This is a genomic window from Kocuria sp. CNJ-770 (assembly GCF_001942375.1).
GTDB lineage: Bacteria > Actinomycetota > Actinomycetes > Actinomycetales > Micrococcaceae > Kocuria > Kocuria oceani.
Genome location: NZ_MKJW01000086.1, coordinates 1 through 53,734 on the forward strand (window position 1 = coordinate 1; position 53,734 = coordinate 53,734).

46 protein-coding genes, 2 tRNA genes, 6 pseudogenes and 1 riboswitch are annotated in these 53,734 nt (G+C 74.5%); of the genes and pseudogenes, 35 read left to right on the forward strand and 19 right to left on the reverse strand.

What is annotated here, in order from left to right; genetic code table 11:
- Nucleotides 1–183 precede the first annotated feature (183 nt).
- Entirely contained in the window at nucleotides 184–993 is an 810-nt protein-coding gene (otsB, locus tag BJF77_RS07345; protein ID WP_075871735.1) for a trehalose-phosphatase, read from the reverse strand.
- A complete protein-coding gene (locus tag BJF77_RS07350) occupies nucleotides 990–2,504 on the reverse strand; it encodes a trehalose-6-phosphate synthase (protein ID WP_369821371.1) in 1,515 nt (504 codons plus the stop codon). The genes otsB and BJF77_RS07350 overlap by 4 nt, the downstream gene beginning before the upstream one ends.
- A 166-nt stretch (nucleotides 2,505–2,670) precedes the next feature.
- On the opposite strand from BJF77_RS07350, the gene BJF77_RS07355 reads away from it, so the two are divergent.
- The 5 genes from BJF77_RS07355 to opgC all read left to right on the forward strand — a co-directional run bounded on the left by BJF77_RS07355 (nucleotide 2,671) and on the right by opgC (nucleotide 8,207).
- A complete protein-coding gene (locus BJF77_RS07355; RefSeq protein ID WP_075871736.1) occupies nucleotides 2,671–3,531 on the forward strand; it encodes a DsbA family protein in 861 nt (286 codons plus the stop codon).
- 134 nt (nucleotides 3,532–3,665) lie between these two features.
- Nucleotides 3,666–3,742: transfer RNA gene (locus BJF77_RS07360), tRNA-Thr, on the forward strand.
- Between the two features lie 426 nt (nucleotides 3,743–4,168).
- Entirely contained in the window at nucleotides 4,169–4,750 is a 582-nt protein-coding gene (locus tag BJF77_RS20480; protein ID WP_075871737.1) for a hypothetical protein, read from the forward strand.
- Between the two features lie 387 nt (nucleotides 4,751–5,137).
- Nucleotides 5,138–5,947 carry a D-alanyl-D-alanine carboxypeptidase family protein gene (locus BJF77_RS21530; protein WP_255396173.1) on the forward strand — a complete coding sequence of 270 codons (810 nt, stop codon included), beginning with the start codon at nucleotides 5,138–5,140 and terminating at the stop codon, nucleotides 5,945–5,947.
- Entirely contained in the window at nucleotides 5,832–8,207 is a 2,376-nt protein-coding gene (gene opgC, locus BJF77_RS07375) for an OpgC domain-containing protein (RefSeq protein ID WP_255396177.1), read from the forward strand. Before BJF77_RS21530 ends, opgC begins: the two co-directional genes overlap by 116 nt.
- A 75-nt stretch (nucleotides 8,208–8,282) precedes the next feature.
- On the opposite strand, the gene BJF77_RS07380 is transcribed toward opgC, so the two are convergent.
- A complete protein-coding gene (locus BJF77_RS07380; protein ID WP_083665018.1) occupies nucleotides 8,283–9,005 on the reverse strand; it encodes a PP2C family protein-serine/threonine phosphatase in 723 nt (240 codons plus the stop codon).
- Between BJF77_RS07380 and BJF77_RS07385 the strand changes: the two genes are divergently transcribed.
- Complete coding sequence (locus BJF77_RS07385) at nucleotides 9,004–9,708, forward strand: hypothetical protein (RefSeq protein ID WP_075871741.1); 705 nt, start codon at nucleotides 9,004–9,006, stop codon at nucleotides 9,706–9,708. The genes BJF77_RS07380 and BJF77_RS07385 overlap by 2 nt on opposite strands.
- Nucleotides 9,709–10,222: 514 nt before the next feature.
- On the opposite strand, the gene BJF77_RS20805 is transcribed toward BJF77_RS07385, so the two are convergent.
- Nucleotides 10,223–10,402 carry a hypothetical protein gene (locus tag BJF77_RS20805; RefSeq protein WP_075871743.1) on the reverse strand — a complete coding sequence of 60 codons (180 nt, stop codon included), beginning with the start codon at nucleotides 10,400–10,402 and terminating at the stop codon, nucleotides 10,223–10,225.
- A 319-nt stretch (nucleotides 10,403–10,721) separates the two neighbouring features.
- On the opposite strand from BJF77_RS20805, the pseudogene BJF77_RS22550 reads away from it, so the two are divergent.
- A pseudogene (locus tag BJF77_RS22550) lies at nucleotides 10,722–10,796 on the forward strand (hypothetical protein); the annotation flags it as partial.
- 32 nt (nucleotides 10,797–10,828) lie between these two features.
- On the forward strand, nucleotides 10,829–11,770 hold the full coding sequence (locus BJF77_RS07405; RefSeq protein WP_075871744.1) for a L,D-transpeptidase family protein: 942 nt from the start codon (nucleotides 10,829–10,831) through the stop codon (nucleotides 11,768–11,770).
- A gap of 85 nt (nucleotides 11,771–11,855) precedes the next feature.
- On the opposite strand, the gene BJF77_RS07410 is transcribed toward BJF77_RS07405, so the two are convergent.
- Together BJF77_RS07410 and BJF77_RS07415 are read right to left on the reverse strand one after the other, a co-directional pair.
- Nucleotides 11,856–12,458, reverse strand: a complete 603-nt coding sequence (locus BJF77_RS07410) for a TIGR03085 family metal-binding protein (RefSeq protein WP_047802079.1) — start codon at nucleotides 12,456–12,458, stop codon at nucleotides 11,856–11,858.
- 96 nt (nucleotides 12,459–12,554) lie between these two features.
- Nucleotides 12,555–13,010 carry a DUF3817 domain-containing protein gene (locus BJF77_RS07415; RefSeq protein ID WP_075871745.1) on the reverse strand — a complete coding sequence of 152 codons (456 nt, stop codon included), beginning with the start codon at nucleotides 13,008–13,010 and terminating at the stop codon, nucleotides 12,555–12,557.
- A gap of 398 nt (nucleotides 13,011–13,408) precedes the next feature.
- On the opposite strand from BJF77_RS07415, the gene BJF77_RS07420 reads away from it, so the two are divergent.
- The 6 genes and pseudogenes from BJF77_RS07420 (at nucleotide 13,409) to BJF77_RS07445 (ending at nucleotide 20,868) form a co-directional block, all read left to right on the forward strand.
- Nucleotides 13,409–14,200, forward strand: coding sequence for a DeoR/GlpR family DNA-binding transcription regulator (locus tag BJF77_RS07420; protein WP_047802077.1), 792 nt, complete (start codon nucleotides 13,409–13,411; stop codon nucleotides 14,198–14,200).
- On the forward strand, nucleotides 14,197–15,171 hold the full coding sequence (locus BJF77_RS07425; RefSeq protein WP_075871746.1) for a 1-phosphofructokinase family hexose kinase: 975 nt from the start codon (nucleotides 14,197–14,199) through the stop codon (nucleotides 15,169–15,171). Before BJF77_RS07420 ends, BJF77_RS07425 begins: the two co-directional genes overlap by 4 nt.
- Before the next feature lie 100 nt (nucleotides 15,172–15,271).
- Nucleotides 15,272–17,391, forward strand: a pseudogene (locus BJF77_RS07430) (fructose-specific PTS transporter subunit EIIC).
- A gap of 71 nt (nucleotides 17,392–17,462) precedes the next feature.
- Nucleotides 17,463–19,163, forward strand: coding sequence for a phosphoenolpyruvate--protein phosphotransferase (gene ptsP / locus BJF77_RS07435; protein ID WP_075871747.1), 1,701 nt, complete (start codon nucleotides 17,463–17,465; stop codon nucleotides 19,161–19,163).
- An 80-nt stretch (nucleotides 19,164–19,243) separates the two neighbouring features.
- The gene (locus BJF77_RS07440; RefSeq protein ID WP_047802073.1) at nucleotides 19,244–19,522 is read left to right on the forward strand and encodes an HPr family phosphocarrier protein; all 279 of its coding nucleotides are present in this window, start codon (nucleotides 19,244–19,246) and stop codon (nucleotides 19,520–19,522) included.
- A gap of 320 nt (nucleotides 19,523–19,842) precedes the next feature.
- A complete protein-coding gene (locus tag BJF77_RS07445) occupies nucleotides 19,843–20,868 on the forward strand; it encodes an ATP-grasp domain-containing protein (RefSeq protein ID WP_075871748.1) in 1,026 nt (341 codons plus the stop codon).
- 6 nt (nucleotides 20,869–20,874) lie between these two features.
- On the opposite strand, the gene murJ is transcribed toward BJF77_RS07445, so the two are convergent.
- Nucleotides 20,875–22,425 carry a murein biosynthesis integral membrane protein MurJ gene (gene murJ / locus BJF77_RS07450; RefSeq protein ID WP_075871767.1) on the reverse strand — a complete coding sequence of 517 codons (1,551 nt, stop codon included), beginning with the start codon at nucleotides 22,423–22,425 and terminating at the stop codon, nucleotides 20,875–20,877.
- A 270-nt stretch (nucleotides 22,426–22,695) separates the two neighbouring features.
- On the opposite strand from murJ, the gene BJF77_RS07455 reads away from it, so the two are divergent.
- Both BJF77_RS07455 and BJF77_RS07460 read left to right on the forward strand, forming a co-directional pair.
- Entirely contained in the window at nucleotides 22,696–23,778 is a 1,083-nt protein-coding gene (locus tag BJF77_RS07455) for a peptidoglycan bridge formation glycyltransferase FemA/FemB family protein (RefSeq protein ID WP_075871749.1), read from the forward strand.
- 282 nt (nucleotides 23,779–24,060) lie between these two features.
- Nucleotides 24,061–25,800: a threonine/serine exporter ThrE family protein gene (locus BJF77_RS07460; protein WP_255396174.1), complete on the forward strand. Its 1,740-nt coding sequence runs from the start codon at nucleotides 24,061–24,063 to the stop codon at nucleotides 25,798–25,800.
- 28 nt (nucleotides 25,801–25,828) lie between these two features.
- Here BJF77_RS07460 and BJF77_RS07465 read toward each other — a convergent pair whose 3' ends face one another.
- The 3 genes from BJF77_RS07465 to BJF77_RS07475 form a co-directional block, all read right to left on the reverse strand.
- Nucleotides 25,829–26,710 carry a siderophore-interacting protein gene (locus BJF77_RS07465; protein WP_075871750.1) on the reverse strand — a complete coding sequence of 294 codons (882 nt, stop codon included), beginning with the start codon at nucleotides 26,708–26,710 and terminating at the stop codon, nucleotides 25,829–25,831.
- Between the two features lie 26 nt (nucleotides 26,711–26,736).
- A complete protein-coding gene (locus BJF77_RS07470) occupies nucleotides 26,737–27,414 on the reverse strand; it encodes a uracil-DNA glycosylase (RefSeq protein WP_075871751.1) in 678 nt (225 codons plus the stop codon).
- Nucleotides 27,415–27,544: 130 nt separating this feature from the next.
- A complete protein-coding gene (locus tag BJF77_RS07475; protein WP_075871752.1) occupies nucleotides 27,545–28,633 on the reverse strand; it encodes a YihY/virulence factor BrkB family protein in 1,089 nt (362 codons plus the stop codon).
- Nucleotides 28,634–28,743: 110 nt separating this feature from the next.
- Here BJF77_RS07475 and BJF77_RS07480 point away from each other — a divergent pair, with 110 nt between their 5' ends.
- From BJF77_RS07480 to BJF77_RS21540, 8 genes and pseudogenes are all read left to right on the forward strand, one after another.
- Entirely contained in the window at nucleotides 28,744–29,445 is a 702-nt protein-coding gene (locus tag BJF77_RS07480) for an SDR family oxidoreductase (protein ID WP_047802066.1), read from the forward strand.
- The gene (locus BJF77_RS07485; RefSeq protein ID WP_047802065.1) at nucleotides 29,442–29,768 is read left to right on the forward strand and encodes a DUF3263 domain-containing protein; all 327 of its coding nucleotides are present in this window, start codon (nucleotides 29,442–29,444) and stop codon (nucleotides 29,766–29,768) included. Before BJF77_RS07480 ends, BJF77_RS07485 begins: the two co-directional genes overlap by 4 nt.
- Nucleotides 29,765–29,983 (forward strand): hypothetical protein, encoded by a 219-nt coding sequence (locus tag BJF77_RS07490; protein WP_047802064.1) that lies wholly within the window; start codon nucleotides 29,765–29,767, stop codon nucleotides 29,981–29,983. Before BJF77_RS07485 ends, BJF77_RS07490 begins: the two co-directional genes overlap by 4 nt.
- A gap of 82 nt (nucleotides 29,984–30,065) precedes the next feature.
- Nucleotides 30,066–30,665 (forward strand): GNAT family N-acetyltransferase, encoded by a 600-nt coding sequence (locus BJF77_RS07495; RefSeq protein ID WP_047802063.1) that lies wholly within the window; start codon nucleotides 30,066–30,068, stop codon nucleotides 30,663–30,665.
- A gap of 251 nt (nucleotides 30,666–30,916) precedes the next feature.
- Nucleotides 30,917–32,548 carry a chaperonin GroEL gene (gene groL / locus BJF77_RS07500; RefSeq protein WP_047802062.1) on the forward strand — a complete coding sequence of 544 codons (1,632 nt, stop codon included), beginning with the start codon at nucleotides 30,917–30,919 and terminating at the stop codon, nucleotides 32,546–32,548.
- A gap of 163 nt (nucleotides 32,549–32,711) precedes the next feature.
- Entirely contained in the window at nucleotides 32,712–33,419 is a 708-nt protein-coding gene (locus tag BJF77_RS07505; RefSeq protein ID WP_075871753.1) for an MgtC/SapB family protein, read from the forward strand.
- Nucleotides 33,420–33,462: 43 nt separating this feature from the next.
- Nucleotides 33,463–33,816, forward strand: a pseudogene (locus tag BJF77_RS21535) (ribonuclease HI); the annotation flags it as partial.
- 205 nt (nucleotides 33,817–34,021) lie between these two features.
- Nucleotides 34,022–34,456 (forward strand): DUF4440 domain-containing protein, encoded by a 435-nt coding sequence (locus BJF77_RS21540; RefSeq protein WP_255396175.1) that lies wholly within the window; start codon nucleotides 34,022–34,024, stop codon nucleotides 34,454–34,456.
- Nucleotides 34,457–34,465: 9 nt separating this feature from the next.
- Here the strand turns inward: BJF77_RS21540 and BJF77_RS07515 are convergent, their stop codons facing one another.
- From BJF77_RS07515 to BJF77_RS19950, 5 genes are all read right to left on the reverse strand, one after another.
- Nucleotides 34,466–35,668 (reverse strand): cell wall metabolism sensor histidine kinase WalK, encoded by a 1,203-nt coding sequence (locus BJF77_RS07515; RefSeq protein ID WP_255396176.1) that lies wholly within the window; start codon nucleotides 35,666–35,668, stop codon nucleotides 34,466–34,468.
- Between the two features lie 274 nt (nucleotides 35,669–35,942).
- A complete protein-coding gene (locus tag BJF77_RS07520) occupies nucleotides 35,943–36,665 on the reverse strand; it encodes a response regulator transcription factor (RefSeq protein WP_062736432.1) in 723 nt (240 codons plus the stop codon).
- Between the two features lie 42 nt (nucleotides 36,666–36,707).
- Nucleotides 36,708–38,378: a DNA repair helicase XPB gene (locus BJF77_RS07525; RefSeq protein ID WP_075871754.1), complete on the reverse strand. Its 1,671-nt coding sequence runs from the start codon at nucleotides 38,376–38,378 to the stop codon at nucleotides 36,708–36,710.
- Nucleotides 38,378–39,754 (reverse strand): helicase-associated domain-containing protein, encoded by a 1,377-nt coding sequence (locus BJF77_RS07530; RefSeq protein WP_075871755.1) that lies wholly within the window; start codon nucleotides 39,752–39,754, stop codon nucleotides 38,378–38,380. Before BJF77_RS07530 ends, BJF77_RS07525 begins: the two co-directional genes overlap by 1 nt.
- A gap of 709 nt (nucleotides 39,755–40,463) precedes the next feature.
- Complete coding sequence (locus BJF77_RS19950; protein ID WP_075871757.1) at nucleotides 40,464–40,721, reverse strand: hypothetical protein; 258 nt, start codon at nucleotides 40,719–40,721, stop codon at nucleotides 40,464–40,466.
- Between the two features lie 154 nt (nucleotides 40,722–40,875).
- Between BJF77_RS19950 and BJF77_RS07545 the strand changes: the two genes are divergently transcribed.
- The 3 genes and pseudogenes from BJF77_RS07545 (at nucleotide 40,876) to BJF77_RS07555 (ending at nucleotide 43,159) form a co-directional block, all read left to right on the forward strand.
- Nucleotides 40,876–41,259 carry a cold-shock protein gene (locus BJF77_RS07545; protein WP_047802053.1) on the forward strand — a complete coding sequence of 128 codons (384 nt, stop codon included), beginning with the start codon at nucleotides 40,876–40,878 and terminating at the stop codon, nucleotides 41,257–41,259.
- 63 nt (nucleotides 41,260–41,322) lie between these two features.
- A complete protein-coding gene (locus BJF77_RS07550) occupies nucleotides 41,323–41,871 on the forward strand; it encodes a DUF3027 domain-containing protein (protein WP_053004716.1) in 549 nt (182 codons plus the stop codon).
- Nucleotides 41,872–41,924: 53 nt separating this feature from the next.
- A pseudogene (locus BJF77_RS07555) lies at nucleotides 41,925–43,159 on the forward strand (MFS transporter).
- Here the strand turns inward: BJF77_RS07555 and serC are convergent.
- Nucleotides 43,156–44,312: pseudogene (gene serC, locus BJF77_RS07560) on the reverse strand (phosphoserine transaminase). The pseudogenes BJF77_RS07555 and serC sit on opposite strands and share 4 nt — an antisense overlap.
- 207 nt (nucleotides 44,313–44,519) lie before the next feature.
- Here serC and BJF77_RS07565 point away from each other — a divergent pair.
- The 5 genes from BJF77_RS07565 to BJF77_RS07585 all read left to right on the forward strand — a co-directional run bounded on the left by BJF77_RS07565 (nucleotide 44,520) and on the right by BJF77_RS07585 (nucleotide 48,002).
- Nucleotides 44,520–45,209 carry a metal-dependent transcriptional regulator gene (locus BJF77_RS07565; protein WP_075871758.1) on the forward strand — a complete coding sequence of 230 codons (690 nt, stop codon included), beginning with the start codon at nucleotides 44,520–44,522 and terminating at the stop codon, nucleotides 45,207–45,209.
- A gap of 350 nt (nucleotides 45,210–45,559) precedes the next feature.
- A riboswitch (cyclic di-AMP (ydaO/yuaA leader) is annotated at nucleotides 45,560–45,749 on the forward strand.
- Nucleotides 45,750–45,754: 5 nt separating this feature from the next.
- A complete protein-coding gene (locus BJF77_RS07570; protein ID WP_075871759.1) occupies nucleotides 45,755–46,444 on the forward strand; it encodes a C40 family peptidase in 690 nt (229 codons plus the stop codon).
- A 301-nt stretch (nucleotides 46,445–46,745) separates the two neighbouring features.
- Complete coding sequence (locus BJF77_RS07575; RefSeq protein ID WP_075871760.1) at nucleotides 46,746–47,162, forward strand: hypothetical protein; 417 nt, start codon at nucleotides 46,746–46,748, stop codon at nucleotides 47,160–47,162.
- The gene (locus tag BJF77_RS07580) at nucleotides 47,159–47,569 is read left to right on the forward strand and encodes a C40 family peptidase (RefSeq protein WP_369821372.1); all 411 of its coding nucleotides are present in this window, start codon (nucleotides 47,159–47,161) and stop codon (nucleotides 47,567–47,569) included. The genes BJF77_RS07575 and BJF77_RS07580 overlap by 4 nt, the downstream gene beginning before the upstream one ends.
- Nucleotides 47,570–47,735: 166 nt before the next feature.
- Entirely contained in the window at nucleotides 47,736–48,002 is a 267-nt protein-coding gene (locus BJF77_RS07585) for a hypothetical protein (protein WP_075871762.1), read from the forward strand.
- Here the strand turns inward: BJF77_RS07585 and BJF77_RS21015 are convergent.
- Entirely contained in the window at nucleotides 47,920–48,384 is a 465-nt protein-coding gene (locus BJF77_RS21015) for an NUDIX domain-containing protein (protein WP_222844978.1), read from the reverse strand. The genes BJF77_RS07585 and BJF77_RS21015 overlap by 83 nt on opposite strands.
- Before the next feature lie 42 nt (nucleotides 48,385–48,426).
- Nucleotides 48,427–49,302: pseudogene (locus tag BJF77_RS21020) on the reverse strand (DUF4031 domain-containing protein); the annotation flags it as partial.
- Between the two features lie 64 nt (nucleotides 49,303–49,366).
- On the opposite strand from BJF77_RS21020, the gene BJF77_RS07595 reads away from it, so the two are divergent.
- Nucleotides 49,367–49,442 (forward strand) — tRNA-Arg (locus BJF77_RS07595).
- Between the two features lie 55 nt (nucleotides 49,443–49,497).
- On the opposite strand, the gene BJF77_RS07600 is transcribed toward BJF77_RS07595, so the two are convergent.
- Nucleotides 49,498–50,169 carry a hypothetical protein gene (locus BJF77_RS07600; RefSeq protein WP_075871764.1) on the reverse strand — a complete coding sequence of 224 codons (672 nt, stop codon included), beginning with the start codon at nucleotides 50,167–50,169 and terminating at the stop codon, nucleotides 49,498–49,500.
- Nucleotides 50,170–50,342: 173 nt separating this feature from the next.
- Here BJF77_RS07600 and BJF77_RS07605 point away from each other — a divergent pair, with 173 nt between their 5' ends.
- Both BJF77_RS07605 and pcrA read left to right on the forward strand, forming a co-directional pair.
- Nucleotides 50,343–51,071 carry an integrase gene (locus BJF77_RS07605; RefSeq protein ID WP_238985959.1) on the forward strand — a complete coding sequence of 243 codons (729 nt, stop codon included), beginning with the start codon at nucleotides 50,343–50,345 and terminating at the stop codon, nucleotides 51,069–51,071.
- A 55-nt stretch (nucleotides 51,072–51,126) separates the two neighbouring features.
- Entirely contained in the window at nucleotides 51,127–53,598 is a 2,472-nt protein-coding gene (gene pcrA / locus BJF77_RS07610; RefSeq protein WP_075871765.1) for a DNA helicase PcrA, read from the forward strand.
- Nucleotides 53,599–53,734: the final 136 nt, after the last annotated feature.

Genomic DNA, 53,734 nt, shown 5'->3' on the forward strand with positions numbered 1-53,734 from the left:
CATTCGCGTAGCGCACAGCAGACATGGAACAAGCCTCTTTCCCGGCAGGCACGTGCCGGACGATCCGAAGGAGAAGAGCAACCCCCACAGGTGACGGGGGCCACAGTGATCCTAAGCACGGTCATGCCTCCGGCGCCACCGGCGTCCCATCGACGCGCCGCCGCTGCCTCGGCGCGCCCGCGCTCAGGACAGAGCGGTGCTCCGCAGCTCGGCCAGCCGGGCGAGCACTCCGGCCAGTTCGGCCGGGGACGCGACCCGGTGCGCCGCCGCGCTCTCACCGTTGCCCACCTTGATGCCGAGATCGTCCGGGCCGAGTTCTCGCATGGCGTTCTCGTCCGTGACGTCGTCGCCGGCGAAGAGGGTGACCTCCGCACCGGTCGCCTGCATGAACGCCGTGATGCCCTCACCCTTCGTGGCGGAGTGCACCGAGGACTCGACCACGTGCTGGCCCGGGGTGACCTTCAGCCCGTCCAGCTGCTCGAAGGCCTCGATCATCTCCTGCTCGGCGCGGGCGGACGACGCCTGGTCCGTCATCGTGCGGGTGTGGAACGCCGCCCCGGTGGGCTTCAGCTCGAGCCGGGATCCCGGGTACCGGGCCACCTGCGCCTCCACGAGTTCGGTCGCCCGGCCGAGCAGATCCTGCTGGGCCGGGGAGAGCCGCAGCTCCGAGTCCGCTGCCGCGCCTCCGAGGGCGTCGAGGTGCAGCTCGGCCCCGTGCGAGCCGGAGAGCAGCATCCGGCCGTCCGGGTCCACGACGGTGCGCAGGAAGTGCATGGGCCGCCCCGAGATGACGGCCACGTAGGTCCGGTCCAGCCCCAGCAGCTGCTCGAGGGCCGTCTGCGCCTCCGGCAGCGCCCGGCTGTCGCCGGGGTCCTCCGTGAAGGGGGCCAGGGTGCCGTCGAAGTCCAGGGCGACCAGCAGCGTCTCGGCCGCGGCCGCCCGGTCGAGAGCCTGCTCGAGCGCCGGCCGGGCGTCGTCGTGCGTGTCCGTCACTGCTCCTCCTCGGTGGTGTCGCCGGTCGTGCGGTCGGAACGGGTGCCGGCGAGGTCCCGCAGGAACGCCTCCGACCAGTCGTTGACGTCGTTGCCCAGTACCTGGCGCCGCATCGCGCGCATCCGCTTCTTCGCCTCGGCCGCCGGCATCTCCTTGGCCCGCAGCATCGCGTCCTTGAGCCCGTCGATGTCGTGCGGGTTCACCAGCAGCGCCTGCTTGAGCTGCTCGGCGGCGCCGGTGAACTCGGAGAGCACCAGGGTGCCGGACCCGTCCGTCTTCGCCGCGACGTACTCCTTGGCCACCAGGTTCATGCCGTCCCGGAGCGAGGTCACCAGCATCACGTCGGTGGCGAGGTAGAGCGCCACCATCTCCTCGAACGGATAGCCGTGGTGCAGGTACCGGATCGCGGTGTGCGAGATCGTGTCGTGCTGGCCGTTGAGATGACCCACCAGGCCCTCCACGTCCTCGCGCAGCTGGACGTAGGACTCCACCCGTTCCCGCGAGGGATTGGCCACCTGCACCAGCACCGACGGGCCGACCGTCAGCCTCCCGTCCTGCAGCAGCTCCCCGTAGGCCTTGATGCGGTGCAGAATGCCCTTGGTGTAGTCGAGCCGGTCCACCCCGAGGAAGACGGTCTCCGGATCGCCGAGCTCGTGCCGGATCTCCCGGGCGCGCTCCTTGACCTCCGGGCGCGAGGCCAGCTCCTGGATCGCCTCGGCGTCGATGGAGATCGGGTAGGACTGGGCGCGCACCGTCCAGGCGGCGTCGTCGGTGCCGAACCGGGCGCGGCCCTGCCGGAACGGCACGTCCAGGAACCGGCGCACGCAGCGCTGGAAGTTCTGGGCGTCGCCCGGGCGCTGGAAGCCGATGAGGTCGGCGCCGGAGAGCCCTTCCAGCACCGCTCGCCGCCAGGGGAGCTGCGCGAAGATCTCGAGCGGGGGGAAGGGGATGTGGTTGAAGAAGCCGATGGTCAGGTCCGGGCGCAGGTCCCGCAGCAGCTTGGGCACCAGTTGCAGCTGATAGTCCTGCACCCACACCGTGGCGTTCTGCGCGGCGACCTCGGCGGTCCGCTCCGCGAAGCGGCGGTTGACCCGGCGGTAGGTGTTCCACCAGGCGCGGTGGAACTCCGGGGGTGCGATGACGTCGTGGTAGAGCGGCCACAGGGTCGCGTTCGAGAACCCCTCGTAGTAGGCCTCGACCTCCGCGCCGGAGAGCGGGACGGGAGCCAGGTGGAAGACGTCGTGGTCGAAGCGCTCCAGAGTCTCGTCGGCCGCGCCGTGCCAGCCCACCCAGGCGCCGGTGTTGCGGGCCATCACCGGGGACAGGGCGGCCACGAGGCCGCCGGGGGAGCGGCGCCAGGAGGACGTGCCGTCCTCGACGACGCGCTCGACCGGCAGCCGGTTCGAGACCACGACGAAGTCGTAGCCGGTGTCCTGCGGGACGTCCGTGCGCGGTTCGGGCGCCTCCTCCAGATCGGCCGAGGAGGCGGTGGGGGTCTGCTCTGCACTCACGAGGGGTCCTTCCGGTGGGGCGTCATCGTCCTGCGCCCCAGTCTATTCGTCAGTGTGCTCCCCTTTCTGCCTGGGGATCTCCTGAGTCGGCGGGCCGCGAGGGGGTCCGATAATCTGAGCGACGACACGTCCGCATCCGCCCCCGAGGATTCTTCGAAGAGGACCCATGGCATCCAGCAGCACGACCCCCGACCCCCGGAACCGCGACGCCGCCCGCGAGCGCGCCCGGCAGCTCGCCGACCAGCACGCCCGCCAGGACAAGCGGTCCCGCCGGCTGCTGCAGTTCGGCATCCTCGCCCTGGTCCTCGTGATCCTCGCGGTGATCGGGGTGGTCGTGGCGCAGAACCGGGCCGAGCAGATCCCCGAGGCCGGTCCGGTGCCCGCCTCCGCCAACCAGTGGGGCGGCACCGTCCTGACCGCGGACGGCATCCGCACCGGCGAGTCGGAGGTGGACCAGCGCGATCTGGGCGAGGTCCCCGAGGCGCCGGAGACCCCGGACGACTCCGCGGTGCCGCCGGGCGTCGAGCCCGCGGGCGAGGGCGAGCCCGTGCCGGTCGTGATCTTCCAGGACTTCGAGTGCGTGCACTGCGCCGACTTCGAGACCGAGAACGGTGAGGCCCTCGAGGAGGCCGTGACGTCCGGGGACATCACCCTGGAGTACCGCAACCTCAACTTCCTGGACCGGGCCACGCCCACGCAGTACTCCTCCCGCGCCGCGGCCGCCGCCTACGAGGTGGGCAACCAGGTCTCCACGGAGCAGTACCTCGCCTTCGTCGAGGAGGTGTTCTCGCACCAGGGCAGCGGTGGCCTGGACGACGAGCAGCTCGTGGAGATCGCCGCCACGCACGGCGCGGACATCGCGACCGCGCTGGAGGAGAACACCTGGCGCCCCATGGTCAACGTGGTCTCGCAGGAGTCCCTGGCCAACGGCGTCTCCGGCACCCCGACGGTCTTCATCGACGGTGAGCGGCTCGGCAACGAGGCGTTCCAGGACGCCCTGGACGAGGCCCTGGCGGACCAGAAGTAGGTGTCCCGCCCCTCGGGGCGGAGCGGCGGCGCCGCCGCTCCGCCCGAGGGCGCAGGGATTTCGGGGTCCTCGGAGACGTCCGATATCCTGGGACCCCGGTCGCCGGGGCCGCGCGCGGCGCCCCGGGACAACCCGCCTCCTTAGCTCAGCTGGCCAGAGCACCTGTCTTGTAAACAGGGGGTCACCGGTTCGAATCCGGTAGGGGGCTCCACAGCACACGGTCGTTGCGACAGCGACCGCTCATGACGTCACATGTTGCGGCGAGGTCTCGGAGCGGGACGCCCTCTCACCGAGGCCGCCCGTGGCCCGGGCCGGCGAGGTCTGTCCGCGCGTATCGCCGACCCACGGCGACGCTGCGGGACGGTGGGGCGAACGCCCTGGTCAGCGCCCATTCAGCGGCCTCCGTCCCGCGGTGCGGGCCACGACCCCGAGCGCGCCGGTGAAGGGCCGGGAGGGCCTGTCGCCGCCATGCTGCCGCGAGCCGGAACCGTTCCGCCGCCCGCCCCGCCCACGGCCTTGAACTGTGACCCGGGACACTCCTACGGTGTTCATGCCTGTTGTCCGGGCGAGATCTCTGACCCAGGTCTGTGCACACCCACCGCTTGGCGACCCGCCGTCATGCCCATCAGGAGCAGTCATGGATCCACTGCGGAAGACCCTCGCCGGCACGGTGCTGGCCGCCCTCCTCCTCGGAGGGGCGGCCACCTCTGCGGCCGCGGGCCCGGGCGACGACGACACCGACCACGGCAGTGCGTACGGCGACGGACACCCCGACGACCGGTACGGCCACGGCGACGGGAACGATTCCGGCGACCGGTACGGCCACGGCGACGGGAGCGGCCCTGACGACGGGTACGAGAACGACCCTGACGACCGGTACGGGAACGACGACCGGTACGGGAACGACGACGGGAACGGCCACGGGGACCGGGCCGACCAGGGGGAGGACGACGAGCGCTGGTACGGCTACCACCGCTCCGACCGGGACGAGCAGCGGCACGACCATGATCGGGACCCCGACGACGAGTACCGGGACGGCGTCGGCGCGAGCACGGGTGAGGACCGCGAAGACCGTGAGGACCACTGGTACCGCTGCGAGACGCACGACCGGTGGCACTGGGTCGACCACGACGACGCGGAGAGCCGCAAGCACCACGACCGCATGCACGCCGAGGGCGAGCACCAGCACGAGAAGGAGCGCGACGACCACGACTACTGAGCCGGTCGGAGCCGCACCCGGAGGCCGTGCCGGGCCGCACCCGGGGCCGCCCGCGTCCCGCGAGGGGGCGGCTCGGCCCCGCGTCCCTCCCGGGCGGCTCGCCCGCCCCGTGGGCTCCATGACGTCCCGGGACGCCGGGCACGACCCGTCCGAGCCCGGGCCGGCCAGGCTGAGCGCCCGACGCAGCGGGATTTCAGGACACGTGGGGGCGTGGGAGCGATGCGAGGACCGGGCAGGATCACGGGGGCAGCGGTGTCGACCGCCCTGACGGCGGTACTCGTCGCGCCGGCGGACCACGACATCGACTCGGCGCACAGCCTGCAGGTCGTGGTGAACAAGCACCGGGAGCCGGACCCGGCGACGTAGGTGCCCGACCGGCTGAAGCGCGTGCAGTCCGAGCGTCTCCAGGCGACGGCGGCCGAGGCGTTCCAGCGGATGACGCGCGCCGCCAGGGCGGACGGCGTGCACATCGTGCCGGTGAGCGGTCACCGCTCCCACGCCGAGCAGGCGAGCCTCTACGACAGCTACGTCCAGCAGCACGGCCAGGAGACGGCGGACACGATCGCCGCCCGCCCGGGCCACAGCGAGCACCAGACCGGGCTCGTGATGGACGTCGGCAGCGCCGACGGCGAGTGTGCCCTGCAGGACTGCTTCGAGGGAACCCCGGTGGGGGACTGGGCGCGGAAGAACGCCCATCGTCACGGCTTCGTCGTCTTCTGCCCCGAGGACCGGCAGGAGTGGACCGGCTACGCCTACGAGCCCTGGCACCTGCGCTACGTCGGGCTGCAGCTCGTGGCCGAGCTGCAGGCGGACGCCGCCGCGGAGGGATCCGCCGAGCTGGACACCCTCGAGGAGTACTTCGGACTGGGGCCCGCCCCGGACCACCCCGCCGGCCGACGCCCGCCGCCCCCCGGCGCGTCGCCGCCGGGTTCACCTCCCCGGACGGCGGCCGCGGGGACAATGTGTGCGACCCCCCTCCGCACCCCCCCATCGGAGCGCCTCTGTGATGTCCGTCGGCAGCCCCCGCCCGCCCCTGCCCGCCGCTGCGGCCGCCCTGCTCACGATCCTCGCCCTCGTCCTGCTGCCGGCCGCTCCGGCGCGCGCGGCGGAGACACCGGAGCCCGGCGCCCCGTACCTGGGCGCGGTGCTGGACTGGGGCACCGACTCCGCCGCGGGGTACGCCGACCGGCTCGGTGAGCCGGCCGCGGTCTACGGGAGGCCGGTGCCGCTGCCGATGGACGACCGGGAGCAGGGCTACCTGCGGCACTTCCTGTCCCAGGTCGCCGAGCAGGGCGGGCACGCCCTGCTCACCGTCCGCCCCGACATCGCGCTGGACCGGGTGGACGAGGCGCAGGCCGCCGTTCTCGCCGGGCAGCTGGCCGACGTCACGCGCGACTTCGACGGCACGGTGTTCGTCCGGTTCGCGCCGCAGATGAACGCGTCCTGGGTGCCGTGGGGCCAGCAGCCCGAGGCCTACACCCAGGCGTTCCGGGCCGTGGCGGCCGCGCTGGACGACCGGCTCGAGGACCCCGTGCTGGTGTGGTCGCCCACGGTCGGGACCGACTACCCGTTCCGCGCGCCCACGTCCTCCGCCCCGGAGGGGGCGGACCTCGCGACCCTCGACACCGACGGGAACGGGGTCTGGGACCGGGACGACGACGCCTACGGCCCCTACTACCCGGGCGACGACGTCGTGGACTGGGTGGGGCTGTCCGCCTACCACGACGAGACCGGCAGCGGTGAGGCTCGCAACACCGTCCCGGACCCGGACGAGTTCAGCACGCTGCTGGGCGGGGCCGGCCAGGGGGCCTCGGACGGCTTCTACGCCGTCTACGCCGCCGCCCGCGACAAACCGCTCATGGTGGAGACGGGGTCCTTCTGGAGCCCGGAGGCGGGCGGCCCCTCCGCGCTCGAGGTCAAGGCCCCGTGGTGGGACCAGGTGCTCGCGGCGGCCTCCTCCGAGGCCTACGACCGGATCGGCGCGGTCGTGTGGAACGAGACCGTCGAGGAGCGTGCGGGCGGGGCGGTCGCGGTCGACTGGCGCTCCACCGCCGATCCCGCCCTCGCCGACGCCTTCCGGGAGCGCGTGCAGGCCTCCTCCCTCGTGGCGGGGCCGGTGACCGAGCAGGCGGCGCTGCCGGGCGCGGCCCCCTCCGCCCCGGGGATCGTCCTGCGGGGGCCCGTCGCGTGGGGCGCGGCGGCGGCCGTCCTCGGCGCCGGACTGCTCCTGTGCCTGCTGCCCCGGACGCGGTCCGTGCGGGCCTGGCGCTACGCCGAGCCCTCGTCCCGGGACAGCCGGATCGACATGCTGCGCGGCGTCGCGATCGTCTTCGTCGTCGTCAACCACGTGGGCCTCACCTCCCTGTTCCAGTCGCTCACGCAGGAGGCCGTGGGCGTCGTCTCGGGGGCGGAGCTGTTCGTCCTGCTCTCCGGGGCCGTGCTGGGCATGGTCTACGGGCCCCGGGTCCGCGGCGAGCTCGGCGAGGTGGTGGACCGCACCACCGCACGGGCGTGGAAGCTCTACGTGACCGCCCTGGTCGTGGTGCTCCTCGTCTACGCGCTCAGCAGGATCCCCGTCCTGGAGTCGGGAGCCGTCACCACGTTCACGGACCAGGGCACCGGGGCCGCCGGGGCCGGGGCCGCCGGCAGCACGTACGACCTCTATGCGGGCATGGACGGGCTGTTCGCCTTCCCCGTCCAGGCCCACCTGATCCCCGCCGTGCTCCTGCTGCAGGTGGGGCCGTGGCAGTTCAACATCATGGGGCTGTACGTGGTCCTGATCCTGGTGAGCCCCCTGGTGCTGGCCGCGCTGGCCCGCGGCCGGGCCTGGCTGGTCCTGCTGATCAGCGCCGGGCTCTACGCCGTCGGCACGGTCTTCCGGATCCGGCTCCTGCCCTCCCAGTTCGAGGACTCGTTCCCCCTGCTCGTGTGGCAGGTGCTGTTCGTGCTCGGCATGGTGGCCGGGTTCTACCGGCGGCAGCTCGTCGGCTGGTTCGCCGACCGGCGCCGACGGCCGCTGCTGGTCGCCTGCCTGCTGCTCGCGGTGGCCCTCGCCCTGTTCTCCTGGTCCGGTCCCTACGCCAGCAACAGCTACGACGTCCGGCTGGACCTGCTGCCGGAGGCGGTCTTCCGCGCCGTCTACGACGGCTACTTCGGGCGGACGTACCTGGGGATCGGCCGGTTGGTCAACGTGCTCCTGGTGGTCGTGGCGGGCTACGCCCTGCTCAGCGCCTACTGGGCGGTGCTCCGGCGTGCGCTGGGCTGGTTCCTCATCCCGCTGGGCCGGGCCAGCCTCTACGTCTTCGTCATGCACGTGTTCCTGATCCTGGCCGTGACGAACATCCCGGTGCTCCGGCAGGGCGAGCTCTGGGTCAACACCCTGGCCTACGTCGCCGTCCTTGGCCTGCTGTGGGTCATGGTCCGGACCCGGTTCCTCTTCGGGATCGTCCCCCGCTGAGGACCGTCCGCTCCGCGGGCGACGGCGCGGACGCCACCGGCCGGCGGGTGGAGAGCGGCTCGGGCGGAGGGCCGCTCAGGCGGCGGGGCCCTCCTGGCGGAGCCGCCGCAGCACCACCACCGTGGCGTCGCCCGGGTGCCCGGGCCGGCGGGCGAAGCCGATGGCCCGGTCCACGAGCTCCTGCGCGGCCATCCCGGCGGGATCCGCCCGCAGGACCTGGTCCAGGGTCTCCTCGAGGGAGGGGAAGAAGTCCAGGAGCCCGTCACTGACGACCACGAGTGTCTCGCCCGGCTGCAGCACGGTGCGGTGGGTGTCCCACGAGTCGTCCGGGAAGACGCCCAGCGGCGGGCCCGAACGCTCCAGCCGCCGGTGCCCGCCGGCGGTGAGGACGAACGCGAGGCCGTGCCCGGCGTCGACGTGGTCGAGCCGTCCCGTGGCCGGGGCGAGGCGGGCGGAGAACGCGGTGACGAACCCCCCGGTGTCGCTCAGCAGGTCCGCCGAGGCGGCGGCGACCCGCGCGCCCGGTGCGGGTGGCCGGCGCAGAAGCGCACGTGCGGGTCCCGGCGGACGAACACGTTCCCGCGGAAACGGTCGTCGGCGGTCGCATCTGGCACGTCGGGAGCCACGCCTTCCACCCTGTGCAACGGCCGGACCCCCGCAGGACGCGGCAGTCCCCGAAGGTGTCCCGCGCCACACCACGTCATGACGATCACGAATGCAAATGGCCGTGTAGCGTGAGCTCCACCGACCGGCCCGGTCGGGTTCCTCCACCCAGGACCGCGCAGAGGAGTCACCCATGACAGCCCTGTTCCTCCCGTCGCGCGGCCGGCGCACCGGGACCGTCTGCGCGGCGCTGCTCGCGCTCGCCCTGACCGGGTGCTCGGAGGACCCGGGCGACCCGGCCCCTCCCACGGCGGCGACCTCCGCCGGAACCTCCGGGGCGGAGACGTCCGGGGCAGCGACCTCCGGGGCGGCGGACCCCGGGGCGGCTGCGTCCGGGGCCGCGAGCGACCCTGCGGCGTCGGGAACCCCGGAGCCCGGCACCGCCGGGCAGGAGAGTCCCGCTCCCTCGGGCAACGACGTGGCCCCCTACGACGACACCGCCACCCGGGACGCCGCCGCCGCGTTCGGGACCACCCAGCAGCTCACCGGCTCCCTGGCGGGGACGGTGGAGGGGCCGCGACCGGCGACCACGGGGCAGCGCCCGGTCCGTGCCGCTCCCGGCACCCCGGTGCAGGTGTTCACCGTGACCCTCACCAACACGGGCACCGACCCGGTCGACGCGGTGCCCTGGTCCTTCCCGGTGGCCGTCGTGGGCGACGAGCCCGCGGTGCCCGCCTACGACGAGTCGCTCGGCGTGCGGATGGAGACCTTCCCGACCATCGCCCCCGGCGGATCGGCCTCGCTGGACGTCGCCTTCAGCGCGGCGCCCGACGCCGACCTGGCCGTGCGGGTCTTCGACAACACCACCCCCGACCACTACGTCGAGTTCACCGACTGACCCCAGCGAGGGACCCCATGAAGATCTCAGCTCTGCGCATCCCCGCCGCCCTCGCGGCCTGCTTCGCCGTCGTCCTCGCCGGCGCCCCCGGTGCGTCCGCGGCTCCGCCGTCCCCCGCGCCCGGCGTGGCAACGGCTCCCGCGGCAACGGCCCCCTCGGCAACGGATCCTGTGGCAACGGACGGGACCGCGGCGGCCGCCGCCACGGCGGCGCCGCTCGATCCGGTCGACGACGCGGTGGCCACGGCCGGCCCGGGGCGCACGGCCGCCGTGGACGTCCTGGCCAACGACGGGCTCCAGGACCCCGCCCAGGTGCGGCTGCTGCTCGTGGACCCCTCCGCCCCCCGGGGCGCGGACGCGCTCGCGGACGAGCTGCGCACGGCCGCCGGGTCGCTGCGCGTCATCACCCCGGGCACGGCGCCCGCGGAGCTGCCCGAGGGCTGGCTGCCGCCCGAGCACCCCGTGCTCGCCCTGACACCGGCCGAGGACGCACCGGCCGGTGCCGTGGAGGTCGGCTACGCCGTGCGCGACGCCACGGGCGCCGAGGCCCGCGCGGTGCTCACCGTGACCCCGGAGGCTCCCGGAGACCCGTCCGGAGAGCCGGAGACCGCGACCGTGCCCACAGCGGAGCCGACGACCGTGCCCACGGCGGAGCCGACGACCTCGCCCACGGCGGAGCCGTCGGCCGTGCCCACGGCCGACCCCGGAGCCGAAGCGTCCGCGGGAAGCCGTGCCGCCGCTGCGGATCCCGAGGCGGACGCCGCCGTCCCGGCCGAGGTCCGGCAGGCGATGGAGGCGGCCGCCGCTCGCGAGGCGGCCCGGACCGGTGAGCCGAGCGCCGCGATGCGACCGGTGGCGGGCGGCTGGGAGTGGCCGCACGCCAACGGCGTCGTGCTGTGGTCGGAGGGCCACGGAGCGCACTACGTGCATGTGCGGTCGCCCCTCGGGCAGAAGTGGGTCGCCGGGGGCGAGGTCGCCGGCCTCGGCTACCCCGTCAACGACGAGGTGTGCGGAATGGTCGGGGGCGGGTGCCGGCAGACGTACTCCAAGGGACGCTCGATCTACTGGAGCCCGGGCACGGGAGCGAAGCTGGTGCACCTGACGGGTGCGATCGGGCAGAAGTGGGGCCGGTACAGCTGGGAGCGCGGAGCCTGGGCTACCCGGTCGGCGATCAGATCTGCGGGATGGCCGGGGGCGGGTGCCGGCAGACGTTCTCCAACGGGCGCTCGATCTACTGGAGCCCCGCCACCGGGGCGCGGATCGTGCGTCTGCAGAGCGACGTCGGGCGCAAGTGGGGCTGGCACGGCTGGGAGCGCGGGGCCCTCGGCTATCCGACCGGCGACTACGTGCCCCAGGGCCGGACCGCCGCGTACCAGAAGTTCCGCCACGGCATCGTCACGTGGAACGCCTCGTCCGGCACCCGGGTCCACATGTTCCGCGGGGAGTGCCAGAACCTCAACAACGGCCGCTCGGTGCAGCCGACCCGCAACGCGGGGCGGGTGTCCCTGACCATCGCCGAGGGCTACGGCCGGTCCGAGGCCACGTTCGTCAACTGCGTGCGGATCGGCGGCAGCTACGTCGAGGAGTGGCGCACGTCCGCCTACGTGGGCGCCAGCGGCTTCAAGCGCCCGGGGGTCCCCTCCGGGCACACGCAGTACCTCTACTCGCCGCAGGGCTCGTACTCGGTCACGGAGTCCTTCGGGGTCTACAACCCCGGCACCGCGCTGCCCTACCGCCCGCTCAACCCGAACTCCCGGTGGGGCGGGCGCCTGGGCACCCTGTACAACAAGTACTTCGAGTCCACCGGCTACACCTGGCCGGACGAGAACATGTGGTACTTCGCGCAGTCCGGCGACTACCGGCTGGGCGTCGTCATCAACTACAACCGCCCGCCCGACTCGCCGATCGTCCAGGGCAACGGCTTCGCGATCTTCCTGCACGCCAACAAGAAGCCCACCGCCGGGTGCATCGCCCTGCACGAGCACGAGGTCGCCCGGTACATGCGCACCGCGCGGCCCGGTGACCGGATCATCATGGGCGTCCGGGCGGACCTGTTCCGCTGACCGGCCGAGGCCGGGGACCCGGCCACGGACGGACGGGGGGACCGCGCGCCGCGCGGTCCCCCCGTCCGTCCGTGCAGGACCCGGTCTACTCGACCGTCTCCTCCACGCGGGCCTGCCCGCGCCGGCCGAAGGCCCACAGCAGCAGCTCGCTGGGCACGGCGCGCAGCACCCGCACCGTGCCGGTCCGGCCCCGGCCCCCGCGCACGGCGCCGTAGGAGGGCGCGATGAGCACCACGGTGTCGTCCTCGTCCTTGAGCATGACCTTGGCCATGAGGCTCAGGCCCTGCCACAGCGCCTGCTCCTCGTCGTGCAGCAGCGGGCGGTCGTGCCACTCGGGCTGGGCGCGGCGGGCGTCCTCGTGGTGGACGAAGAACTCCACGGTGTTCATCCGCTTGTCCAGCGGGCCCAGCCGCGCCGGGGAGTACAGCGGCGGGTGCTCGACCTTGCGCACGAGCTCCTCCCACGGCTGCCCGGCCACGGCCTCCTCGGCGCGCCGGGCCCGGTCGCGCAGCACCGGCACCCGGGACAGGGCCCGGCCGGCCAGGACGTCGGGCCGCCCGTCGCGCAGCACGAGGTGCACGGCGAGGTCACGGGTGGTCCAGCCCTCGCACAGGGTGGGGGCGTCGGGGCCCAGGCGGCGCAGGAGCGCGGCGAGGTGCCGGCGCTCGACATTGGCGAAATTGGTCACGTGGTTCCTCCTCGTGGCCCGCCGACGGTCGGCGGTGCCGTCCCGGGGACCACGCTATACCGGGGCTCCGGGACCCGGAACCGCCCGCGCCGCGGCTCAGCCGCGGGGGACCGGCGGGCCCAGGTGGAGCAGCACCGAGGTCAGGGCCGCCACCGCGACCAGGCCCACCAGGGTCGCCAGCAGCGGGCTGCGCAGGGACCACGCCTGCAGCCGCTCCGGCACGGTGGCGGGGCGCTCACCGCCCGGGGCCAGGCGCCAGCCGCCGGCCAGCCGCCCGGAGCGCTGCGCGCGGCGCTCGAAGGGGATTGTGGCCCAGGGCACCACGGCACTGGCCAGGCCGAGCACGCCGAAGCCCACCGGCCACCGCTGGTCCACCCACACGAAGCACGTCACCAGGCAGTAGCCGAGGAACACGATCCCGTGCAGCATCCCGAAGACCGGGACGAGGGCCTCGGAGACCCCCGTGTACTTCAGCACCATGCCGAGGATCAGCAGGGTCCAGGTCACCGCCTCGGCGAGGGCGAAGCGGCCGTAGAGCTCACGGGGCGTCATGGGGGTGCTCTCCTGCAGGTCGGGTGCGGCGGGGTCCCGTCGGGATCCCGGGACGGAGGAGGGACCGGCGCGGGGCGCCGCGCGGGCGTCCCGGGGCCCCGCAGGGCCTCCTCGCGGCCGCCCCGCGGGGCCGGGTGCCCTGGCTCGCGGGCCCGCCCGTCCTCCGTCTTCTGGATGATATCGGCGTCCCGCGGGCCCCGCCGCATCGGCGGGCCCGCCCCCGCCGAGGCGTCCGGCACCCTCCCCGCCCCGTCCGGGAGGGTGCCGGCAGGAGATTGCACGCCCATGCGACGCTCCGTGAAGTGGATCACGACAACCCCTGGTAAAACCACACGAACTCACATAAACTCAAAGGAACGCAGGGCCCCTGCGTCGTCGCAGTTCGTGAGGTGGATGTCATGTTCGCAGAGGAACGCCAGGCCGAGATCGCCGCGCTGGTGGGCACGACCCGCCGGGTCAACGGCGCCGAGCTGGCGCGCCGTTTCGACGTCACCATGGAGACGGTCCGCCGCGACCTCGCCGCGCTGGAGGCCGCCGGCCGGCTCCGGCGGGTGCACGGGGGCGCGGTCTCCGTGGACCAGTCCACCTCCGACGAGAAGGCCATCCACTCGCGCCAGCACCTCAACACGCCCGAGAAGCGGCGCATCGCGGAGGCCGCCTTCACCCTGCTACGCAACAGCGGGGCCGGCGCGGTCGTCCTCGACGCCGGCAGCACGGTCGAGGCGCTGGCCGACCTCATCGTCCGGACCGACTCCAGCCTGGCCGACGGGCAGGAGCAGCTGATCATCACCCACGCCCTGCACATCGCGGCCAAGCTGGCCGACGCCAACGGCATCGGCCTCGAGCTCGTGGGCGGGCGGGTCCGCAAGCTCACCTGGGCCGCCGCCGGCGGCCGGGCCGCGGAGCACTACACCCGGCTGCGCCCCGACCTCGCGTTCGTGGGCTGCAACGGGATCCACGCCACGTTCGGGCTGAGCACCCCCGATCCCATCGAGGCGGTCGTCAAGACCGCCATCATCCAGACCTCCCGGCGGGTCGTGGTCCTCTGCGACTCCGCCAAGCACGACCAGGAGACCCTCATGCGCTTCGCGTCCCTCGAGGACATCGACACCCTCATCACCGACCGGGCCCCCGGCCCCGAGCTGGCCGCCGCCCTCGAGGAGGCCGACGTCGAGGTGATCGTCGCGTGATCCTCACCGTCACCCTCAACCCCTCCCTCGACCGCACCGTGGAGCTGCCCTCCCCGCTGCGCCGCGGCGCCGTCCAGCGCGCCGCCGGCGCCCGGCAGGACGCCGGGGGCAAGGGCGTGAACATCTCCCGGGCCCTGCGCGTGAGCGGGGTCCCGACCCTGGCCGTGCTGCCCGGGGACCCCGGCGACCCGCTGCTGGCCGAGCTCGCCGCCGCGCAGGTCCCCTACGAGACCGTCCCGGCGGGGGCGCCGATCCGCTCGAACATCACGATCACCGAGCCCGACGGCACCACCACCAAGATCAACGCCCCCGGCACGCCGCTGCTCCCCGAGCACCTCGACGCGGTGGTGGAGCTGCTGGTGCGGCACGGGGCGGACGCCTCCTGGGTGGTCCTGGCCGGCTCGCTGCCGCCGGGCGCCCCCGAGGACGTCTACGCGCGGATCGTCCGCGGGGTCCGCTCGGCCCTGGGCGGGCGGGCGCCCCGGTTCGCCGTGGACACCTCCGGGGCCGCCCTCCGGGGCGCCACCGCCGCCGACGACGCCCTGCCCGACCTCATCAAGCCCAACGGCGAGGAGCTCGCCGAGCTGGTGGGGACGCACGACGGCGAGGAGCTCGAGGCCGCTCCCGAGCTCGCCGCCGCGACCGCCGCCGCCCTCGTGGCGCGCGGCCTGGGCGCGGTGCTGACCACCCTCGGCGCCGGCGGAGCGGTGCTCACCGCGGCCGAGGGCTCCTGGCACGCCGTCCACGAACCCGTGGCGGTGCGCTCTACCGTGGGCGCCGGCGACAGCTCGCTCTCGGGCTACCTCATCGCCCAGGAGCGCGGCGACGCGCCGCCGGAGTGCCTGCGGCAGGCCGTGGCCTCCGGCTCCGCGGCGGCGGCCCTGCCGGGGACCCGCGTCCCGTCCCTTCCCGAGACCACTCCCGAGGCGGTCACCGTGCGCGAGCTCTCCGTGCGCGCGGCCGCCGACTGACCCGTTCCACCTCATCCGCTCCACCTGAACCGCTCCACCTGAACTGCTCCAGCTCATCCGCACCACCCGGGCACCGACCCGGCCGCTCAAGGAGGACACCGTGTCCGAGCTCATCACCCCCGACCTGGTCTCGCTCGACCAAGACCTGGGAGGGGACAAGGAAACCGTCATCGGCCAGCTGGCCGCCCTGGTGCAGCGCACCGGGCGCGCCGAGCAGCTGGACGGGCTGCTGGCCGACGCCATCGCCCGGGAGAACAAGACCGCCACCGGCATCCCCGGCGGCATCGCCATCCCGCACTGCCGCTCCGCGGCCGTCACGGAGCCGACCCTCGTCATGGCCCGCCTGGCCGAGGGCGTCCCCTGGGGCGCCAAGGACGGCCCCGCCGACATCGTCTTCTTCATCGCGGCGCCCGAGGGCGCCGATCAGACCCACCTGAAGCTGCTGGCCAAGCTCGCCCGCTCGCTCATGAAGAAGGACTTCGTCGCCTCCCTGCGCTCGGCCCGCTCCGAGCAGGAGATCGTGCGGATCGTCGACGACGCGCTGGACCTGAGCCCGGCCCCCGAGGACGGCGCGGCCGCCACCGCCACCGCCGGCTCCACGGCCGCCGCGGCGGTCCCGGCCTCCGTCGAGTCCCGGCCCGGGACGCAGGACGCGCCGGCCACGGCGGAGCCGACCGGGAGCGCGCCGGCCCCCGGAGCGTCGGCGCGCCGGAGGATCGTGGCCGTCACGGCCTGCCCCACCGGCATCGCCCACACCTACATGGCCGCGGACGGGCTGACCTACGCGGCCGAGGAGATGGGCGTCGACCTGCAGGTCGAGACCCAGGCTCCGCAGGCTTCACCAAGCTCGACCCGGCCACGATCGCCGCGGCCGACGCGGTGATCTTCGCCACCGACGTCGACGTCCGGGACCGCTCCCGCTTCGCCGGCAAGCCCTACGTCGCCTCCCCGGTCAAGCGCGGCATCGACGAGCCCAAGGTCATGATCGAGGAGGCGCTGGCCAACGCCGAGAACCCGAACGCCAAGCGCGTGCAGGGGGCCGCCGGCAGCGCCGACGAGGCCGAGGCCTCCGGCGGCCGCGAGGGCTGGGGGACCCGCATCCGCAAGGCCGTGATGACCGGCGTGAGCTACATGATCCCGTTCGTGGCCGCGGGCGGTCTGCTCATCGCGCTGGGCTTCATGGTCGCCGGCGCGGACATCGCCAACATCGCCGACGACGTCCTGACGGGCTCCACCATCTGGAGCCTGGGCGAGTTCACCCTCGCCCAGTACATCGGGGCCGTGCTGTTCAAGATGGGCTCCCTCGCGATCGGGCTGCTGGTCCCGGCGCTGGCCGGCTACATCGCCTACGGCCTGGCCGACCGGCCGGGCATCGCCCCCGGCTTCGCCGCGGGCCTGGTCGCCAACTTCATGGGCGCCGGCTTCCTCGGCGGCATCGTGGGCGGCCTGTTGGCGGGCCTCGCCGCCTACTGGCTGGCGCAGCCGCGGCTGCCGCGCTGGCTCGGCTCCCTGATGCCGGTGGTCATCATCCCGCTGCTGGCGACCCTGTTCTCCTCGGGGCTGCTGCTCCTGGTCCTGGGCGGACCGATCGCCACGTTCATGGCCTGGCTCACCGAGTGGCTCAACGGCATGACCGGCGCCAGCGCGCTGGCGCTCGGCGCGATCCTCGGCCTCATGATGGGCGCGGACCTGGGCGGGCCGATCAACAAGGTGGCCTACACCTTCGCCGCCGCCGGCCTGGGCGCCGCGACCGTCGCCAACACCGCCCCGCAGGAGATCATGGCCGCCGTCATCGCCGCCGGCATGGTCCCGCCGCTGGGCCTGGCCCTGGCCTCGCTCGTGGCCAAGCGCTACTTCACCGTGGCCGAGCAGGAGAACGGCAAGGCCGCCTGGCTGCTGGGCGCGTCCTTCATCTCCGAGGGCGCCATTCCCTTCGCCGCGGCCGACCCGCTGCGCGTGCTGCCCTCCACCATGGTGGGCGGTGCCGTGGCCGGGGCGATCTCCCTGAGCTCCGGGGCGCTCTCCCCGGCGCCGCACGGCGGCGTGTGGATCCTGCCGCTCATCGGCAACCCGCTGATGTTCCTGCTCTCGGTGGTTGTCGGTACGGTGGTCACAGCAGGCATCGTCGTCGCCCTGAAGCACGTGGGCGGCGCGCACGGGCGAGTGGCGGACGCCACCCGCTCGCGCGAGGACGCGGCCGCCGTGCCGACCACCGCCTGAGCGACGCGCACGGGCCCCGGCCGGGGCCCGTGCGCCGACCGACCAGCTTTTTCTCGAGGAAGAGGAACACCATGCAGACACTGACAGGCGTGGGAGTGTGCGCGGGCCGCGTCATCGGCGAGCTCGTGAGCATGCCGAAGCCGGTCTCGGAACCGGCCACGGGCCTGAGCCTCCAGGACGAGGAGCCCGAGGCGGCGGTGGCACGCCTGCAGGAGGCCGCGGCCGCGGTCAAGGCCGAGCTCAAGCGGCGGGCCGAGGCCGCCACCGAGAAGGACGCGGCGGACGTGCTGAAGTCCACCGCGCTCATGGCCGGGGACAAGGCGCTGCTGAAGAACGCGGCGAAGCTCATCACCGGGCGCGGGCTCGCCCCCGAGCGGGCGCTGTGGGAGGCCGCGAGCGACTACGCCGACCAGATGCGCGCCCTGGGCGGGTACATGGCCGAGCGCGCCGCGGACATCCAGGACGTCCGGGCGCGGCTCGTGTGCCAGCTGCAGGGCCTGCCCATGCCGGGCATCCCGCAGCGGGACGAGCCGTTCGTGCTGACCGCGGAGGACCTCGCCCCGGCCGACACCGCGACCCTGGACCCCACCAAGGTGCTCGCCCTGGTCACCTCCGGCGGCGGCCCGCAGTCCCACACGGCCATCCTCGCGCGCAACCTCGGGCTGCCCGCCGTCGTGGCCGTCCGGGACGTCGAGGGCGTCCCGGACGGCACCGAGGTCTACGTGGACGGGGCCACCGGGGAGATCCGGACCGAGCCCGGCGCGGACGAGCGGGAGCTCGTCGAGGCCTGGGTGCGCAGCGCCGGGGCGCGCAGCGGCTTCGACGGCCGCGGCGTGCTCGCCGACGGCACCGAGATCCCGCTGCTGGCCAATGTGGGCACCCCCGAGGACGCCCGGGCCGCGGCCGCGGCCGGGGCCCAGGGCGTGGGGCTGCTGCGCACCGAGTTCTGCTTCCTGGGCCGGGACCAGGAGCCGTCGGTCGAGGAGCAGGTCGAGCAGTACACCGCGATCCTGGCGTCCTTCCCCGGCAAGAAGGTCGTCGTGCGCACCCTCGACGCCGGGGCGGACAAGCCGCTGCCGTTCCTCACCGACACCTCCGAGCCGAACCCGGCGCTGGGGGTGCGCGGCTACCGCACGGACCGCGCGGTGCCCGGGGTGCTCGCCCGGCAGCTCGAGGCGATCGCGCGGGCGGAGGAGGCCACGGACGCCGAGGTGTGGGTCATGGCCCCCATGATCGCCACGACCACCGAGGCCCAGGAGTTCGCGCGGATGGCCGCCGCCGCCGGCCTGCGGGTGCCCGGGGTCATGGTCGAGACGCCGTCCGCGGCGGTGACCGCCGACCAGATCCTGCGCCACGTGCAGTTCGTCTCCCTGGGCACCAACGACCTGACCCAGTACACGATGGCGGCCGACCGGATGATGGGTGCCCTCGCGGAGCTCAACAACCCCTGGCAGCCCGCCGTGCTGCGGATGGTCCGGAGCACCGTGCAGGGCGCCCGGGAGGCCGAGGCCGAGGGCGCCGGACCGCGCAACGTGGGCGTGTGCGGAGAGGCCGCGGCCGATCCCGCCCTGGCCGTGGTGCTCGTGGGCCTCGGCGTGCACACCCTGTCCATGAGCGCCCGCGGGCTGGCCCCGGTTGCCGCCGTCCTGCGCAGCGTGGACATGGGCACCGCCCAGGCCCTCGCCGCGCTCGCCGTCCAGCAGCCCAGCGCCGAGGAGGCCGCCGCCGCAGTGCGCGCGGAGCTCGGCGTGCTCGCCGAGCTGGGCCTCTGACCGGCGGCCCGCGCCGGCCGCCACCACACCACCCACAGGGGCCCCGAACCCAGGACCCCGCACACCGAAGGAGAACCACCATGGCAGAACGCACCGCAACCATCGCATCCTCCGTGGGCCTGCACGCCCGCCCCGCCGCGATCTTCGCCGAGGCGGCCGGGGAGTACGACCTCGAGATCACCATCGCCGCCGAGGGCGAGCCCGCGGACGAGGCCATGGACGCCTCCAGCGTGCTGTCGCTGATGTCCCTCGGCGCCGGTCAGGGGGACAAGGTGGTCCTCCGCGCCGAGGGGGACGGCGCCGAGGACGCGCTCGAGAACCTCGTGCGCATCCTCGAGACGGACCACGACGCCGAGTAGTCGCCTCCGCCGCACCGGCACCCCGGCGCCCGTCCACCCCCGGTGGGCGGGCGCCGTGCTGTCCGGCCCGGCGGCCGGGGCCTGCGGCCAGGGACTACCGTGGGAGGGATGCCCGCACACCCTGATGGAGGACCGATGACGCCCGCACCACCACCGCCCGGACCCGACCACCGGCGGACCGGGGGCACCGGGGGCGCCGGGTCCGAACCGCGCCGGGCGCTGGTCGTGGGGACCGGCCGGGACCGGGGAGCCCTGGCCGGTGCGCGCGCCCTCGAACGGGCCGGCTGGGTGGTCGGGGTGGGCACACCGGACGCCCGGGCATGCTGGGCGCCACCCGGGCGGCGGCGGCGCGCCACGCGGTGCCGCGGCCGCGCGGCGACGCCGACGGCTTCATCGACGGCGTCCGCCGGGCGGTCGCCGAGGGGGCTTACGACATCGTCTTCGGCGCCGGCGACGACTGGATGGCCGCCGTCTCCGCGTACCGGCGGCACATCCCGGCGGAGGTGGCCCACCCGGGCCCCGACGTGGTCGCGGCCGCCCTCGACAAGGTCGGCCTGGCCGCACGGGCGGCCCGCGCCGGACTGGCCGCTCCGCAGACGCTGCCGGCCACGGACGAGGCGCTCGCGTCCTGGACCGGGCCGGTCGTGGTCAAGTGCCGCGCGCACTGGGCCCCCGGTCAGACCCGCCCCCACCGGATCGAGGCCAAGCTCTTCCCGGACGCCCGCGCCGCGGCCGCCCAGGTCCACCGGATCCGCGCCGCCGGTGCGGATCCGGTCCTCCAGCAGCCCGTGCACGGCAGCCTCGGGGCGCTGATCGGCGTCCAGCGCGACGGTCGCCTGCACGGGCGGGTGCAGCAGGCCACCTCACGGCTGTGGCCCACGCCCCACGGCGTCTCGGCGCGCGCCCGCACGGTCCCTGTCGACGAGGCGCTGGCGGCCCGCGCCGAGGCGCTGCTGCGCGAGCTGGGCTGGTGGGGGCTCGTGGAGCTGCAGTTCCTGACCGGCGAGGACGGGGTGCCGCAGCTCATCGACCTCAACGGCCGGTTCTTCGGCTCCATGGCCCTCGCGGAGGCCGCCCGCCCCGGGCTGGCCGACGCCTGGGCCCGTCTGGCGCTGGGCTGCCCGGTGCCCGAGCTGCCGGACGCCCGGACCGGTGTGCGCTACGCCTGGCTCGGCGGGGATCTCCGGCGGGCCGCCGCCGAGCGCCGCGGCGGCCTGGCGGCGGACGTCGCCGACACGCTCCGCTGGGGCCGCGGGGCCCAGCACAGCGTGTGGGACCCGCGCGACCCTGGCCCCGCCTGGCACCTGGCCACCTGGCGCCTCACGGGCGCGGCCCGCAGCCGGTAGCCCCGCTCAGCGCCGCCGCAGCACCGCGCCCAGGACCTCCCCGAGCAGGCGGCGCTCGGGCGCGCGCAGGGCGGCCAGGCCCAACAGGTAGGTCCCGCCCACCACGGCGGCGAGGACCACGGCGAGCACGATCGGCGGCAGGACGGGCAGCGCCTCCCGCACGCCCAGCCCGGCGCCGCCGGCGACGGCCGCCAGCAGGAGCGCCCGGCCGAGCAGGCCCGCGGCCGACCGCGGGTCGAGCCCGGCGTGCCGCCGGTGCAGCAGCCCCGCGTTGAGCAGCGCCGCCACGGCCAGGGACGCGGTGGTGGCCGCCGCGATCCCGGCGAGGCCCATCAGCGGGGCGAGGACGAGGTCCCCGGCCACGTTGACCACCATGGCCAGCACGGCCACCACCACCGGGCCCCTGGAGTCGCCGAGGGCGTAGGAGGCGCGGACCACCACCTGCCGGCAGCCGAGGGCGAGCAGGGCCGGGGCGTACCAGGCGACCGCCGTCGCCGTCGCCCGCACGTCCCCGGCGTCGAAGGCCCCGTGGCCGAACGCCGTGGCGACCAGCGGGGCCGCGGCCACCACGAACACGGTGCAGATCGGCGTCAGCACCGTCACGACCACGGACAGCCCGCGGTCCACGAGCCGCCGCAGCTCCGGGCGGTCGTCCGCGGCGGCGCCCAGCGCGGGGTAGAGGGGTGCCAGGAGCGCGGCGATGACCAGGGTCTCGGGCAGGTCGACGAGGCGCCAGCCGTACGACAGCGCCGAGATCGCCCCGTCCCCGAGGGTGGAGCCCACGGCGCGGTCGACCAGGGTGTTGACGTTCACCACGGCGTTGCCCACCAGCATGGGCGGGACCAGCCGGACGATCTCCCGGAAGCCCGGGTCCCGCAGCTCCCAGCGGGGCCGTATCCGCGCCCCCAGGGCCAGCACCGGGGGCAGCTGCATCAGCAGCCGCGCGGCGGACCCGGCCACGTAGCCGACCGCGAGCGCCGTGATCCCGTACCGGGGCCCGAACACGCCCGCGGCGGCGATCATCACCAGGTTGAACGGCACGCCCTGCAGCGAGGACCACGCGAAGCGCCCGTGCGCCTGGGCGAGCGAGGCCAGCAGATCGGTGCCGGCCACCAGCACGGTCGCCACCAGCACGATGCGGGTGAGCGCGGCGGTGGTGGCCGTCTGCGCGTCGTCGAACCCCGGGGCGAGCAGGCTCGTCACGGGCGCCGCGAGCAGGCCCACCACCACCCCGGCGAGGCCGAGGACGAGCACGGTGAGGGTGAGGGACACCTCGAAGCCCCGGTGGCCCCGGCACCCGGTGCCCTCGGCGCGCTCCCGGGCGGCCTCGCGTGCCGTCACCGGAGTCACGGAGCGGGCCATCGCCCAGGCGATCAGGCCGAGGACGACGTTCATCACGCCCTGGGCCACGAACCAGGCGTCCAGCTGCGCGCCGGCGCCGAACACGGCGCCGATCACGACGTCCCGGACGAAGCCCAGCACGGTCGAGACGGCGGTCAGCCCGGCCACGAGCACCGCGGCGCGCGCGATGCTCCAGCGTCCGCCCGGTCCGCCCACGGCTTCCGCCACCTCCCTGGTCCGGGTTCCCCGGCGAGGGGCGGACCGCGTCTCGTGCGTTGCGTCTGCGTGCTGGTGCGAATCGCCTGAACAGAATACACAGCCCCGTGCCGGGCCCCGGACCCGCCGGAGCACCCGCCCGGCCGCGGGGTGCGCACGGCTCAGAACCGGCTCAGGCCTGCGCGGTTAGACTGGCTCGGGCCGGTCCCCGCCGGCCCCGCGGCCGCTCCCGGCCCGGCACCCCCGACCCTTCCGACGATTGAGAGAGCCTTGCGAGAGTTCACCGCACGCTTCGCCACCGACCAGGAGATCGCCGACTGGGACGCCCACGTCACGGCGAACCCACACGGAGGCAACCTGCTGCAGTCCGCGTCCTTCGCGGACGTCAAGGCGGACCACGGCTGGCGTCCCCTGCACCTCGTGCACGAGCCCGTCGGCGGCGGGAAGGCCTCCTACAACCTGGTCCTCGAGAAGACGGTGCCGGCGCTCGGCCGCCTGTGGTACATGATCAAGGGCCCCGACGTCGCCTCCGTGGACGACATCCCCGGGATCGCCGCGGCCAACGCCCGGCTGGTGGCCGAGCAGCGGCTGAACGTCTTCGCGATCAAGATCGAGCCGGACGTGCTGGACTCGGACTACGCGAAGGGCGTGCTCGCCCGCGCGGGGCTGAAGAAGTCCTTCGACATCCAGCCCAACGACTCGACCGCGATCCTCGCCACGGACCGGGACGAGGAGGCCGTCCTGAAGTCCCTGCACTCGCGCGGGCGCAACGCGGTCCGGCGGGCGCTGCGCGAGGGCTGCACGGTCGAGCGCGTGGAGCTCACCGAGCAGAACATGCGGCGGATGTACGCGCTCATGGACACCGTGGGCCAGGGCGAGGCCAACGTGAACCTGCGCTCCTACGAGTACTACGCGAAGTTCTGGACCGCCTTCGAGCAGGCGGGCCAGGGCCGGCTCTACTTCACCTACGAGGACGGCGAGCCCTCCGTGGGCGCCTACGTGATCGCCTACGGGACGAAGGGCACGTACAAGGACGGCGGCTCCAAGCCCCGCCGGCGGCAGTACGGCGACTCCCACCTGCTGCAGTGGACGGCGATCACGGACCTGATGCGCGAGCACGGGATCGTCGAGTACGACTTCTGCGGCACCCCGCCCAGCGACCAGCTCAAGAACAAGGAGCACCCCTACTACGGGCTGGGGCTGTTCAAGACGAGCTTCACCAAGTCCGTGGTCGACTTCGTGGGCGTCCACGACCAGGTGCTGAGCCCGGCGAAGTACGCCGTGTGGACCAACGTGGCCGAGAAGGTCCAGCGCCAGCTGTGGGTCCGGCGCACAGGACAGCCCTTCTACTGACCCGGCCCCGCCCGCCCCCGCCCCCGCCCCCAGGAAGGAGGAGCGCCGCTTGGTGACCGACCAGCGCACCCCTCTGCGTCCGTCCGCCGCCTACCCCTCCTCCGACGGCGGCGAGGAGCCCGACGCCTACGTCGTCGAACCGTTCGGCCCCGGCGGAGACACGACCCTCACCGGGGCCGCGCGCCCGGTCGCCCTCCTCGGCGCCGGGACCCCGCTGGTGCGCCCCACGGAGGCGCAGGCCCTGCTGGCCCGGCGCCGGCCGGCCACGCCGCCGCGGACGTGGTGCCCGACGCCCCGCAGGCGCTGCCCGTGCTCAGCACCCGCCTGCTCCGCCAGTACGGGGACACCCCCGAGCCGGAGAAGCGCCGGGAGCTGCTCTCCGCCGCGCAGACGGCGCCGCTGAGCACATCGGCCCGGCGCCGTCGCCGCACCGACACGGGTCCCGTCTCCCGCCCGGAGACCACGACGGTCGGCCCCGTCCCGGCCCCGGGCAAGAGCGCCGACCGGATGCAGCGCGGCGCCTACCCCTCCACCCGCGCCCAGGCCGCCCGGCCCGGCGGACGCTCCCGGCTGCGCTCGATGCTGCAGGGGGAGGCGGCCCCGACCGCCCCCATGCGCGTGGTCGAACGGCTCAGCGCCTCGCCCTTCGCCAACCTGCGCCGGTTCGGGGAGTCCACCAGCCGGGAGGCCCGGCGCACCCTGAACTTCGCGCTGCGGCTCGCGGAGACCATGTTCCACTACGGCGCGGACGCCCTCGACGTCGAGAACGCGATCATCGCGGTGTGCACGACCTACGGCGTCGAGAACGTCGAGGTGGACATCACCAACCAGGCCGTGACGATCAACTACATCGCCGACGACCGCGCCGGCGGCGCCGACGACCGGGCCGGCGGCGACGACACCCGCACCCGCGAGGACGTCTTCAACGACCCCGACACCAACAGCCACACGGTGATGCGGGTCGTGCGGTCCTGGACCGACAACTACGCCGGGCTCGCCGAGACCCACCAGCTGGTCGCGGACATCACGGGCGGGGAGATGCCCCGCGGGGAGGCGGAGCGGCGGCTCGAGGCGATCAACGCCAAGCCCAAGCCCTACCCCCGGTGGATGGTGCGGACGGCCACGGCGGCCGCGGCCGTGGCCATCACCGTGGGCATCGGCGGCGGCGTCCTGGGCGCGCTCGTCGCCGGCCTGTCCTCGGTGCTCAACCAGTTCGTCGCCCACCGGCTGGGCGCCTGGCGGATCCCGGAGTTCTTCACGATGGCCGCCCAGTCCGGGATCCTCACCACCATGGCGCTGCTGCTGTCCTGGTCGGGCCTGGAGCTGTCCCCGGCGCGCGTCATCGCGGGCGGGATCATCCTGCTCCTGCCCACCACCCGGATGGTCTCCACGATGCAGGACGCGATCAACGGCTTCCCCGTCACGGCCGCCGGGCGCCTGCTGTCCACCTCCATGGCGTTCCTGGGCCTCGTGGCCGGCATCGCGGGGGGCATCTCCGTCGCCGGCTACGCGGGGATGCCCCGGGTCGACGTCTCGCAGAGCGCCTTCGACCCCGTGGGGCCCCTGACCAACGGGGTGTTCATGCTGATCGCCACCGGGCTCATCGCGGTCACGATGCAGGCCAAGCCCCGGCACGTGCTGGCCACCACGGCGGCGGCCCTCGGCGGGCTCGTGGTCTACCACACGGGCATGGCCGCCGGCGTGGGCGCCCGCCTGGACACGGCGCTCGCGGCGGTCACCAGCGGGTGCGTGGCGACCGTCCTCGCGGCCCGGCTCCGGATTCCCCAGCTCATCCTGGCGATCCCCGCGATGACCTTCCTGCTGCCCGGGCTGTCCATCTTCCGCGGGCTGTACACCATCACCGTGGAGACGGACTCCTACGGGCCCGGGATCGTGGGGCTGGTCAACGCGATGGCCTCCATCGTGGCCCTGGCCTCGGGCGTGGTGCTCGGCAAGTACCTCATGCGGCCCTTCGTGGGCCACCTCAACGGCACGAGCACCCGCCGCAACCGGCGCCGCTGAGCGTCCGGGCGGCGGTGCCCGGGACCGCTCAGAGGATCATGCCGACGGGCAGCTTCTTCTCCGCCTGGAACACGTCCTCGGTGCGGCCCCGCGCCCAGTAGCCGGACAGCGAGACCTGGTCGCGCTCCAGGCCGCGGCGCCCGAACAGCTCGTCGCGCAGGGCCTTCATGGCCTCCCGCTCCCCGTGGGCGAAGACCTGCACGCCCTCGGGCGCCGCGGGCCAGCCGGCCTCCTGCACCGCCCGCACGAGCGCGGGGACGCCCTCGGCCGTGTCCCGGCGGAACACCCAGCGCACCGCCATGCCGGCCGGGGCCGTCACGGGCAGGACGTCGCGGGGCGAGTCCACCTCCAGCACCACCTCGCCGTGCGCGGACGCCGGCAGGGCCTCCAGGACGGCGAGCGCGGCGGGGATCGCGGCGTCGTCGGCGGCGATCAGGGTCCATGCCGCCTCCGCGGACGGCGTCCACCGGCCGCCCGGGCCGAGGGCGATGATCCGGTCCCCGGGCTCGGCGCGGGCGGCCCACGGCCCTGCCCAGCCCTCGTCGCCGTGCAGCACGAAGTCCATCCACAGCTCGGCGCGCTCCGGGATCCACCGCCGGATCGTCAGGTGGCGGGTCACGGGCTGGTGCTCGGGCGGCAGGGACTCCTTGAGCGCCCAGTAGTCCGGGTTCGGCCCCGGGGCGGGGCGCCCGGGCACCGGGTGCCCGGTGGCCGCGTGCTCGGCGGCCGGGCCGAGGAACACGAGCTTGACGTACTTCTCCGGAGGGGCGATGTCCTGGAAGCGCTCCGGCTCGTCGACGCCCAGGACGACCCGGACCATCGACGGGGAGAGCTGCTCGCACCGGCGCACCGTGAGGTTCAGCTGCGGCTTGCGGGGGCGTGCGGGAGCGGACCCGGGCGTCGTCGTCATGCGCTCCACCCTAGCGGGGCCGGGGCTCAGAGCCGCCAGTCGACGGGGTCCGTGCCCTGCTCCTCCAGGAGGTGGTTGGTGCGCGAGAACGGCCGGGAGCCGAAGAAGCCGCGGGAGGCGGACAGCGGAGAGGGGTGCGCGGACTCGACCGTGGGGTGCCCGTCCAGCCACTTGGCGGTGCTGCGGGCGTCGTTGCCCCACAGGATCGCCACGAGCGGGTGGTCGCGGGCGGCGAGGACCTGGATGGCCCGCTCCGTGACCGCCTCCCAGCCCCGGCCGCGGTGGGAGGCCGGGGCGCCCGCGCGCACGGTGAGGACCCGGTTCAGGAGCATCACGCCCTGCCGCGACCACGCGGAGAGGTCCCCGTGCTCGGGCGGGTCGATGCCGAGGTCGTCCTGCAGCTCCTTGTAGATGTTCTGCAGGGAGCGCGGCACCGGGCGCACGTGCGGCTGGACGGAGAAGGACAGGCCCATGGCGTGGCCCGGGGTGGGGTAGGGGTCCTGGCCGACGACCAGCACCCGGACCTGCTCCAGCGGGTCCTGGAAGGCCCGGAAGACCGCCGACCCCTCGGGGAGGGTCCGGTGCCCGTCGGCGTGCTCCTCGCGCAGGAACCGGCCCATCTGCCGGATCTGCGGCTCCACCGGGGCCAGGGCCTCGGCCCAGTCGGGGGCCATGATCGTGTCCAGGGGCTGGGGCTCGCTCACGCTGCTCCTCGGTGGTCGGTGGTCGGTGATGGGTGGTCGGTGCTCGGTGTCTGTGACGGTGTGCCTGTGGCCGCCCGGCAGGGTCGTGGCCGGCCGGGCGGGGAGGTGCGTCCCTCGCCCGGGCACCACTCTAGGCCGGTCGCTCGGGGCCGGCGGCCTCGCGGTAGTCGACGTCCGCGTACCGGCGGCGGAGGTCGCGGCCCTCCTCCACCAGCTCCTGCTCCTTCTGCCGCAGCTTCCGCGCGGCCCGGACGTCGCGCGGGGGCAGGCGCAGGTTCTCCTCGGCGGCGATCCCCGCCTGGAGCTGGCGGGCCCGTTCCGTCTCGGCGTTGAACTCCGCCCCGGCCAGCAGCACGGTGTTCATGATCCAGATCCACAGCAGCAGCACGATCACCCCGCCGATGGCGCCGTAGGTCGCGTTGAAGTTGCCGAAGCTGGAGACGTAGTAGCTGAAGCCGGCCGTCGCGGCGGCCATCACCGCGATCGCCGTCACCGAGCCGATGCCGAGCCAGCGGAACCGGGGCTGCCGGACGTTCGGGGTCGTGGAGTAGAGCAGGACCACCATGAAGGCGAGCAGGGCCAGCATGACCGGGACCCGTGCCGCCTGCCACAGCCGCAGGGTGCTCCCGGGCAGGCCCACCAGCTCGCCCAGCCGCTCGGCGACCGGCCCGGAGAGCAGCAGGAGCAGCATCATGCCCACGGCCAGGACCACCAGGAGCAGCGTGATCCCGACCATCAGGGGGTAGAGCTTCCAGAACGGCCGGCCCTCCTCGACCTCGTAGATCCGGTTCATGGACCGGCCGAAGGCCCGGACGTAGGCCGAGGCGGTCCACAGGGCCCCGAGGAGTCCGGTGACCAGCGTCAGCCCCGCCGAGGGGGACCCGGCCAGCTCGCGGACCGGGCCCTCGACCACGGCGACGGCCTGGTCCGGCACGCCGAACTCGTGCAGCAGCCGGAGGAGGGTCTCGGCGGTCGCCTCGGCCTGGCCGACCACGCCCAGCAGGGAGACCACGGCGAGCAGGGCCGGGAAGACCGAGAGCACGGCGAAGAAGGTCATCACCGCGGCCGAGTCCGTGCACTCGTCGCGGCGGAACTCGTGCGCGGTCCGGCGCAGCACGTAGCTCCAGGACGGCTTGCTGATCTGGGTGGGCGAGGACGGCTTCTCGGCGCTGTCCGGGTCCTCCCCGGGGGCCCCCGAGGTCTCGGTTTCGACTGCCATGGGGATCCTCCGCGTGGTCGGCTGCGGGCCAGGATACCGGGGCCGCCACCGTCCCGGTGCCTCCGGTCCGGGGCGGGCGGGACCGGCGGGGGACTGGTTAGAGTGGGCGCATGAGCGCAACCGATCCCCGACCCGTCGCCGTCGTCACCGGGGCCACCGGAGGCATCGGCCGCGCGTGCGTGGCCGACCTGGCCCGGGACCACGACGTCGTGGCCCTGGGCCGCGAGCCCGCCCGTCTCGCCGAGCTGGCGGAGCTGCCCCACGTCACCGTCCGCGCCGCGGACCTCACCGACCTCGCCCGGCTGCCGGCCGCGCTGGAGGGCCTCGACCGGGTCGACGTCCTCGTGCACTCGGCGGCCCGCGCCGGCCGCACCACCGTGGCGGCGGCCTCGGTGGACGACTGGCGGGGCCAGCTCGAGCTCAACGTCGTGGCCCCGGCGGAGCTGACCCGGCTCCTGCTGCCCGCCCTGCGTGCGACCCGCGGCACGGTGGTGTTCCTCAACTCGGGCTCCGGGTTCACCGCACGCGCCGGGGACGCCGTCTACGCCGCCTCGAAGTTCGCGCTGCGCGCGCTCGCCGACTCCCTGCGCCAGGAGGTGGAGGCCGACGGCATCGTGGTCAGCTCGGTGCACCCCGGGCCCGTGGACACCCAGATGCAGCGGGACATCCAGGCCGGTCTGGGCAACGAGTACGAGCCCGAGCGCTACATCCGCCCCGAGTCCGTGGCCGCGGCGGTGCGCGCCGTCGTGGACGCCGGCGAGGACGCGCAGCTGACCACCGTCACCCTGCGGCCCCGGGCCGAGTCCCGGTGACCGGGGAGGACGCCGCCGCCGAGGACCCGGCGGCGGAGGAGCCGACCGGGGACGACCCCGCGGCGGGGGAGCATCCCGGGGCGGACGCGGCCCCGGCCGGGGCCGGCCCGGGGCTGGACGAGACCGACCGGGAGATCCTGGCGATCGAGAACCTGCAGTGGAAGTACCAGGGGGCCAAGGAGATGGAGATCCGGCGCCGCCTGGGGCTCTCCCCGACGCACTACTACCAGCGGCTCAACGTCCTCATCGACAGCCGCGCCGCCCTCGAGCACGACCCGATGCTCGTGGGCCGGCTGCGCCGGCAGCGCGGGGACCTCGGATGAGCCAGTACCCGCCCGACGAGTTCGACGACGTCCCCGAGGACGGCCCGCGCCAGGGCGCCCACCGCGGGCTGCGCCCGACCGCCCGGGTGGGCGCGGGGGAGCTGACCGCCATCGTCGTGGCCGGTCTGCTCACCCTCGGCGTGGGGGCGTACGCGTTCCTGGAGGGCGCCGCGGACCCGGCACCCGCCCCGGCCGTCTCGTCCCCGCAGCCCTGACCGGCACCGCCCCACCACCGGGGACCCGGGCACCCGCACCCGGCCCCCGCACCCCGTGCCAGACGCCCCGGAAGGAAGCACCGTGCAGATCGCAGGCAGCCGAGTCCACCTCCGTGACTGGACCGAGGAGGACCTCGCCGCGTACGAGACGTGGATCATGCCGCCCGAGGGCGGCGGCGAGCACGAGTGGCAGCGCACGGACGGGCCGTTCTACCCGAACTTCACCGCGGAGGGCGCCCAGCGCTGGCTCACCACCCTGCGCGCGCACGTGACCGCGCAGGACTGGCCGGACCCGCGCGAGACCATGGTCATCGCGGACGCCGCCACCGGCCGCTTCATCGGGCAGGTGTCCTGGTACTGGTCGGAGAAGCCCACCGAGGACCCCGGGACCGGCACGCACCTGCTGCCGCTGCGCTCCCTGGGCATCACCGTCTACTCCCCGCAGCACTGGAGCGGCGGCTACGGCACCGAGGCGATGCGGCTGTGGATCGACCACCTCTTCGCCCGCTCCGACTCCCACCGGCTCGATCTCGAGACCTGGAGCGGCAACGTGGGCATGTGCCGGGTGGCCGTGAAGCTCGGCTTCACCGAGGAGGCCCGGCTCCGCCGGGCCCGCAGGGTCGGCGGCGAGTACTACGACCGGATGATCTACGGCCTGCTGCGCGAGGAGTGGCAGGGCTGAGCGACACCGGCTCAGGGGGTTTGCACTCTCCCCGGACGAGTGCCAAGATTGCGATTAGCACTCAGTCGTGCGGACTGCTAAGGGGTCGGTCCCCGGCCCGGCCCGGGCAGCCACCGGCACAGGAGTGACACCTCAACCACCACGGTGAGGTGCCGTGCGGCGTCGGGAAGAGCCCGCCGCCGTGCGCGCCGTCCGTCGCGGGCACCGTGGAGGTCGACCGTTTGTCTACCGTCCAGGAGGGACGAAGTCACATGGCAAAGATGATTGCTTTCGACGAAGAGGCACGCCGCGGTCTCGAGCGGGGTCTGAACACCCTGGCCGACGCCGTCAAGGTCACCCTCGGCCCGCGCGGGCGCAACGTGGTCCTCGAGAAGGCCTGGGGCGCCCCCACGATCACCAACGACGGCGTGTCCATCGCCAAGGAGATCGAGCTCGAGGAGCCCTACGAGAAGATCGGCGCCGAGCTCGTCAAGGAGGTCGCCAAGAAGACCGACGACATCGCCGGCGACGGCACCACCACCGCCACCGTGCTGGCCCAGGCGCTCGTCAAGGAGGGCCTGCGCAACGTGGCCGCCGGGGCGGACCCGCTGAGCCTCAAGCGCGGCATCGAGAAGGCCGTCGCCGCGGTGACCGAGGAGCTGCTGGCCTCCGCCAAGGAGGTCGAGACCGAGGAGCAGATCGCCGCCACCGCGTCCATCTCCGCCGGCGACCCCGAGATCGGCCGCCTCATCGCCCAGGCGATGGAGAAGGTCGGCAAGGAGGGCGTGATCACGGTCGAGGAGTCCAACACCTTCGGCCTGGACCTCGAGCTCACCGAGGGCATGCGCTTCGACAAGGGCTACCTCTCCGGCTACTTCGTCACCGACGCCGACCGCCAGGAGGCCGTCCTCGAGGATCCCTACATCCTCGTGGTCAACTCCAAGATCTCCGCGGTCAAGGACCTGGTCCCCGTGCTCGAGAAGGTCATGCAGGCCGGCAAGCCGCTGCTGATCATCGCCGAGGACGTCGAGGGCGAGGCCCTGGCCCTGCTGGTGCTCAACAAGATGCGCGGCTCCATCAAGTCCGTGGCCGTCAAGGCCCCCGGCTTCGGCGACCGCCGCAAGGCCCAGCTGGCCGACATCGCCATCCTCACCGGCGGCCAGGTCATCACCGAGGAGGTCGGGCTCTCCCTGGAGACCGCCACCGTGGACCTGCTGGGCCAGGCCCGCAAGGTCGTCGTGACCAAGGACGAGACCACCATCGTCGACGGCGCCGGCACCGCCGAGGAGATCGAGGGCCGCGTGGCCCAGATCCGCGCCGAGATCAACAACTCGGACTCGGACTACGACCGCGAGAAGCTGCAGGAGCGGCTGGCCAAGCTGGCCGGCGGCGTGGCCGTGCTCAAGGCCGGTGCCGCCACCGAGGTCGAGCTCAAGGAGCGCAAGCACCGCATCGAGGACGCCGTGCGCAACGCGAAGGCGGCCGTGGAGGAGGGCATCGTCGCCGGCGGCGGCGTCGCCCTGATCCAGGCCGGCCAGAAGGCGTTCGAGAAGCTGCAGCTCACCGGCGACGAGGCCACCGGCGCGAACATCGTGAAGGTCGCCATCGACGCCCCGCTCAAGCAGATCGCCATCAACTCCGGTCTCGAGGCCGGCGTGGTCGTCGACAAGGTCCGCGGCCTGGACCTGGGCCACGGCCTCAACGCCGCCACCGGCGAGTACGAGGACCTGATGGCCGCGGGCATCAACGACCCGGTCAAGGTCACCCGCTCGGCGCTGCAGAACGCGGCGTCCATCGCCGGGCTGTTCCTCACCACCGAGGCCGTCGTGGCCGACAAGCCGGAGCCCGCGGGCGCCGGCGCCGGTGCCGACGACGGCATGGGCGGCATGGGCGGCATGATGTGATCGACGGCTGACCCGTCGAGCGTGCGAGCCACGCATCCGGCACGGGCCGGGCACCCCTTCCGGGGCGCCCGGCCCGTCGTCGTTCCCCCGCCCGCAGCGGCCGCCCGTTCCGCAGCACGCGGACTTGGTGTTCAATCGAGTCACCACGCGGGGAGGAGCGGCCATGGACTTCGCCGACTGGGACCGGGTCCCGGTTCAGCTGGCCCTGGTGGTGGCGGCGTTCGGGCTCACCGCGCTCGTGGGCCTGGAGCGGCGGCTGCGGCGCAAGAGCGCCGGGCTGCGCACCCACGCCCTCGTCGGCACGGGCTCGGCCGTGTTCACGCTGGTCTCCGCCTACGGCTTCGGGGCGCTGCCGGGCATCGACGCCGGCCCGGACCCCTCCCGCGTGGCGGCGCAGATCGTCACCGGCATCGGCTTCCTGGGGGCGGGGGTGATCTTCACCAACCGGGACGTGGTGCACGGGCTGACCACCGCCGCGAGCATCTGGCTCTCGGCGGCCATCGGCATGGCCTGCGGGGCCGGGCTGGTGCCTCTGGCGGTCGTCGCCACCGGTCTGCACCTGCTCTCCGCCGTGGCGCTGGGGCCGTTGTCCCGCCGGCTGCCGCGCATGGTGGCGCCGCAGGGACTGCGGCTGCGCTACGCGGACGGCCACGGGGTGCTGCGGGAGGTGCTGGCCGTGGTCGAGGAGCTCCAGCTCAGCGCCTCCGTGGTCTCCAGCCGCCGGATCGGCGGCCCGGGGCGGCCCGAGGTGGAGCTGCTGCTGCGGCTCGAGGGCAAGACCGACCTGCGCACGGCCGCGGTGCAGCTCTCCGGGATCGACGGCGTGCGGGACGTCGCCCAGCAGCGTCTCGAGGACGACCGCGGCGACTGAGCGCGGTCCGGGGCGCCGCCGGGGCCGTGAAAAGATGGACGCCATGACGATCACTGCTGCCGCCGACGGCTCCGCCCTGGGCAACCCCGGTCCCGCCGGGTGGGCCTGGTACATCGACGACGACACCTGGCGGGCCGGCGGCTGGCCGCACGGCACCAACAACATGGGCGAGCTCAAGGCCGTGCTCGACCTGCTCGAGTCCACGGCCCACCGCCCCGAGGAGCCCCTGCGGGTGCTGTGCGACAGCCAGTACGTCATCAACTCGATCACCAAGTGGATGCCGGGCTGGAAGAAGAAGGGCTGGAAGAAGAAGGACGGCAAGCCGGTGCTGAACGTGGAGCTCATGCGCTCCCTGGACGCCGCCATGGCCGGGCGCGACGTGCGCTTCGAGTGGGTCAAGGGCCACGCCGGCCACGAGCTCAACGAGGCCGCCGACGCCCGCGCCCGCGCGGTCGCCACCGCGTTCCAGACCGGCCGGCCGGCGCCGGAGGGCCCCGGCTTCCCGGGCGCCGGAAGCGCCCCGGCGCGGGCCGCCGGGAGCCCGCGGGGCCGCACCGCGTCCCCCGGACCGCGCGGCCGCGGCGGGACGCCTCCCGGCGCCCGTGGCGCCCGAGGACCGCCACGACCCGGACCTGCTGAGCGAGCTGCTCGCCCACGAGGAGGACCTGGCCCGCGGGCGGTCGGCGGCGCAGACGGTCCAGGCCCTGGAGCGGGACCTGCTGCGCCCGGAGGTCCGCGCCGACGCCGGGCGGGTCGGCCAGCTGCTCCACGAGTCCTTCGCCGAGATCGGCACCTCGGGGACGTGGTGCTCCCGGGCCGAGGTCCTCGACCGGCTCTCCCGCGAACCGGGGCTCGGCCCGGTGGACGTGCACGTCCTCTCCGCCACCGAGCTCGGCCCTGCGGCCGTGCACCTGGTCTACCGCCTGGTCGCGGGGGACCGCCCGAGCCTGCGCAGCTCGCTGTGGGTCCGGGAGGACTCCCGCGCCGAACTCGGGCCCTGGCAGCTGCGCTTCCACCAGGGCACCGACGAGTCCTGAGCGGCCCGCTCAGACCTCCGGGGCGTCGTCGGCCCGCTCGATGCCCGGCACGCGCACGGTCATCGTCGCCCCGCCGCCGGGCGTCTCGGTCAGGCGGACCGTGCCGTCGTGCTGCTGGACGATCGCGGCCACGATGGACAGCCCCAGGCCCGTGCCGCCGGTCTCGCGGGTGCGGGAGGAGTCGGCCCGGTAGAAGCGCTCGAACACGCGCTCCGCGTCCGGCCCGTGGATGCCGGGGCCGTGGTCGCGCACCTGCAGGACCGCGTTGAAGGTCTCGTCCACCGAGCGCTCCACCCCCACCGCGATCTCGATCGGGCTGCCGTCGGGGGTGTAGCGCAGGGCGTTGGTCACCAGGTTGGCCACGACCTGGCGCAGCCGCGACTCGTCGCCGTGCACCCAGGCCGAGACGGGCCCCGCGCCCTGCAGGCCCACGACCTCGATCCGCCGGTCGGGGTCGGAGGCATGGGCGTCGCCGGCGGCGTCGAAGGCGAGGTGGAGCAGGTCCACGTCGACGTTCTCGGCGGGGCGCCGCTCGTCCAGGCGGGCCAGCATGAGCAGGTCCTCCACGAGCTGCGTCATCCGCTTGGCCTCGGACTCGATCCGGGCCATCGCGCTGCCCACGTCCTCGGGCTTCTGCAGGGCGCCGTGCCGGTAGAGCTCCGAGTACCCCCGGATGGTCACCAGCGGGGTGCGCAGCTCGTGGGAGGCGTCGGCCACGAACCGGCGCAGCTTGCCCTCGGAGCGGGTGCGGGCCTCGAAGGCGTCCTCGATGTGGCCGAGCATCGTGTTCAGGGACGCGGAGAGCTGGCCGATCTCGGTCTGCCGGTTGTACCCCTCCATGCGCTGGGAGAGGTCGCCCTCGGCGATCCGGGCGGCCGTCTGCTCCACGTGGTGCAGCGGCGCGAAGGCGCGCGTGACCAGGACCCAGCCGACGGCCATCGCCGCGAAGAGGGTCGCCACCCCGAAGCTCAGCGTCAGCAGCGTCACCGCGCTGAGCATGGCGTTGGTGTCGTCGAGCGGCTCCGCGACGGCCACCACCAGGTCCAGCCGCTGCGGCTTGGCCGTGACCACCCGCCAGGTCCGGTCCGGGGCGCCCACGGAGCCCACGGTCGCCGCCTCGAGGGGATTCTCCTCGACGTGCTCGAGGTCGATCCTCGACAGGTCCGGGCGCAGCGTGTGCACGCCGTCCGGGGTGTTGACGGCCTCGGCCACCACGGCGCCCTCGGCGTCGAGCAGATAGCCGCGTGCGGGACCTGCACGCCCTCCTCGCCCTGCAGGTCGGCGACCAGCACCGCGGAGACCGTCCGGACGGAGTCGCGCAGCTCGCCGTCGATGCCGTTGAGCATCGAGGTGCGCAGCACCGAGATCGCCACGAAGCTGGTCACCAGGATGGACAGCGCCAGCAGCACGCCCGTCAGCACCATCAGCTGCGAGCGCAGCGACGCCGAGCGCCACCGGGAGGACAGGGTCTGCATCCCGGACCGGGTCAGTGGTGCTTGTGCGAGGACCGCAGCAGGTAGCCGACCCCGCGCTTGGTGTGGATCAGCGGCGGCAGCTCGGGGTCGTTGTCGATCTTGCGCCGCAGGTAGGAGATGTAGGACTCCACGATGGAGGCGTCCCCGTTGAAGTCGTACTCCCAGACGTGGTCGAGGATCTGCGCCTTCGACAGCACCCGGTTCGGGTTGAGCATGAGATAGCGCAGCAGCTTGAACTCGGTGGGGGACAGGTCGATCTCCCGGTCGCCGCGGAAGACCTCGTGGGCGTCGTCGTCGAGGACGAGGTCGTCCACGCGCAGCCGCGAGTCGTCCTCCTCGGCGGGCTGGGTGCGGCGCAGCACGGCCCGGATGCGGGCGACCACCTCGTCGAGGCTGAAGGGCTTGGTGACGTAGTCGTCGCCGCCCACGGTCAGCCCGGTGACCTTGTCCTCCGTCTCGTCCTTGGCGGTGAGGAAGAGGATGGGGAAGTGCCGCCCGGCCGCGCGCAGCTTGCGGGTCACGGAGAACCCGTCCATGTCCGGGAGCATGACGTCGAGCACCGCGAGGTCCGGGTCCTCGGACTCCGCCTTCGCCAGGGCGTCGCGGCCGTTGGCGGCGGTGACGACCTCGAAGCCGGCGAAGCGCAGGGACGTGGCCAGCAGCTCGAGGATGTTGGGCTCGTCGTCGACGACGAGCAGTTTCGCTTCGGGGTTCTCGTTCTTCACAGGCACCATTTTCTCGGAACACCCTGAGAGCCGTCTGAACGCAGTTCGCTGTTACCCGGGGAGTTCGCCGGAGGCGGCGAGGTCGGCCGCGTCGAGGATCCGGTAGGCGTAGCCCTGCTCGGCGAGGAACCGGCGGCGCTTGGCGGCGTAGTCGGCGTCCACGGTGTCCCGGGCCACCACCGTGTAGAAGGTGGCCGGGCGGCCGTCCCGTTTGGGCCGCAGCAGCCGCCCCAGGCGCTGGGCCTCCTCCTGGCGGGAGCCGAAGGCGCCCGAGACCTGCACCGCCACGGAGGCCTCCGGCAGGTCCACCGAGAAGTTCGCGACCTTGGACACCACCAGCACCGGTAGCTCCCCGGCGCGGAAGGCGGCGAAGAGCCGCTCCCGCCGGGCCGTGCTCGTGCTGCCCTTGAGCACGGGGGCGTCGAGCAGCGCGCCCAGCTCGTCGAGCTGGTCCAGGAACTGCCCGATCACCAGCACCGGCTCCCCGCGGTGGCGGGCCACCAGGCGGGCCGCGACGTCGAGCTTGTGCGGGGAGGAGGAGGCGAGCCGGTGCCGGTCGGCGTCCTCCGCGGAGGCGTAGGCCATCCGGTCCCCGACGGGCAGCTGCACCCGCACCTCCACGCAGTCCGCGGGGGCGATGTGCCCCTGGGCCTCGATCTCCCGCCACGGGGCGTCGTAGCGCTTCGGGCCGATGAGCGAGAACACCTCCCCCTCCCGGTGGTCCTCGCGCACCAGGGTCGCGGTCAGGCCCAGCCGGCGCCGGGCCTGCAGCTCGGCGGTCATCCGGAAGACGGGGGCGGGCAGCAGGTGCACCTCGTCGTAGACGATCAGCCCCCAGTCGTGGCCGTCGAGCAGCTCCAGGTGGGGGTGGGTCCCGCCGCGGCGGGCCGTGAGCACCTGGTAGGTGGCGATGGTGACGGGGCGGACCTCCTTGAGCGCCCCGGAGTACTCGCCGATCTCGTCCTCCGTCAGGGTGGTCCGGCGCAGCAGCTCCGCCTTCCACTGCCGGGCGGAGACGGTGTTCGTGACCAGCACGAGCGTGGTCGTCGAGCTCGCCGCCATCGCCGCGGCGCCCACCAGCGTCTTGCCCGCGCCGCACGGGAGGACGACGACGCCGCTGCCGCCGGCCCAGAAGCTCTCCACGGCCCGGCGCTGGTAGGGCCGCAGCGCCCAGGCCTCGCCGGAGACGGGGTCCGTCTCCGTCAGGGAGATGGGGTGCGGGGTGCCGTCCACGTACCCGGCCCGGTCCTCGGCCGGCCAGCCCACGGCGAGCAGCAGCTGCTTGAGCTCGCCCCGGGCGCTCGCGTGCACCACGGTCGTCTCCCCGTCGATCCGCGGGCCCAGCAGCGGGGCGATCTTCCGGTGCCGGGCGATCTCCTCCAGGACGGGGGCGTCGTGGCAGCGCAGCACGAGCCCGTGCACGGGGTCCTTCTCCAGCACGAGCCGGCCGTAGCGGGACATCGTCTCGTCGATGTCCACGAGCAGGGCATGGGGCACCGGGAAGCGAGAGCGGGTCAGCAGGACGTCCAGCACCTGTTCGGCGTCCAGGCCGGCGGCGCGGGCGTTCCACAGCCCCAGCGGGGTGATGCGGTAGGTGTGCACGTGCTCGGGGGCGCGCTCGAGCTCCGCGAAGGCGGCGAGCTCGCGGCGGGCCTCGTCGGCGTCCTCGTGGTCGATCTCGAGCAGCACGGTCCGGTCGCTCTGGACGATCAGGGGTCCCATCAGCGCTCTCCTGCAGGGTCGGTGCGGTCGGTGCGGTCGGGCGGCGGCGGGACGTCGTCCGCGCCGGTGAGGCGGGCCAGCAGGTCCTCGACCTCCGCGGCCGACGGCCCCGGGTGGCGCGGGGCGGGCGCCTGCGGCAGCAGGTCCGGGCCGGCGTCGCCGGCGGACGGCGGCGGTGCCGGCCGGACGGTCTCCACCGCCGGCTCCGTGCCCGTGGCGCGGACGGCGGCGACGAGCTGCTCGAGACTGCCCCCGCGCGCCGGTCCCGCCCGGCGCCGGCCGGGACCCGGTTCGTCCCCGGTGACCACGAGCACGCCCGGGGCGGGCCGGCGCAGCCGGTGCCCCGCCAGGCGGGGGGAGCGGGCGAGGGCCTCGAGGAGGTCCTGCTCACCCGTGAGCACCCAGTCGGCGGGGGTGATCCGGACCCGGCCGTGGTCCCGGCCGGCCTCCTCGACCAGGTAGGCCAGGGCCTGCGGCACGGGTCCGCGGCCGTGCTCGGCCAGCCACGCCAGGATGCTCTCCGGGTCCCACCCGGCGTCGAGGGCCCGGTGCAGGGAGCGCTCGGTGAACCGGTGCCGGGCCGCCGGGCCGTGGCCCTCCGCGTCCGCGAGCTCGCCCAGGGCGCGGGCCACGGGCGGGGCGAGGTAGCCGGTGGCCGTGGCGGTGAGGTCGCCCTGCAGCAGCACCGTCCGCGCGGGAGCGGGCAACCAGCCGGCCACCGCCCGGGCGGCCTCCTCGGCCCGGCCCGCGGCGACCGCACGCCCGGCCGGGGAGAGGGCGTCGGCGCCCACGAGGCCGAGCTCGGCCGCCTCGGCGAGCATGCCGGGTCCCCACCGGTCGAGGGAGCGGGCCAGGCGCGGGCGCTGCCACCGGGCGAGCGCCAGGACGTCCTCGGGGCCGTGCCCGCCCGGCGCGGCCTCGGCGAGGGCGGCATGGGCCCGCAGCAGCGCCCGGCGCACCGGCGGGGCCTCCGGGGAGTGCGTCCCGCGGGTGAGGACCCCCACGACCGTGCCGTCGGCCAGGGGCAGGCCGACCGCGGAGGGCACGACGTCGGCGGCCAGCCACGAGCTGACGACGTGCAGCCACTGCTCGGGGCGCTCGGCGTCCTCGAAGGGCGCCGGCGCGGGCCGCCACGCGGAGGTGTCCGGGTCGAGCTCCACGAGCCCGGCGAGCTCGGCCAGGCCCAGGAGGCGCACGAGCTCCGGGTGCTCCAGGGCCAGAGCGGTGCGCAGGCGGCGCAGCTCGCGCACGCCGATCCCCCCGGCGCGCAGCGTGGTCAGGGGACGCTCGCGCAGCTCGGCGCGCAGCGCGGCCAGCCGGCGCAGCACCTGCTCGACGGCCGCCGCGGCGGCGTTGTCCCGCAGCCGGTCGGGCACCCGCGTGCCCGGGGGCAGGGGCGGGTCCTGCGGGGACCGGGCCCAGGGGTCGCCCCGCGCAGGGCGAGGCCGAACTCCCGGGGCAGCTCGACGTGGCGGGAGTCCACGGGGAGCAGGACGCCGCGGGCCAGGAGCCAGTCCACGGGCCGGGCGGCGGCGGCCTCCGGGTCCGGACGGCGCAGCGCGTCCGGCAGCAGGCCCACCGGGCGGGAGCGGAACCGCTCGAGCACCTCCGCACCGGCGCGGGCCAGCGCACGATCTCCGCGGGGGACGCGGGGGACGCGGGGGCCGCCGGCTCGCCGCCGCGCAGGCGTGCCGCCCGGGCCGCCAGCACCCGGTGCGGGCGGCCCAGCCCGGCGGGGTAGCGGCCCAGGGCCTCCGCCACCCCGGGCACGAGCCGCAGCGCGTTCCCGTCCCTGTGGACCAGGGCCAGCCGGTGCAGCCGGTCCCACGGCGGGGCGGCCAGCAGCGGGCCGGCGGGACCGTCCGGGGTGCCGAGCACCACGGCCCGCTCGAGGGCGTCCAGCTCCGGCCGGGAGAGCTCGTCGAGGGCCCGGCTCAGGCCCGCCCGGGAGAGCAGTGCCTCGGCGAGCTCGGCGGTCGTCGTCGTCCCGGGGCGCACGGCGTCGGGTCGCGCGTCGAGCAGCGCGGCCAGCTCACCGGGGGAGCGGGCCGCGAGGTCCCGGAGCAGTCCGTCCGGGACCACGGGTCAGGCCCGGCGCCGGCGCAGCACGGAGCGCACCAGGGCGGCGCAGAAGAGCAGGAAGGCCACGGGCAGCACGAACCACGGGATGACCGTCAGCCCGTCCCACGGGTCCGCGCCGACGGCCTTCAGCACCAGCAGCAGCCCGAGGCACACCGCGCAGACCAGGCCCAGCACGACCGCGGCGGCGCCGAGGACGTCGACCCCCGGGCGGCGGGCGGGGCGGTCCTCGGGCGTGGCGGCGCGGTCGTCGTGGGAAGGCATGGGTCCAGAATAGCGAGCCGGGGACCCCGCCGTGACCGCGTCCGCGGGCGTCCCGGCGCCTGCGGCAGGGCTAGAATGGGAGGTTCCACAGGGTGGCCCGGCAGCACGGACGGCGGGGCCGCCCTTCCACGAGGACGACGACGAGGGAGACAGCGTGCCCACCGGCAAGGTGAAGTGGTTCGATTCCAAGAAGGGCTTCGGCTTCCTGGCGACCGACGACGGCCAGGAGGTGTTCCTTCCCTCCTCGGCCCTGCCCGCGGGCGCCACCACGGTGAAGCCGGGGACGCGCATGGAGTTCGGCGTGGCCCAGGGGCGGCGCGGCGCGCAGGCGCTGTCCGCGCGCATCCTGGACCGGGCGCCGTCGATCGCCAAGAACGTCCGCAAACCGGCCGAGGAGATGGCGGTCATCACCGAGGACCTCATCAAGCTCCTGGACGAGATGTCCAACGGGCTGCACCGCGGCCGCTACCCGGACTCCGCGCACGGCCGGAAGATCGCCGCCATCCTGCGCACCGTGGCCGACAACCTGGACGTCTGAGCCGACCGGCCCGGGCCCCGGCCCGGGCGCCCCACCCAGCACTCACCCCGAGGGAGACCAGCAGTGACCGAGGAGACCGTCCAGGACGCGCCCGCCGAGGCGGCCCCCGAGCCTCCTGCCCGCCCGGCGCGACCGGCCCGCCGCCGGGCCCCCAAGCAGGACGCCCTGCTGATCGCCGACACCGCCACCGCCCGTGCCGGCGTGGAGCAGATCGCGGAGCCTCAGCAGATCGGTCCCGGGCACCGCGTGCAGGTCGAGGAGGACCGGCTGGTCGTCCACCTCTTCGAGTGCACCCTGCCCGGCTACCGCGGCTGGAACTGGTTCGCGAGCCTCGCCCGGGCCCCGCGCAGCAGGACGGTGACCGTCTGCGAGGTCGGCCTGCTGCCCGGGGAGGACGCCCTGCTGGCCCCCGAGTGGGTGCCCTGGTCCGAGCGTGTGAGCCCCGAGGAGAAGGCCCAGGAGGAGCAGGAGCGCGCCGAGGAGGAGGCCGCGGCGGCACCCGCCGACCAGGCCCCCGGGACCGCCGCCGAGGAGCCGGCCGCGGGCGGCGACGAGCCCGGGTCCGGCCCGCAGGACGGGACCGTGCCGTCGCCGGACGGCGAACGGCCCTGAGCGCCCCGCGGAGCGGCGTCGCGGCCGCGGGCGCCCCCGATCCCGCCCGGGGCATGTTCCGGTCCTTCCGCTTCCGCAACTACCGCATCTGGTTCCTGGGCGCCCTGGTGTCCAACATCGGCACGTGGATGCAGCGCACCGCCCAGTCCTGGCTGGTCTTCGACGAGCTCTCGGACCACGACGCCACCGCGATGGGCGTGGTGACCGCCCTCCAGTTCCTGCCCCAGCTCTTCCTGGCGCCCTGGGCGGGGGTGCTCGCCGACCGGCTGGACCGGCGCCGCCTGCTGCTGTGGACGCAGACCGCCATGGCCGCGCTCGCGGCGGGACTGGGCGCGGCCGTGCTGGCCGGGGTGGCGAGCCTGGGGCTCGTCTACGCCTTCGCCCTGGCCCTCGGTGTCGCGTCCACCGCGGACGCTCCCGTGCGCCAGACCTTCGTCTCCGAGATGGTCGACGACGACTACCTCTCCAACGCCGTGGCCCTGAACTCCACCTCGTTCAACGCGGCCCGGATGATCGGCCCCGCCGCCGCCGGCGTGCTCGTGGCCTCGATCGGTTCCGGGTGGGTGTTCCTGCTCAACACGCTCACCTTCGGCGCCATGCTCGCCGCGATCCTCGCCATCCGGTCCGAGGAGCTGCGCGGGATGCCGCGCTCCGGGCGGGGGCGCGGGCAGATCCGGGAGGGACTCGCCTACGTCGGCGGCCGTCCCGACATCGTGGCGGTGCTGGTGACGATCTTCCTCATCGGCACCTTCGGGCTGAACTTCGCCGTGTTCCTGGCCGCCATGGCCGGCCCCGAGTTCGGCCGCGGACCGGAGACCTTCGGGGTGCTCAACTCGGTCCTCGCGGTGGGCACGGTGGCGGGCGCCCTGCTCTCGGCCCGGCGGCGCAGCGCCCGGTTGCGCTACGTCTACGGCGGCAGCGCCGTCTTCGCGCTCAGCTGCCTCGGGGCGGCCACGGCGCCCACCCTGACGGTGTTCGCGCTGTGGCTGGTCCCGTGCGGGCTGTCCTCCCTGACGATCATGACCACCGCCAACGCCTATGTGCAGTCGACCACCTCCCGGTGATGCGCGGCCGGGTGATGAGCCTCTACATGGCCATCTTCATGGGCGGCACCCCGGTGGGGGCGCCCGTGGTCGGGTGGATCACGGACGCCCTCGGGGCGCGGTGGGGCATGGGCGTGGCCGTGGCCGCCGGGCTCGGCGGGGCCCTGGTCGGCGCCCTGTTCTGGCTGCGGCTGCGCGCCCGGGGCCCCGCGGCCGGGGCGGCGTCCCCGGGGGCGGCTCCCTAGCGCCCGCCGTCCGCCGCGCGCAGCCGGTCGACGACGTGGTCCACGCAGGCCAGCAGCCGCGCGACGTCGTCGGGCTCGATCGAGACGAACGTGGCGATCCGCAGCTGGTTGCGCCCCAGCTTCCGGTAGGGCTCCACGTCCACCACGCCGTGGGCGCGCAGCACGGCGGCCACGGCGGCGGCGTCCACGCCCGAGTCGAAGTCCACCGTGGTGATCACCGTGGAGCGGTCCTGCGGGCGGGCCACGAAGGGGGCGGCGAAGGGGGAGGCCTCGGCCCAGGCGTAGACCAGGTCGGAGGACTCCTTCGTGCGGGCCGCCGCCCAGGCCATGCCGCCCCGGTCGTTGAGCCAGCGCAGCTGCTCGTCCAGCATCACCAGCGTGGCCAGCGCCGGGTGTTGTAGGTCTGGTCCTTGCGAGAGTTCTCCAGGGCCGTGGTCAGCTTCAGGAAGTCGGGGACCCAGCGCCCGGAGGCGCCGATCCGTTCGATCCGCTCGATCGCGGCGGGGGAGAAGGCCCCCAGCCACAGCCCGCCGTCGGAGCCCAGGTTCTTCTGCGGGGAGAAGTAGTAGACGTCCGCCGCGGAGAGGTCCGCGGCCATTCCGCCCGCCGCCGAGGTGGCGTCGACCAGCACCAGCGCCTCGTCCGCGATGCCGGCGGGCCGGACCACGGGGGCGGCCACCCCGGTGGAGGTCTCGTTCTGGGGCCAGGCGTAGACGTCCACGCCGTCCTCCGCCCGCGGCTCCGGACGGGTGCCGGGCAGGGCCTCCACCACGGAGGAGGCCTCCAGGAACGGCGCGGCGTCCGTGGCCTGGGCGAACTTGGCGCCGAACTCGCCGAACACCAGGTGCTGGGCCTTGGCCTCGACCAGCCCGAAGACGGCGGCGTCCCAGAAGGCGGTGGCCCCGCCGAGGCCGAGCAGGACCTCGTGGCCCTCGGGCAGACGGAGGAACTGCGCCAGGCCCTCGCGCACCGAGCCCACGAGCCGCCGGACCGGGGCCTGCCGGTGGGAGGTCCCGAGCAGCCCGGCCCCGGCCCGGGCGACGGCGTCGACCTGCTCCGGGCGGACCTTGGAGGGCCCGGCGCCGAACCGGCCGTCGGCCGGGAGCAGGTGCTGGGGGATGGTGACGTGTGCGGACAACGGGTGCTCCCTCATGACGGACGTGCGGCGGGCGGCGGGCGCGGCGGTGGTGGTGCAGGGGCGTGCACGGCCGGGCCCCGGCCCATTCTGCCCCACCCGGACCCGGGCCCCGCCGCGGCCCGGTCCCCTCCGCGGCAGGGGACCGCGGACTAAGCTCGTGCGGGAAGACCGGACCGGGCGGGATCCCCGGGGACGGACGGCCGGACGAAGGATGACTGAGGCATGAGCGATCTGATCGACACCACGGAGATGTACCTGCGGACCGTGCTCGAGCTCGAGGAGGAGGGCATCACGCCCATGCGGGCGCGCATCGTCGAGCGCCTCGACCACTCCGGGCCCACCGTCTCGCAGACGGTGTCCCGGATGGAGCGCGACGGACTGCTGACGGTGGGGGCCGACCGCTCCCTGGTGCTCACCGAGCTGGGCCGCGAACGCGCGGTGCAGGTGATGCGCAAGCACCGTCTGGCGGAGCGGCTGCTGGCCGACGTCATCGGACTGGACCTGGCCCAGGTCCACGACGAGGCGTGCCGCTGGGAGCACGTGATGAGCGAGCAGGTCGAACGGCGGCTGGTGGACCTGCTGCACAGCCCCCGATACTCCCCGTACGGCACGCCGATCCCGGGCCTGGCCGCACTGGGCGTCGGGGACAGCCCCTCGGCGGCGGGGCACCCCTCCCTGCTGGAGGCCGCCCGCGCGGATCCGGAGGCGACGCACACCGTGGCGCTGCTGCCGGAGGTGGTGCAGGCCGACGCCGCGCTGCTGGGCGTGCTGAGCGACGTCGGCGTGCTCACCGGGGCCGTCGTCCGGGCCCGCGTGGAGGGCCAGCGGGTGCGGATCGAGGTCGCCGAGACCGGCCGGTCCGCGGAGATCGACCTGCGCACGGCCGGGGCCATCCGGGTCCTCGCCGTCTGAGCGCCCGTCGGGTCGTGCCCGGCCCGGGGGCAGGTCACGGGACAGGTCACGGGGCCCTGCGCGAGACCCGGCCACCCTTGTGGGGACGTTCACAAGGCACTTTCGGCCAGTTCGGCCGGACCGTGCCCCGCCGGCGGCGAATGCCCTGGTGAGCCGCGGGTTCAGGGGTGCCCGGACCCTCGCTCCACCGTGCGCCGCCGGATCGCACTGATAGTCCGGAGCGACATAATCCACAGGTTTTCGTCCGGCCCGAGATGCAATTCCGTGATCGGCCGTGATCAAAACGTGACACTTCCGTAACCGGTCATGTATTGTTCAACCCGTGCTGATCACTGGTCGGATCGGCATCCTCGTGCACATCGCCGAATTCTGCCGGTGCCCGGGGCCCATGCACAGAAACTGCTTGGCAGAAGCGGGGGAACCATTTCCGGTCCCGGTGATCCGGGGCCTTGGGGTTAAGTCGCCGGAGCGCATGCGCTCCGCGGCCGGGTGTCTCCCACCCGAATCCGACAGCTCACCTCGTAGGCAAAGGGAGGAACACACCCATGGCTATTTTCAAGCAGAGCACCGCCCGCCACCGCGCCGAGACCACCTCGAACGCCGTGCGCAACACCACGATCGCCGCCGCCGCCGGCGCCGCGATCGTCGGCTCCATCGCCCCGGCCCAGGCCTACGCCGAGATCCCCGCGGCCTCCGGTGCCGCCTACTCGGCCCCGGCTCCGGCCGCCGCCTCGCTGGCCTCCTACACCTACCAGGCCCCGGCCCCCGCCGCCTACCAGGCCCCGCTTGCCGCGCAGCCCGCCGCCCCGGCCTACCAGGCCCCGGCCCCCGCCGCGCAGCCGGCGGTCTCCACCGCGAGCGTGACCCCGCAGGCCAACGCCACGACCGAGATCACCGCGGCCGCCGGCGGCATCGTGGGCACTGCCCAGCAGGGCATCGGCTCCGGCTACGTCTACGGCGGCACCGCCTTCGGCGCCTGGGACTGCTCCGGCTTCACCCAGTGGGTCTTCGCCCAGAACGGCATCGACCTGCCCCGCACCACCTGGGCCCAGTTCGCCGCCGGCACCCCCGTGTCCAACCCGCAGCCCGGCGACCTCGTCTCCCAGAACGGTGGGGGCCACGTGGGCATCTACATCGGCGGCGGCAAGATGATCTCGGCGCTGAACCCCTCGCAGGGCACGCAGATCCACTCCGTCAACGCCATGCAGCTCGACGGCTACTACCGGATCGGCTGATCCGGCTCGTCTCCCGCGGAGACCCCAGGGTCCCCGCGGGAGGCACCCGGTCCCTCCCGGACCACCCGGACCCGCACTCCCGGGTCCCCCCCCCGCACATCCGTCCTCTCCGACGCCGTGCGCCCCGTCCGCCTTCGGACGCCCTCCTCCGTTCCCCCCGCCGTGCGCGGCCCTCCGCATCCGGACGGCCGCGCTGCCGGAGATCGATCACCCCGCGCGCCTGCGCGCGGGGTGATCCGTGCTGTCACCGCAGTCTCCCGGCAGGTTCGCCCGGCCCTCCAGAAAGCCTGCTGAAACCCCCATGACTCGTGACCTGAACTCCTCGACCGGCGTCACCTCCCTCCTGACCGGCCGGGCCCGCACCGTGGCCGCCGTCGCCGCCCTCTCCGGCCTGGCGCTGGCCACCACCGTCTCCGCGCACGAGGCCCCGGCCCAGGAGGCCGCCGCCGACGCCCCGCTGTCCGCCGTGGCCGCGGCGACCCCGTCCGCCGCCCCCACCGTCTCCCTCGCGCCGGTCGCCCACGTGACGAAGGCCCAGGACGAGTCCGAGAAGAAGCAGGCCGAGAAGAACGAGAAGAAGGCGGCCGAGAAGAAGGCGGAGCCCGAGGCCCGCGAGACCGTCCAGCGGCCGGCAGCGACGCCGGCGGCGCAGCCGGTCGTCGCCCGGCCCCGCAGCCGGCCGCCCCCGCCGTGCAGGCCGCCCCGCAGCCGGCCGTGAAGCAGGCCCCGGCGCCGAAGCCGGCCGTCCAGGCGGCCCCGGCGGCCGAGCGCACCGTCGCCCCGCAGAGCTCCGCCTCCGGCAAGGGCGCCACCATCTCCTCGGCCGCTCTGGGCCAGCTCGGCGTCGGCCAGGACTGCACGGCCCTGGTCACCAACGCCCTGCGCGCCGCCGGCATCAACCACCACGGCTGGCCGGCCTCCTATCTGAGCCTCGGCACGCAGGTCTCCGCCGGCCAGGCCAAGCCCGGCGACCTCGTCTACTACGCCGACGGCGGCATGGGCTCGGCCCACATCGGCGTCTACATCGGCGGCGGCAAGGCCGTGCACGGCGGCTGGAACGGCGGCACCACGGTCATCGACAGCGTCAACGTGGGCTCCGGCCCGATCTACGTCCGCGTGCGCTGACCGCACGCGAGGACATCGGTTCGGGTGCGCGGATCCTGGTCGGCCAGACAGGTTCCGCGCACCCGCTGCTCGTCCGGCGGCCGCCCGCCCACCGTGCCCGGTGCGCGCCGCCGACCGGTCCGGCCACTGCCCGGCCCGCGTCGCCCGGCGCCGATAGACTGGACCCATGGCCACCGACCTCAGCCGCAACGCCCGCACCAGCCTGGACCGTGAGTACGCCTACATGGCCTACGGCATGATCGGCGGCGCCGTGCCCGGGATCGTGGTCGGCCTCGTGGTGGCCGCGTTCGTCGGCCACGCCGCCATGTGGCTGTCCGTCTTCGGCGGCGTCGGCATCGTGCTGGGCCTGGTCACCGGGCTCCTGCTCCACCGGCGGCACCGCGCCGCGGGCGAGCTGGACGATCCGCAGGGGAGCCCAGCAGCGCGGGAATGACGTGCTCCCGGAGCAGCGGCGCCAGATCGGCCGGCAGCGCGGCGGGCGAGACGTCGTCCAGCGGCTGCCACCGCAGCTCCTCGATCTCCGCGCGGGCCTCCGGGCGCCCGGTGAGGGGCGCGGTGAAGACCGTGGAGCGCACCCACGTGGCGGTCTCGTTCGCGGCGGGGGCCTCGAACTCTCCCAGCAGGCGGAGCTGCCCGGGGCGCAGCGCCAGTCCCACCTCCTCGGCCGTCTCCCGCACGGCCGCCTCGGCGGGGGACTCGCCCGGGTCGAGCTTGCCGCCCACCAGCATGAACCGGTCCGTGCCCCGCTTGCGCACCGTGAGCAGGGCGCCGTCGTCGTCGCGCAGGCACACCGCCGTGATCGTGAGTACCTCCACGTCGGCGGGGGCGCCCCGGCCCGCGGCAGTGCGCAGCTGCTGGATCTCGGCCTCCAGGTTGCGGGCGGCGCGGGCTCCCCAGCGCCGCTGCGCGGCCGGCGTGCGGTAGAGCGGCTGCCGGTGCCAGAGTCCCTCGAGCACCCGCAGCCGCCCGGCGGCGAAGTCGGTGTCGGGCACGTGCGCGTACTCCCGGCGCACGGCGGCGGCGTAGGCCGCGTACGCGGCGGGCGAGGACCCCAGCACGGCGAGGTCCGCGTCCAGCAGGAGCGCCCCGGGGAGGTCCTCGGCCGCGGCCGCGTGGTCGAGGGTGAGCAGGATCAGGCGCTGGACCTCGGCGACCACGTCCGGGGCGAGACCGGCCGCGGTCAGGCGCTCCCCGGCCAGTTCGGCGGAGTCCCGCTCGTCCTGCCCGGGCCGGCCGGCGTAGACGGCGTCGTGGAACCACGCGCCCAGCAGGAGGGCGTCGTGCTGCTCCCGGTCCAGCCCGGCTCCGGCGGCCAGCTCGTCGAGGGCCTCGAGGACCGCCAGCAGGTGCGAGCGGCCGTGGTAGTGCCGGTGGGGCTCCCCCCACCGTTCGACGAGCTCCGCCCCGAGCCGCGGCAGACCGGGGAACCGGCCGTCCCAGCGCCGGCCCAGCACCCGGCCGATCCGCTCCGGGCGGGCCCGGGCGGGCACGCGAAGACCGCTGCGCAGGAGCACCCGTGTGAGCTCACGGCCCTCGACCGGCCGCGCGCCCGCGGCCACCGCCCGGTCGTAGAGGCTGCCCCGCACGTCGTAGTGGTCCCGGTCGAACGCGCGCCGGGGCACGCCCAGCCGGTACGCGAAGGCGTGCAGCTCCTCGTAGGAGGAGTCGGAGACCAGGTGGGAGAAGTGCGTCCCGTGGGCGGGCCACAGCGGCGGATCGATGTAGACGGGCATGCGACCGATCCTAGACGCGCACGGTTCGCGGGGTTCCCGGGCAGCACCTAGACTGTTCGGCGTCGCCCTCGTAGCTCAGGGGATAGAGCACGGCTCTCCTAAAGCCGGTGTCGTTGGTTCGAATCCAATCGGGGGCACCACCGCAACGCCCCGGACCGCCCGGTCCGGGGCGTCGCGCTGCCCGGGTCCTGCCGCTCAGCGCGGGGGGTCCCCGGGGCGCTCCGGGCCGCCGGCCGGAGGCCGCGGCGCCCGGCGCCGCAGCGCCTCCACGGCCACGGCCACGGTGACCGCCAGCAGCAGCACCAGCAGCACCCAGCGGGCCACCACGAGGGCGGACGCCGTGGCCACGGCCGAGGCGTCGCCGGGGTCCGCGAGCGCGGCGTCGATCGCCGCGTTGCCCGCCAGGGAGACGGCCGCGAAGCCCAGCACGACCGCCGAGCGCAGCCACCGGCGAGCGCGGGAGGCCGTGTGGAGGGCGACGAGGAGCAGCCACGCCAGACCCACGAAGAGCGGGGCCAGCAGACCGGCGGAACGGTGCACGGCCTCGTACTGGGCCCGTCCCTCCTCGCCGAGGGCGACGGCGAGCCGTGCGGCGTGGGCCTGGTCGAACCCGCCGGGCATCCACTCGGGCAGGAGCAGGCCGTCCGCGACGGCCGCACCGAACTGGGAGAGCACCCACGCGTGCACGTACAGCCACAGCAGCGCGGAGACGCCCACGGCCACCCCGACCACGAGCCCGGAGCTCGACCGGGCGGGCTCGGGCCGCAGCTCGCCGGGCCGCGCCTCGTGCAGCCGGGCCCCCCGCGGCGGCGGCTCGACCGCCGTGCTGCCGTGCTTGCGTGCCTTCTGCGCCCGGGTCAGTGCCATGCCCCCATTATCCGTCCGGTGGCCGGGCGTGCGGTCCGGCTGTGCGTCCCCCCGCGGGGCGCTCGACCCAGGAGTAGGCTGGGGCCACCCGCACCGGTCCTCGCGACCCGCGGGGGAACGGTCCGGCCGACGACGACCGGGCGCGCGACGAGGACGACACGGAGGTGCCCGTCATGGAACTGTCCATCGGACTCCCGGACGGCCTGCTCATGCGGCTGACCGAGGGCAATGCGCTGAGGCTCTTCGAGAAGGACCACGAGACGGTGCGCCGTACGGTGGACTGCTCCGTCCTCGGCGGCGCCCCCATCACGGACATGGTGTGGTCGCACAAGCTCTCGGCCGTGATCGTGGCGGTGCCGTCGCTGCACCGGCTGTTCCGCTGGGACCCGTACACCGACGTGCTGTACGGGTTCGCGGGCACGGGGGAGTCCGGGCAGCGGGACGGGAAGGCGGGACAGGCCACGTTCGCGGCCACCGTCTCGATCACCGAGGACGGCAACGGGACCCTCTGGTTCGTGGACCGCGACTCCTCGTCCCTGCGCTGCATCGAGATCGACACGGACAAGCCCGACGGCGACCCGCGGATCTGCACGGTGGTGGGCCGGGCGGGGCCGGGCTTCGCCGACGGGCCGGCGGACGCCGCCCAGCTGGACCACCCCGAGGACCTGCAGATCCTCTACGACGGGTCGATCGTGATCGCCGACACCGGCAACGACGCGATCCGCCACCTGGACCTGGCGGACCGGCAGCTGGACACCGTCTACGGCGGCGGTGAGGCCGGGGCCGCGGAGTTCGACGACGAGATCCGGCTGCAGCGGCCCGTCCGGGTCACCGTGGCCGACTCGGAGCTGTGGGTCGACGACGACAACGGGCGGCACCGGCTGGAGCTGCACTTCGTCTGAGCCCGCTCCCCACCCCGGCCCGGGTGTCACCGGCCCTCGGTAGACTGGGACCACGATGGACTACCTCTTCGACAACCCGCTCCTGCCCTCCTCCTCCGTGGCGCGTCCCGCCGCGAACGCGGCCCCGCGCCGCGGCGCCGTTCCCGCGGAGGCCCTCGTGGAGGGCCTCAACGAACCGCAGCGGGCCGCCGTGGAGCACTCCGGTTCGCCGCTGCTGATCGTCGCCGGCGCGGGCTCCGGCAAGACCCGGGTGCTGACCCACCGGATCGCCCACCTGCTGGCCACCGGCCGTGCCCACCAGGGGGAGATCCTGGCGATCACGTTCACGAACAAGGCCGCCGCCGAGATGCGCGAGCGCGTGGTCGAGCTGGTGGGGGAGTCGGCGAAGTCGATGTCGATCTCCACGTTCCACTCGTTCTGCGTGCGGGTGCTGCGGCGGGAGGCCGCCAGCGTGGGCCTGAAGTCGACCTTCTCGATCTACGACTCCGCCGACTCGCTGCGGCTGATCACCCTCGTGGCCAAGCAGCACGACCTCGACCCGAAGCGTTTCGCGCCCAAGAGCATCCAGCACCGGATCTCCGCGCTGAAGAACGAGCTCGTCGACGACGAGACCTACCTGTCCCGCGTCTCGGAGACCGACCCCTTCGAGAGCGCGGTGGCCCAGGTCTACCGCGGCTACACCGAGCGGCTGCGCGCGGCCAACGCGATGGACTTCGACGACCTCATCGGCCAGACCGTGCACATGCTCCGGGCCTTCCCCCAGGTCGCCGAGTACTACCGGCGCCGGTACCGGCACGTGCTCATCGACGAGTACCAGGACACCAACCACGCGCAGTACGCCCTGGTCCGGGAGCTCGTCGGCACGGGCGCCGGAGCTGATCCCGGTCCGGGGGCGAACCCCGTGCCGCCCGCCGAGCTGACCGTCGTGGGCGACTCCGACCAGTCGATCTACGCGTTCCGCGGGGCCGACATCCGCAACATCGTCGACTTCGAGAAGGACTACCCGCAGGCGCGCACCATCCTGCTGGAGCAGAACTACCGGTCCACCCAGAACATCCTCACCGCCGCGAACGCGGTGATCGCCAAGAACAAGGCCCGCCGGGACAAGCGGCTGTGGACCGCCTCCGGCGACGGCGCGAAGATCACCGGCTACGCCGCGGAGAACGAGCACGAGGAGGCCCGGTTCATCGCCGAGGAGATCGACCGCCTCCAGGACGAGGACGGCTACCGTCCCGGTGACGTCGCCGTGTTCTACCGCACCAACGCCCAGTCCCGCTCGCTCGAGGAGATCCTCATGCGCGTGGGCCTGCCGTACAAGGTGGTGGGCGGCACCCGCTTCTACGAGCGCAAGGAGATCAAGGACGCCCTGTCCTACCTGCGCTCGATCGTGAACCCGGACGACGACATCAACGTCCGGCGCATCGTGAACGAGCCCAAGCGCGGCATCGGCGACCGCGCCGAGGGGGCCGCGGCCGCGCTCGCCGAGCGGGAGCGGATCTCGTTCATGGACGCCCTGCGCCGCGCCGACGAGGCCCCCGGGATGGCCACCCGCTCGCTGAACGCGGTCAAGGCGTTCGTCCAGCTCATGGACGACCTCGCCTCGGTGGCGGAGGCCTCGGGGGCCGCCACGGTGCTCGAGGCGGTGCTCGAGCAGTCCGGCTACCTCGCCGGGCTGCGCGGGTCCTCCGACCCGCAGGACGAGTCCCGGGTGGAGAACCTCGCCGAGCTCGTGGCCGTGGTGCGCGAGTTCGAGCGGGACAACCCCGAGGCCGGGCTGCCCGAGTTCCTCGAGCACGTCTCGCTGGTGGCCGACGCCGACCAGATCCCCAACCGGCCCGCGGGGTCCTCCGAGGACGGGCCGAGCGCCGAGCAGATCGCGGCGGAGGTCGCCGAGGCCCGCGTCCAGGGCGTGGTCACCCTCATGACCCTGCACACCGCCAAGGGCCTCGAGTTCCCCGTGGTCTTCCTGACCGGCATGGAGCACGGGCTGTTCCCGCACCAGCGCTCCCTCACGGACGAGAAGGAGATGGAGGAGGAGCGGCGCCTCGCCTACGTGGGCCTGACCCGCGCCCGGGAGCGCCTCTACCTCACCCGCTCGGAGTTCCGCTCGATGTGGGGCCAGTCCCAGTACAACCCGGCCAGCCCGTTCCTCGACGAGATCCCGGCGGAGCTGCTCGAGTGGAAGCGCGAGGGATCCTCGGCCCCGGCCTCCTGGGGCTCCTCGCTGCACGCCGGCGGCTCCGGGCAGCGGGACGCGATGCGCGGCTCGTACTGGGGCGCGGCGGCCTCCTCGAACGCCGCCTTCGAGCGGATGGCGCCGTCCCGGGCCGCCGCGGCGGGGCGGGTGCAGCCCAACAAGGAGATCCCGAGCCTGTCCGTCGGGGACACCGTGGACCACAAGGCCTTCGGCAAGGGGACCGTGGTGTCCGTCGAGGGGGCCGGGGACAAGACCGTGGCCAAGGTGCGCTTCGGCGGGGACGAGAAGCGGCTGCTGCTGCGCTACGCCCCCCTCACCAAGGTGGGCTGAACCAGGCCCACGGCGGCCCGCCGCGGCGCCTGCGCGACGTGCGTGCCGCGGCCCGGCAGGAGGCCGGGCGCCTCGGCGCAACGGAAGAGCCCCCCGGGTGCGGTGGGCCCCTCGGAGGGATCCCACCGGCGCACCC

Bases quoted from the DNA above. Each gene is read 5' to 3' on its own strand.
- BJF77_RS07355 (WP_075871736.1), top strand. From the start codon at position 2,671: ATGGCATCCAGCAGCACGACCCCCGACCCCCGGAACCGCGACGCCGCC.
- BJF77_RS20480 (WP_075871737.1), top strand. From the start codon at position 4,169: ATGGATCCACTGCGGAAGACCCTCGCCGGCACGGTGCTGGCCGCCCTC.
- BJF77_RS07385 (WP_075871741.1), top strand. From the start codon at position 9,004: ATGACAGCCCTGTTCCTCCCGTCGCGCGGCCGGCGCACCGGGACCGTC.
- BJF77_RS07380 (WP_083665018.1), bottom strand. From the start codon at position 9,005: ATGGGTGACTCCTCTGCGCGGTCCTGGGTGGAGGAACCCGACCGGGCC.
- BJF77_RS07415 (WP_075871745.1), bottom strand. From the start codon at position 13,010: ATGACGCCCCGTGAGCTCTACGGCCGCTTCGCCCTCGCCGAGGCGGTG.
- BJF77_RS07420 (WP_047802077.1), top strand. From the start codon at position 13,409: ATGTTCGCAGAGGAACGCCAGGCCGAGATCGCCGCGCTGGTGGGCACG.
- ptsP (WP_075871747.1), top strand. From the start codon at position 17,463: ATGCAGACACTGACAGGCGTGGGAGTGTGCGCGGGCCGCGTCATCGGC.
- BJF77_RS07440 (WP_047802073.1), top strand. From the start codon at position 19,244: ATGGCAGAACGCACCGCAACCATCGCATCCTCCGTGGGCCTGCACGCC.
- BJF77_RS07445 (WP_075871748.1), top strand. From the start codon at position 19,843: ATGCTGGGCGCCACCCGGGCGGCGGCGGCGCGCCACGCGGTGCCGCGG.
- BJF77_RS07465 (WP_075871750.1), bottom strand. From the start codon at position 26,710: ATGACGACGACGCCCGGGTCCGCTCCCGCACGCCCCCGCAAGCCGCAG.
- BJF77_RS07475 (WP_075871752.1), bottom strand. From the start codon at position 28,633: ATGGCAGTCGAAACCGAGACCTCGGGGGCCCCCGGGGAGGACCCGGAC.
- BJF77_RS07480 (WP_047802066.1), top strand. From the start codon at position 28,744: ATGAGCGCAACCGATCCCCGACCCGTCGCCGTCGTCACCGGGGCCACC.
- BJF77_RS07490 (WP_047802064.1), top strand. From the start codon at position 29,765: ATGAGCCAGTACCCGCCCGACGAGTTCGACGACGTCCCCGAGGACGGC.
- groL (WP_047802062.1), top strand. From the start codon at position 30,917: ATGGCAAAGATGATTGCTTTCGACGAAGAGGCACGCCGCGGTCTCGAG.
- BJF77_RS07505 (WP_075871753.1), top strand. From the start codon at position 32,712: ATGGACTTCGCCGACTGGGACCGGGTCCCGGTTCAGCTGGCCCTGGTG.
- BJF77_RS07520 (WP_062736432.1), bottom strand. From the start codon at position 36,665: ATGGTGCCTGTGAAGAACGAGAACCCCGAAGCGAAACTGCTCGTCGTC.
- BJF77_RS07525 (WP_075871754.1), bottom strand. From the start codon at position 38,378: ATGGGACCCCTGATCGTCCAGAGCGACCGGACCGTGCTGCTCGAGATC.
- BJF77_RS19950 (WP_075871757.1), bottom strand. From the start codon at position 40,721: ATGCCTTCCCACGACGACCGCGCCGCCACGCCCGAGGACCGCCCCGCC.
- BJF77_RS07565 (WP_075871758.1), top strand. From the start codon at position 44,520: ATGAGCGATCTGATCGACACCACGGAGATGTACCTGCGGACCGTGCTC.
- BJF77_RS07570 (WP_075871759.1), top strand. From the start codon at position 45,755: ATGGCTATTTTCAAGCAGAGCACCGCCCGCCACCGCGCCGAGACCACC.
- BJF77_RS07575 (WP_075871760.1), top strand. From the start codon at position 46,746: ATGACTCGTGACCTGAACTCCTCGACCGGCGTCACCTCCCTCCTGACC.
- BJF77_RS07585 (WP_075871762.1), top strand. From the start codon at position 47,736: ATGGCCACCGACCTCAGCCGCAACGCCCGCACCAGCCTGGACCGTGAG.
- BJF77_RS07600 (WP_075871764.1), bottom strand. From the start codon at position 50,169: ATGGCACTGACCCGGGCGCAGAAGGCACGCAAGCACGGCAGCACGGCG.
- BJF77_RS07605 (WP_238985959.1), top strand. From the start codon at position 50,343: ATGGAACTGTCCATCGGACTCCCGGACGGCCTGCTCATGCGGCTGACC.
- pcrA (WP_075871765.1), top strand. From the start codon at position 51,127: ATGGACTACCTCTTCGACAACCCGCTCCTGCCCTCCTCCTCCGTGGCG.